Genomic DNA, 57538 nt, shown 5'->3' on the forward strand with positions numbered 1-57538 from the left:
CCACGCCTCGCCCAAAGGCTATGCCAAGCTAAATTAAGCAGACTCATGTCGACCTCCTAAATTAACCGCAGGCAAGTCAACGACTTGAGTAAAACGCTGCGCTAAATCATGATCATGACTCACCAATAACAGGCTGCTATCACAGTGCTCTAACTCAGCCATCAACAAGTTCATGAAATGTTCTCGATTCACTTTATCAAGCGCCGAAGTGGGTTCATCGGCAATGATTAAGGCTGGTGAACCAATCATCGCTCGTGCCGCTGCCACCCGTTGCTGCTGACCGATACTCAATTGGCCCACCGCTTGATGTAATTGTTTGTCGGGCAATTGCAGGTGGGACAATAAGCGTCGTGCTTCTTCGATAACGCTGGAAGAACGGCTTAAAGCGCGCTGTTTGCGCAACTTCGAAAACTGGCAGGCTAAGGCTACGTTTTCCAAAACTGATAAGTAAGGCAACAAATTGAACTGCTGAAACACATAACCGATATGATCAGCTCGTAATTGATCTCGACCCGCAGAACTGAGGCTATCGCAGTCTTGACCCATAAATCGCAACTGGCCTTGTTGAGGGCTAATCACTCCAGCAATCAAACTCAGCAAGGTCGATTTCCCACAGCCGCTAGGCCCATGAATAAAGGTATGACTCGCAGGCGCAATGCTTAAATGGGGAATATGGATAGCCGGGTGAGTCTCACCCGGCCAAGCAAATACCACCTCATCTAAACACAATAGAGAAGCAGATTCAGGCATCTTATAGGGCTACCTTGTGTTGCTCTGCAGTCACCTCAATCGCAATTTGACCGCGATCGCTAGCGCCTTGAACCAGAATTTTCTGCATCCGAGGGAAGCGCTCAAACCAGTGCAAATTAAAGCTTTGCAACTCCGATAACTGGTGACAGTGAAAATGATAACTGAAAGTCACATCCTGATGACCACTGTGTTCGTGGTCATGGTCATGATCCGCCGCTTCATGTTCGTGCTCATGCTCGTGATCCGCCGCTTCATGTTCGTGCTCGTGCTCATGATCCGCCGCGTCATGTTCGTGCTCATGCTCGTGATCCGCCGCTTCATGTTCGTGCTCATGCTCGTGATCCGCCGCTTCATGTTCGTGCTCATGCTCATGATCCGCCGCTTCATGTTCGTGCTCGTGGTCACTTTGCTGCAAAGCCCCCCACTCTTGACTCAAGCTTTCTAATTCGCAATCGCCGCCATTAAAACTGAACAGCTGCGGAGCATTTTCAATTTGCAGCTTAGCCGCAGCTAAAGCCTGTTGTTCCGCCGCTGTGACAGGGGCGTGCTCAAAACCTAATAAATTATCCGCAGGCGAATGAATTTCAATCGCCAATTCTTCATCACCGGCAGCAAAAAATAATTCAGCAACACCGTGCTGGTGGGCAGATTGCGCATACGTCACGCCACTCAACAGGCCAAAGCCTGCTAACAAAACAGATCTTAATTTCATTGTATATATCCATGGTTAACTAAAAATAAATGTTATTAAATTAGTACCATAGAACAGGTGGCGCGCGCGCAATTGCGCGTAGGGTATGCAGCCAAGTATAACGATAGTTTACCGTTTGATAAGTAATGCCAACCACCGCAAAGGCGATAAATAGAGCACTACTACAAATTGCTGTCGATAATTGGCCAAGGTGAAAACATAGCGGGCAGTGATGCTCGGAATGATGCGGGTTGAGTTTCTCGACTTGGTGTTCGCCCCAGACGAAGGCAAAGGCAAAAACTGACAGGATCAGTAGCCAAGAAACCCTTTGCTGCCAACGACGAATACGCATCACTCTACCTTGTATTCCTTCGCTTCTCGACAAGCTTAAATGCCATCGAGAAGCTTAATTTCATAAGAACTATACTTTCTTATATTTATCACGCCATTGTTAAAGATTAAATACTGACCTTTAATTCCTTGTAATATTCCTGTAACTAATGGATTTTTATCTAAGTTAAAACTACTTATTTTACTCGGGAATTGTTCAACCGGATAACTTAACTCCGTCATCGGCTGGTCATTCAAGGCGGTGATTGAATCGAGCCCATAACGCTCGGCCAAGTCGCTAAGAACGTTGCTAATCTGCGGTAATAAACGCTCTCGTTCGGCAAACAAGTCTAATCGACTCGCGTTTCCTTTCAACATCGTACGCCAATTGGTTTTATCGGCCACTAATTTGGCTAATTCAACTTCCACTAAACCTGATAACTGGCGAGTCGCCACTTGGAAAATAGCCAAAGCCTGAGTCGCACCTTGATCGATCCAACGTGTGGGAATTTGATTATGCCGAGTAATTCCCACCTTCAGCCCAGAGGTATTGGCTAAATAAACATAGTGCGGGATCATACAATTATTTTCGCCCCACTCCGGCTCACGGCAAGTCCCTGCAGCATAGTGACAGGTTTCCGGCTTCATAATGCACATGTCACAGCTGGCCAATTTACGCATACATACAAAACAGTGGCCTTGCGAGTAACTCTTCTTAGTGCCCTTACCGCAATTTCGACACTGAATTTTCCCAGTGAATTCAAACGCGAGAGGCTTACCAATCAGGGGATTTAGGTGTAATTCTTGTTCGCCTAACGGCAAATAATATTGTATCTGCTCGGCCAATACGCCGCGCATTTTTGATAAGTGGCCCTGCATTTCAGAAGTACTCAGATTGGCTCAAAGGTTGAGCAGTGTAATGCAAAGTGAAGGCTTTGTGTAGCGAGCTTAGTAAGGGTAGTTCTCATCACTGCCGAGCAGCTCTATCATCAATTGTCGTAATTCTCCATTGGCGATCAACTGACTCATGCCTAAATCAAAAAGTTTTAGTAAGTCACGCCCTTTTTCATTCGCGACAAAACAAAACTGAGAATTATTCTCTAACACACTATCAATAAAAATAAAATTTGAAGGCTTTGGCATTTTGGTCAATAGCAGTTCTATGTCTTCTCGATACTCGATCACGGCACCCACTCGGCCCAAATTAAGTAAATTTAGCATCTGAACTAAATTAGAATACTCTCGATAAACAACCCCGCGAGGTAATAGCTCCCCCCAATTGTAACCCAAACGAGAGATCACTTTTTTACCCACTAAGTCCTGATTGCTTTGATAAGAGCCTGCAAATTGTGATGTTGTCAGCATATCAACTCGATCGACTTCAACCGCATACAGAGAACAATAGGCCGATGAAAAATCATCACTGGAACCACCGAGAGCAATATCAACAAGCTGATGATCTAATAAAGCAATGCTACGAGGGAAAGGCACAAAATGAGGGGATATCGATGTATCCGGAAAAATTCGTTGTAATAAGCTAAAATAATAGCCCGTGCCGTCACGATGGGCGTAATTAGTCCATTCACCAGTCGCAATATTAATTGAATGCACCGCCGCCAGCGACACCGACCACCAGCAACATAACAGAATCAATAAGATCCGCACCACATCCCCGCTAAGCTAAGCTCTCTCATTTAGCTTAGCAAAGGAACCACAAACCGCCCTTTAATATGAAGGTTATTATTCAGTCTGTATAGTAAGCTTTGGTTTAGAATCCCATGCCTTCAAGGAGCCCATTCTTTTTCGCCAAAGAACTTGGTGTATCATCGTCGGAGACCCGATCAGCACCGCGTAACATCGCATCAATAAGCTCACCTGCATCAAACTTAGTTAAGGCCTCATCGGCACCGACTTGGTGGGCACGATCAACACTAATCTCGCTGGACAACGAAGTATGCAAAATAATATAGGCATCGGCAACTTGTGGATCACTGCGAACTTCAAAGGTTAATTCATAGCCATCTAAACCCGGCATTTCAATATCACTCACTAGGATATCAATCGCTTGTTTGCTTACCGCTGCCTGTTGCATCATCTTCAGCGCGGTCGCGCCATCACTGGCCATTTGGTAGTCAATTTCGATACTATCCAAAGCGCTCGACAGCTGCTTACGCGCAGTTGCAGAATCGTCCACTAATAAGATCCGCAACTGACTCAAGATGGCTTGATCAGGTAAGCTCACAGAAACTCGGATCCGATCTTCATCATCAGGGAACACCGTAGCAATCAGCTTTTCAATGTCGAGCAACTGAACCAATTTATCATCGACCCGAGTGACCCCTGTTACAAATGCATCTTTACCTAAAGAGCTAGGCGGTGGATCAATGTCACGCCAGCGACATTCGGTAATACGTTCAATCCCGCGCACTAAAAAGCCAATAGTTTGGCGGCTCACATCGGTAATAATAATTGAGCAGCTGGCTCGTTCTTCTTCGGTAATTGGCCGATACCCCACTGCAGCCGCCATATCTACCACCGAGATGGTTTGACCGCGCAATGAAGCAGATCCCAACACAAATGGATGAGACTGTGGCAGGGCGGTAAGACGTGTATAGGGAACGATCTCACGCACTTTCAAAGTACCAATTGCAAATAGTTGATTTAACGACAACCGAAAATGCAACAAACCTTGGGTTTGACTGGTGGCGCTGCTCATAAGACATCCTTCGTAATTTGATTCATGAACAATAAAATTTAAGCGCTGAGCCTAACCATTCAACCTTGGTCGGCCAGTCGAAACTGCTCACATACTTGTTTGATTATAGCGTTACTACAAACTAAGTGTGGTTGAGTAGCGCAAACGACTACAATATCAATTGCTGGTAATGACGGCATTGTTTTAGCGCACAATTCTAACAAATCTCCTTTGCTAGAACGAGCCATCGTTGCAACTGCCAACCCCTGCGCCACCAAACCATATAAACCACTGTGATTGGCGCTAGTTGCAATCAGTCGATAGGGTATCTCAGCCTTATCTAAACCGTCGATGGCACTACGATGAAACTTACAATCCGCTTCGTAAAGTGCTATCGCCAAGGGACTTTGAAGATGAGGGTTAATTTCAGCTGAACTCACCCAAACTCCTTGATCATGACGCAATAGATAACCTTCATCGCTATTTGGCGTACGAGTTAACACCGCTATATCCAGTTCACCCTGATCCAACTGCTGGCGTAAGCGATAACTTGGGGCAGAACTCAAACGTAAACATACATTAGGGATCTGTTGTTGTAATAGCTGAACCAGTAACGGCATCACCGATCGGCTGTAATCGTCTGGACAACCCAATCGTAATTCCACCTGCGTCTGCGGTTCTTTTAGCTCCTTCAGCGCCAAATCGTGCAAGCTGACAATACGTCGAGCATAACTGGCCAAGGCCTGCCCCGCGAGAGTCAAAACCAAGCCGCGGCCCTCTTTTTCAAACAAAGGACGATCACTCTCTTGCTGCAGCTTTTTCATTTGTGCACTAATCGCCGACTGCGTACGAAAAGTCTGGCTGGCCGCTCGCGTAAAACTGCCACTGTCCATGATTGCCACTAAACTACGCAGCGCATCAATATCCATCTTCAACCCATCAACAGCATTTATCAGTGCCATCAAAAATAATCGTTATTCATTACACAAGCAACTTGCGACACTCATCCTAAGCCACACAACAAGGAAATAACATGATATTGCACGATTATTTGCCATCGGGAAATGGCTATAAAATTAGATTATTACTGAGCCTGCTCGGCCAAGATTATCAACTAAAGTGCTACGACATTGTACAGGGGGAGACCCACACCGAAGCATTTCTAAAACTTAACGCTAACGGTAAGATCCCAGTGTTAGAGTTCGACGATGGCCGCAGTTTAACCGAATCAAATGCCATCTTGTATTACCTTGCTCAAGGAACACCCTATTGGCCTGAGGAATTGTGGCAGCAAAGCCAAGTACTACGCTGGATGAACTTTGAACAATATAGCCATGAGCCAAATATCGCGACGTTGCGATTCTGGTTAGGCCATGCAGGGATGAATCAACAACGCCAAGCACAATGGGCCGATAAAAAAGCGGCAGGCTATGCCGCCTTAAAGGTCATGGAGCAACACTTAAGCGAGCATCGTTATTTTATGGGCGAGCAATTCAGCATCGCCGACATCGCGCTATATGCTTATACCCATGTGGCCGAAGAAGCTGAATTTGACTTGTCCACCTTTCCTGCGATTCAAGCTTGGTGCTATGCCATTACACAAACCACAAACTATGTGGACATCACCGATGATTCTGCGCGACTCAAGCCGTAAGTAAAGCAAAGCCGAGATCACTCGGCTTTGCTTTCGCCCTCACAACTTCACAAGCAGCTTGCCCTGGTTTTCCCCATTAAACAGCAAATTAATTCCATCGATAGCTGAAACTAAACCTTCTAATACATGAACTCGGTATTGCAGTTGGCCCGCTTGTAAATACCCAGCCACCTGTTGCATCAGTTGCGGTGCACGATGTAAATGATCGGGCATGGTAAAACCTTGAATGGTTAAACGCTTCTTAATAATCGTCATCCAGTTAGGGCCAGCTGAAGGGGTTGTTGCGTTATAGTCCGAGATCATCCCACAAACCACGATTCTACCGAAGGCATTCATGTTATCCATTGCCGCTTGTTGGATCGCGCCACCGGTATTTTCAAAATAAATATCAACGCCGGCTGGCGTTAACGCAGCCACCCGTTGCGCAACATCTTCGATTTTATAGTTAATCGCGCCATCAAAGCCCAAATCTTCCACTAACCAACGACATTTTTCATCACTACCTGCAACACCTATCACTCGTAAACCCTCGGCTTTAGCAAGTTGCCCAACCAATGAACCCACCGAGCCCGCAGCACCGCTCACTAATAGGGTTTCTCCCGACTTGGGCTTAGCAATTTCTAATAGACCCTGCGCAGCGGTCATCCCTGGCAGCGCTAATACCGCTAATACTGCTTCTGCCGACAAACCTGAAGGAATAATATTCACCCCCTTGCCTTGACTAATCGTCTGTTCAGTCCAGCCAAACATGCCCATCACCATCGCCCCCACCGGAAAATCAGGGTGCAAGGACTCAAGCACTTCACCAATCCCACTGGCACGCATCACCTCACCCAAACCAACGGGTGGAATGTAACTCTCAGTATCGGCACTCATCCAACCACGCATCGCAGGATCTAAAGACATATGAGTTTGTTTGACTCGAAACTCGCCGGCTTGCAGCGGCTGAGCTTGATGTTCGCGAAGCTCAAAACAGTTTGCTTCTATCGTTGCAGAAGGACGTTTTACCAAATGAATCGACTGATAGTTAGTCATAAAAGCTCCTAAATGAATAAATGACGTTCATACTATATTGTTATCAAGAATGATTATAAATAATCCTTAGCATTGGAATAAACAGCTACTTAAGCTAAACTTTATTGTCTTTCCGACAACAATAAACCAATGAATAAGCTCAGAGCACTACAGTATTTCGCCCATATTGCCGAATCGACCAGTTTCACCAAAACAGCGGAGGCCTTCTCAGTCCCCCCTTCTTCGGTCTCTCGACGAATTAGCGATTTAGAAGCCATGCTTCAGCAACAGCTGTTACAGCGTAGCACCCGGCAAGTAAAGCTGACGGAATTGGGGGCGCTGTATTACCAACAAATAAAACCTGCCCTGCTGCAACTGAATGACGCCGAAGATCTGATCCAGCAACAGAATCAGCATCCCAGTGGCCTACTATCCATTAGTGCAATGCCGAGCTACGGTGAGCAGTGTTTAACACCAATATTAAGCAAGTTCTCGCAACTTTATCCCGACATTATTCTGGATCTACACTTTAGCGACCAATTAGCAAATTTAAGCCGCGACCAGATAGATATTGCTATCCGCAGTGGTCTCGCCCCCGACGAGCGGGTTGTCGCGAAAAAGCTGTCGAATAATGATTTTGTATTGTGCGCAGCACCACACTACCTCGCCACAAAAGGTCAACCCACCAGCCCGCAAGATCTCAACCAACATCCTAGTTTGCGTTATCGTAGCCCCGAGCGAGTTCTCCCTTGGATGTATATCGACGCCCAGCAAGCGTGGCAGACATTGCAGCCCCCCATCCGCTTAATTAGCAATCATGGCAAAAGCATCGTTAATGCGGCGATCCAAGGCGAAGGTATTGCACTATTGCCAGAATGGGGGATCAGCAAACAACTGGCTGAGGGTAGCTTGATGAGCTTCAGTGTTGGCCCCAAAATTTGTCTTACTCCGGCTAAATCCACCGGTATATATTTGTTATATCAAGGGCTTAAGTATCAAATACCTAAAATACGAGTTGCGGTGGATTTCCTACTTCATCATCTTCGCTAAAGAGGATTAATTTAGGGTGACTATATCGATGAAGCCAGCAAGGCCCATGAAGTATCCTCATTGACATGAATCATCAACAGTCCTGCAGCAATCAATCGCTGGCGCTGCCCAAAAATTTCCGCCGTCAACATTGATGACTAAAATTGGCTTTATTCAAGCCCGTTTACAGCTTTCTAACACCTCTCAAAGGTGTTCATTTCGAACAATTATTAGGCGCTAAAAATAAATCACGTCTGGACAAAAGTTTAGTATTGGCCTATCAATAGATAACACAAAGTAATTAACTGTCTTTTTACTCAAATGCAGATAAAAACTTCAACTTTGAGAGTCAAGTGACGAAAATTTGCACTTTTATTTAGGCGATTATTTGTTACGCTTGTGTTAAGGGTAAAGCTTGATTGATAGGTTTTATCTAAGCAATAAGCTCTTAGCAAAAGGATCTGTGTATGAGCGAGCCGGTCAACGACCAACAATATGTGCGCTTTGTCGATGTGAAAAAAAGCTACGATCAACGTAGTTTAGTGGTTAAAAACTTTAATTTAGATATCCGTAAAGGTGAATTTGTCACCCTCCTAGGCCCCTCAGGCTCTGGTAAAACTACCTGCTTAATGATGCTCGCTGGCTTTGAAGATGTCACCAGTGGACAAATTTTAGTGAATGGTGAAGCCATCACCAACGTCGCCCCCTACAATCGCAATATAGGCATGGTGTTTCAACATTATGCGCTGTTCCCTCACATGACCGTTGCTGAAAATCTAGCCTATCCTTTGATGGTGCGAAAATTACCCAGTGAAGAAATCAAGCGCCGGGTGGCCGATTCTTTAGCTTTGGTTGAACTAGAAAGTTTTGGTAAGCGCTACCCAGGGCATCTTTCTGGAGGTCAAAAACAACGAGTAGCCTTGGCCCGCTCGCTAATTTTTGAACCGTCCATCGTTTTAATGGACGAACCTTTAGGAGCCTTAGATAAAAACCTACGAGAGCAGATGCAGTTTGAGATTAAGCGTTTGCACGAATCCATTGGTTTTACTGCAATCTATGTCACCCATGATCAAACCGAAGCGCTCACCATGTCAGATCGCATTGCAGTATTCAACGATGGCGTGGTGCAACAATGTGCCTCTCCCGATATCCTTTATGAACGTCCTAGCAACGCCTTTGTTGCCGACTTCATTGGTGAAAATAACCACTTAGCAGGAACCGTGTTAGAACGCAGCCAAGACTTAGCCAAAGTAAAACTAAGTGATGGTACTGTGGTTTCAGGCAGAGCGATGGATTGCCCAGCAATTGGAGAAGATTGCATACTCGCGGTTCGCCCAGAAAACCTATTCATCCTCAGTGAGAAGCATCAATTCGACAATCTCATTGAAGCTGAATTTATCACCCTATTATACGTCGGTGACTTTATTCGTTACTTCTTCAAACTCAGCGATAAAACTGAGCTGATGGTAAAAGTATTGAATGATCACGACGCCCCCAAAATAGCGACTGGCAGCATGACCAAACTCACTTGGTCGGTCAATGACGGTTTAGCTTTTGATACACCCCCAAGCACTTAACGAATGGTAAAAGGATAGTACCTATGAAACGTTTACTCCCCGCACTCGCGCTAGCTTCGGTTTGTCAGTTTGCCAGTGCAGACCAACTCACTGTGGTGTCTTTTGGTGGTGCCTATGGCGCCGCTCAGCAAAAGCACATGTTAGACCCCTATATGGCTAAAACTGGAAACAAACTATTATTTGAAAACTACTCGGGTGGTATTGCAGAAATTAAAGCCCAAGTCGAAAGTGGTAATATCCTTTGGGATGTTGTCGACATCGAAGTGATCGACTTAGAACGAGCCTGTTCCGAAGGTTTATTAGAGGTCATTCCTCAAGACAAACTCCCTCCAGGTGATGACGGTACACCCGCAGCGCAAGACTTTAGCAAAGCGGCCTTAGCCAACGAGTGTGGTGTGGGTAACATTGTTTGGACCGTACTCTACGCCTACAGTGACGACACCATCAAGGGCGGTACACCAAGTACCATCGCTGATTTATTTGATACCAAGAAATTCCCAGGTAAACGCGCCCTACGTAAACGTCCTCAGGTGAATCTTGAGTGGGCTTTGATTGCCGATGGCGTGCCTAAAGACAAAGTCTACGACGTTCTAGAAACTGAAGAAGGACAAGCAAGAGCCTTCGCCAAACTGGCAACGATTGCCGATGATATCGTCTGGTTCGACAGCTGGTCACAAGCGCCACAACTCCTCAATGACGGCGGCGCGGTCATGGTGCAATCAGCAAATGGCCGGATCTTCGATGCCATTCAAAGTGAAGGGAAACCCTTTGAAATGGTTTGGGATGGCCACCTCTATGATCTAGATGTCTGGGCCATTGTGAAAGGCACCAAGAAAAAAGATCTCGCGCTAGACTTCGTGAGTTTTGCCACTAGTTCTAAACCGCTCAGTGGTATGCCAGAAGTAGCCTACGGTCCAACCCGTAACTCCTCTTATGCCTATGTTGATAAGGCAGTGATCCCTAAACTACCTTCTTCTCACCTCGATGAAGGTTTGAAAGCGTCAGGCGATTTCTGGGCTGACTACGGTGAGTCTTTAGGCGAAAAATTCAATGAGTGGCTGTTGAAGTAATCACTAGATTGACGAAGGCTTTTAGCCTTCGTCTCTTATCATAGAGGTACAGATGGAAACAAACAGTCTCAGCGTGGAAGAGATCTTAGCCGGTAAGAAAATGCTCAAGCGTAAAAAACGCTTGTTGCTAGCCTTTACCATGCCTTTATTAATATTTATCTTTATCACCTTTATCGCACCAATAGCTTCGATGCTCTATCGCAGTGTTTATCATCCTGCGGTCAGCCAATTGGTGCCACTCACCTTGAGTGAGATGAAACATTGGGATGAAACCAGTGAAGAATTACCGAAGCCAGAAATCATCCAACAATTTGCCATCGAATTACAAGACTTAGCCAATCAACGCTTATCAGGAAAATTAGCGGAAGAAATCAATCGGCTTAAACCCGGCAGCTCCAGTTTAATTAAATCAACCGCGCGTAAACTCAAGAAAAAAGACTTGAGTGAGCTGCAACAGCACGGTGCCGAATTCCTATTATCCAGTTCAAAAAAATGGCACGATATTTATTTATGGCGAGCAGTCAAAAAAGCCGGACAACCTTTTACCGACAGCTACTACCTCACCGCTTTCGACTTAAAACGCGACTCAGCGGGAGAAATTGCACAACGAGACACTCAGATTTACCTAAAGCTTTATTGGAAAAGCCTAAAAATTTCGCTGATTATTACCTTATTAACAGCATTGTTAGCCTATCCTTTGGCCTATTACTTGGCCAATGCACCCAGTAAAATAGCCAACCGCTTAATGGTGTTTGTACTCCTGCCATTTTGGACCTCGCTATTAGTGCGTACTACCTCATGGATTGCGATTTTACAAACCAATGGGGTACTGAACTCAATCCTACAAACTTTAGGCATTATCGATGAACCCTTGGAGTTGCTGTATACCCAATCAGCAACAATCATAGCGATGACTCATATCTTGCTGCCCTTTATGATTTTGCCTCTATATAGCGTGATGAAAAATATTGACCCAAGCTATTATAGAGCGGCGCTTTCTTTGGGCTCTAAACCACTACCAGCTTTCATTAAAATTTACTTACCGATGACCGTGCCCGGAGTCAGCGCGGGAGCCTTACTGGTATTTATCATTTCAATTGGCTACTACATTACCCCTGCAATTGTCGGTGGTACCGAAGGACAAATGATCTCCAATATCATTGCCTTCCATATGCAATCGTCAAATAACTGGGAACTCGCCGCAGCCTTGGGCTCGTTATTATTAGCGTTAATTTTGGCGCTGTATTGGATCTATGACCGCCTGATCGGGGTCAGTAACATTAAGTTGGGCTAAACTATGAGTCGTTACCCGAAATACTTTACCTTTTGGCATATCTCGGCACATTATGGTCTGCGTCTCAGCTCACTGCTGGTATTAGCTTTCTTAATGTTGCCGATTATGGTGATCATTCCCTTATCATTTAATGTGGAGCCTTTTTTCACCTTTACTGAAGGCATGTTAGCCCTCGACCCCGAGGCCTATTCATTGAAGTGGTACGCCGAGATTTTACACGATGACAAATGGCTATTAGCGATTAAGAATAGTTTTGTGATCGGTATTTTTGCCACCCTTATCGCGACCGTATTAGGCACTTTTGCCGCCATCGGTTTAAGTAATCCAGCGATGCCTTGGCAACGACTTTGGATGGCGATTTTACTATCGCCAATGATTGTGCCGCTGATCATCACCGCGGCTGGCATGTACTTCTTCTATAGCCAGCTTAATCTGGCTGGTTCCTATATGGGCGTGATCTTGGCGCATGCAGCCTTGGGGACGCCCTTTGTGGTGATTACGGTGAACGCTGCCCTATCCGGTTTTGATTATTCGCTAGTGAACGCGTCTTTAGGTTTAGGCGCCAAACCCATGTTTACCTTCTTCAAAGTCATCATGCCGCTGATCCGCCCTGGCGTCATCTCGGGTGCTTTGTTCGCCTTCATCACCTCCTTCGATGAAGTGGTCGTGGTCCTGTTTTTAGCTGGCCCCGAGCAACGCACCATTCCAAGGCAAATGTTTTCTGGTCTGCGAGAACAGATCAATCCAACCATCCTCGCGGTGGCAACCTTGTTGATCGTTATTTCCGCGATGCTACTGTTCACCATTGAATACCTGCGCGCGCGCAGCGAACGTATTCAAAGCGGTGACTTAGACAACTAAGCCATTTTACTTCGGTTCCGCCCCACCACATTGTTCGGTGGGGCGTCCTTATCGAACACTCGGTGAGGCTTGCTCAGCAATTTTCATCTCAAGTACAACTTGCTCATCCTAATGATGCGCATCGTTTATCGAGCAAAGTCACCTACAAAAGCTTAATGGCTTGCTTCTGAGCGATCAATAGAATCCGCTCGTCATGAATGTTACTTACAACATTCATGACGAGTTGCCTGCGTCCTACCAGCCCGCATGACTAGATAAAATAATGCCGAAAAATCAACGCGCCTGACCATCTTCGATAATTGAAATAATTTCCCCAAAAACTAAGTATCTACAAACAAACTTGTTAAGCTGATTAATCAAACATAAGACGATAGCTAATAGCTATCATAAGGATAGATCTAATCGTTTTTACTTATTAACCCTGAAGCTTGATACTAAACCTATCAAACGAACACACTTATTCATCAAATTTGGAGAGACCCATGTTAGAGAATCGCGAAGGCCAAACTATTCCCAGCGTTACTTTTCACACCCGTCAAAACGACGCTTGGGTAGACATTAGCACCGAGCAACTGTTTAAAGATAAAACAGTGGTGGTATTCGCTTTACCGGGTGCCTTTACCCCGACTTGTTCTTCAACTCATCTACCTCGTTACAACGAGCTAGCGAGTGTACTCAAAGACAATGGTGTGGATGATATTATCTGCCTCAGTGTCAACGATACTTTTGTGATGAATGCTTGGTTAGCCGACCAAGAAGCAGAAAACATCACCGTCATTCCCGATGGCAACGGTGAATTCAGTGCAGGCATGGGCATGTTAGTCGACAAAACAGCGCTCGGTTTTGGTCAACGCAGCTGGCGCTACTCAATGCTGGTTAAGAATGGAGTGATCGAAAAAATGTTCATTGAAGCTGACGTTCCTGGCGACCCCTTTGAAGTCTCAGATGCCGATACCATGTTGCATTACATTAACTGTGATGCCAAAAAACCCGCGGCGATTAGTATCATCACCAAACCGGGGTGTCCATTCTGCATCAAGGCTAAACAGCTCTTGCAGCAACAAGGCTTAAGCTATGAAGAAGTGGTACTTGGCGCGGATGCGACCAGCGTCAGTCTGAAGGCCCTCAGTGGACGTAGCACCGTTCCACAAATATTCGTCGATGGCCAACACATTGGCGGTAGCGAAGAGTTAGAAGCCTACTTGGCCTAAGCCTTATCCGCAGGCGTGTCTCGTAACTCGTCTGCATTTTCTTCCATTATCAGTGATTTATAGGTCGTGAAGATGTCCCAATTAAAACCCAACAAAACCGTTGATGTCGCCATTATCGGCGGAGGTACTGCTGGCCTAGCTGCCTACCGTGCCGCTAAAGAACATACCAGCTCGGTAGTGATGATTGAGGCTGGTCCCTACGGCACGACCTGCGCGCGTGTCGGTTGCATGCCTAGTAAATTATTAATCGCGGCCGCAGAAAATGCTCACCAGTACCACAAATCGGCCCAATTTGGCGTCAACTTAGGAAAACCCAAGATCGATGGTTTTGCCGTCATGCAAAGAGTAAAAGCCGAACGAGACCGCTTTGTTAGTTTTGTCTTAGAATCGGTCGACGGCATCGAAGCGGAACACAAAATCGATGGCTATGCAGAATTTGTCGACCAACATCACCTGAGGGTGAGCCATAGCAACGGCGACACTCTGATTATTAAAGCCAAACGAATTGTTATCGCGAGCGGCTCTCGCCCCGCTTATCCGGCGGCATGGCAGGCCTTGGGCGATCGTTTACTAATTAATGATGACATCTTTGAATGGGACCGCCTCCCAAAATCAGTAGCAGTATTCGGCCCAGGTGTGATTGGTTTAGAATTAGGTCAAGCGCTGCATCGCTTAGGAGTAAAGGTTCTCATGTTCGGTGTTGGTGGTGCGGTCGGTCCGCTCAGCGACCCCGCGCTCACTGAGTATGCGAATATAGTTTATGGTAATGAATTCTATTTAGATAGCGATGCAAAAGTAAGCTTAATTGAACGCAGTGAGCAGGGAGTAAAGTTACGTTATCAAGACCAACAAGGTCAAAGCGTAGAGACCGAAGTCGACTATTTAATCGCCGCGACGGGTCGCCGACCCAACACCGATAAGCTGGGCTTGGACAAACTGAATATTGAATTGGATACCCGTGGCGTCCCAGTAGCCGACCACTACACTTTGCAGACCTCTGTTAGCAATATATTTATTGCGGGTGATGCCAGTAATCAAATTCCACTGCTGCATGAGGCCGCAGACCAAGGAAAAATTGCTGGCGATAACGCAGGCCGTGGTAAAGATATCAGAGCAGGCTTACGTCGTAGTCCAATTGCAGCAGTATTTAGCGATCCGCAAATCGCCATGGTGGGTGAAAGCTATCGCGATATTGAACAACGCTTGGGTAACTGCGGCTGCTTTGAGATCGGCAGTGTCAGCTTTGAAAACCAAGGGCGTAGCCGAGTGATGTTGGTCAATCAGGGACTCGCTCACTTATATGGTGAACAAGGCACTGGCCGTTTTTTAGGCGCAGAAATCATCGGCCCCAACGCTGAACACTTAGCGCATTTACTCGCCTGGGCACATCAAGCAAAAATGACGGTATCACAGATGCTAGACATGCCCTTCTATCACCCGGTCATCGAAGAAGGTTTACGCACCGCCTTACGTGACCTCAATGCCAAATTACACCTTGGCCCAGAAATGATCGATGCCTGTATGGAGTGCGGCGTAGGCAGTTAAATCGCGAACCACCACCGCAACGAAACTGAACAAATTCTATCAACAAAAAGTTAATAGAATTTGTTTATATAGCCACAATATGCATCAGGGCTTACCATCTCGCGCTGTTTGCTCTATGCTACTTATAGTTTTGTTGGTACAGGGATCGTCGACGCAAACATTTATGCCTATTTTTCGCCTATTCGCCACGTTGGGTTTAGTGATCGTGTTGTTATCTGATTACGCCAATGCTGCCACAGCACTCAAGAGCAGTGCTCAACATATTTATATTGCCGAAGATCAGCAAGTATTGCCGCATCGCTACGCAAATATTCGCCATTGGCTTGATAGTTTAACCGAGGTGAATCGGGTCGCCTTAACGGGTGGCAGCTACTGGTTAGTTAAGCAACTCAATATCCAGCAAGCAGATCAATGGCTCGCCAGCGTCGATGGTCCTAATATCGAGAATATAGATTATTATCTTTACTCTGAAGGTAACCAGCTCCGCCATCTTAGCAGCGGCTATTTGCACCCTTACGAATATCTGTTCAGCTATGCCCGACATATTGACACGCCAACTTTGGGAGGTTATTGGCTCATCGCCCGTGTATCAAGTCACTATTATACCGAGCAGCCGCAACTTAATTTCGCGCCCAAAGCAGAACTAGGCCAGTTATACCACCAACGGGCGAGTTTAATTACCCTCTGCTTAGGGGCCTTACTGATTTTGGCAATCTATAACGGCGCTGTCAGTATTGTTCAGCAAGACAAAGTATTTGCCCTTTTTAGCGCTTACTTGCTAGCGATAACTATTTCTTTAGCCTTGGTTTTTCAAGTCACCGTTCACTTATTTAATCTACGAGCACTGAGCATACAATTGTTACCACTGCTCACAATTCCAGTTTTCAGCGTATTGTTTTATAGTCGTTTTCTTGATCTCCAACGATACTCGCCGCGGTTATGGTTAATCAGTCGGTATTTAATCGCGCTTTGCCTACTGGCAATCCCCGCCACCACAATTTGGCTGAACTATACCGTCGTGATCATTTTCAACTTAATCCTACTATGGATAACGCTCACGCTGGTCAGTGCGATGGTCTGTTGGCGAAAAGGTTCTGAGCAGGCAAGATCATTCATTTTACCAACCCTATTATTAATCGTACCTGCACTGCTAATCGTGTTATCAGTGATCCCCAAAGACACCACGACCTTACTCGCTACCGATATTTTATTATTACTTTGCTGTACCTTAAGCGGCTTAAGCATGTCGCTGGCATTACACTATAAATTTAAACGCTTAGCGCTTGAGTCATTGAAAGTGAACCAACAACTCAACCTGGAGCGTGACGCAGCCAGACTAGACGCCTTAACAGGCTTACAAAATCGCTATGCCTTTAACGAATATGTGAGTCAACAACTCACATTTACCGGCGAGCAAAACTGCTGCCTAGCCCTAATTGATATCGATTATTTAAAAATTGTGAATGACCAATCGGGACATCAAGAAGGAGATCGCTTAATCAAACTGGCCGCCGAAGCTTTAAATATGGTGTTAACTGATCGAGTTGAACTATTTAGGATCGGCGGGGATGAATTTGCGGTTTTTTCCAGCCAGCTTTCTGCGAGCGAACTTCAAGAGAAACTCAGTATCGTAGACAAGGTTATTCAACTCAATGGTGCGGCACACAGTGGGATAAGCTTTGGCTGTGCCAACACCAATAGCTGTCGCGACGCCGAGCAACTTTTTTATCGCGCCGATATGACCATGTACCAACAAAAAGCACAGCGTAAAAGCAAAGCCAAATTGGTTGTCGCTCCCAGTTATCCTTAAAGCCTACTCGCATTAATATGCTTAAAGGAGTCATCGATGCCACAGCAAGCAAACCAGACAAACCATTCAATGAACGACGCGACGGCGATATCCTTGCCAATAGTGGACTGATCAATAAAGTCATGAGAAAACAAGGTTCACCAGAACCAAGTATTAAGCCGTATAATTGCCAACACGGTAGGCATTTATACCCGCATCGTTTTGGCCCGCCAGCCATCGAGACTTGATAAGCTTGAATGAGATCCAGAGCTACAGTATTAGATCATGAGTGAAAAATTAAGGGGGACTCATTTGAGTCGACTAAAACGATGATTGTAATTAAAGCGATTACCAGTGAACAAACGCTCGCCATTCGCCAGCAAGTATTATGGCCCAAACATGATATCAACTTCTGTCGTGTCGCCGAAGATCAACAAGGGCTGCACTTTGGTGGTTGGCTTGAACAAAAATTAGTCATTGTAGCCTCGCTATTTGTTAGTCAACGAGAAGTTCGCTTACGTAAATTTGCTTGCTTAGAGCAATATCAAAACCGCGGATTTGGAAGCACCATGCTCCGTTACCTAATCGAACAACAACAAAACCAAGCGCAATCCGATACGTTTTGGTTTGACGCCCGCTATACAGCCATCACCTTTTATCAACGTTTAGGCTTTCACGTCGACAGCGAAGTATTCTACAAGCACCAAATTGCCTACGTTAAAATGTCCCGCGACCTTGTTGCAGCAAGAACTGAAGAGGCAAACACATAAAAAAGACGAAAAAAAGGAGAAGCTAATAGCCTCTCCCATTTTCTGTCGGTCAACAAAGGTCAGATCTTATTTCTTTATCGCGCCAATCCTTAGCGCGATGTATTTAGAGTAATGATAGCGTTTTCTTGATGCAAGTTTTTTCCCCTAAAATCATAAGAAACTAGATCAAGCTCACTTAAAGTTGCCATTAAAGTGACCTAGATCAATGAAGCTAATTTAATATCTATTAACCGTACAAACCTTGCACTCAAGAGCACTGAGCTCATCGTCAACTGGAAACATCCCTTCCCAAAAAACAAGCAAAATGACATTTAAAAATCCATAAATATCATAAATAAGCAGCATGTAAGCCATCGCTACAGCTAAGCTAAATGGACCTCTGCCCTTAGGCCAAAGCGTAAATATCGAAACGGTGAGTCTTGGTTGTTAGCTGATGATGGCTAGCCTTTCCCGCTAAAGGCTCCGCATAGCTCGGACGTTTCACTACCACTCGCTTGCTGGCAACCGCCAATGCTTGATCTAACAACAAATCGGCATCGAGATCGGCCCCAACGAGTTGCTGAAATACTCGCATTTCTTTCTTAACTTGCGCCGATTTTTTACGATGGGGATACATCGGATCAAGATAAACCACCTCGGCTTCTAGGCCAAGTTGTTGCAACTCATCAATACTACTCGCGTGTACCAACTGCATCCGCTCTGCGACCCAAGCGCCGATTTCAGGATCAGCTTTTGCTCTGCGTAAGCCATCTGCCAGCAAAGCGGCAACCCAAGGAGAGCGCTCAACCATGGTGACTCGGCATCCTAAGTTAGCCAAAACAAAAGCATCCCGACCTAAGCCCGCTGTCGCATCAATCACCGTAGGCCGCAGCCCCTTCTTCACGCCCACAGCTTTACTCACGGCTTCGGCGCCGCCATAGTGACGACGATGGGCCGCTCGCCCTGCCAAAAAATCGACCGAAATGTCTCCTAATTTGGCTTCATCACACCAGCGTAAATACAAGGTCTGTTGATCCAAGATCAAACAAAACCCCTGCTCTGGTTGTTGCGAACAAACTTGTAAGTTAAAACCGTCAATTAAACGCTGAGCATATCCACCATCAGCAGATGCTTCACAAAAAATACGAGGCTGAATTTGACTCACCTAACACTCTCCCAAACTCGGCAATAGACCTAGTTTAACAGCCTTATGGTCATTTTAGTTAAGCACGAACATCTCGATGGGCACCGGCCGACCAAAATGATAGCCTTGGGCATAGTCCACGCCAATCTCGAGTAAGATTTGATTGATTGCTTCATTTTCAACAAATTCAGCAATCGTTTTTTTACCCATCTCATGCGCAACTTGATTAATACTCTTAACAATCGCTGCATCCATACTATCGTTTTCTAGATCGCGAATGAAAATACCATCAATTTTTAGATAATCGATCGGCAGATTTTTTAAATAACCGAAGGAAGAGAGACCGGAGCCAAAATCATCCAGGGCAATTTTGCAACCTAACTGACGAACTTTATTGAAGAACTCTGTCGCAACATTAAAATTAGAAATAGCGACCGTTTCAGTGGTTTCAAAACACAGTTTATTCATTGGTAAAGCACACTCTTCCAACGTTGCTAGTAACCACTCAACAAACTCGCGATTCCCTAAAGACTGACCCGAGAGGTTCATCGAACACATCGTTAAACGAGTGAGATGACCAGGATTAACCGCCAACCATTGCAAACTTTTCGCAATCACCAAACGGTCTATTTGTTCTGCTAGATTATAATTCTCAGCCGCGGGTAAAAACGCACTCGGAGGCACAACTCGGCCATCTTCATCAATCATGCGAATTAAGACTTCATAATGTAGATAGTCTTCATCAACAGCTGAGACCGGAACAATCGGCTGGGCATAAAGTAAAAAACGCTCCTCTCGCAAGGCTTTTTGAATACGCGTGACCCATTCCATCTGCCCTTGACGCTCCAACAACATCTGGTCACCCATTTGATATAAGTAAGCTCGGTTGCGCCCTAAAGACTTAGCGGTAAAACAGGCTTTATCTGCTTGAGTTAAGATCTGTTGTGCAGAAGCTTGGTAGTGCCCAAATAAAGTCAAACCGATGCTACAGCCAAAACTAAACATACGCTCATCACACACATAGTGAGTATCATTCAGGCTCTTAATCAACAAGTTAGCAAAATCGAGACAGCTCTGCTGATCGGTCTGTTCAAGCAAAATAGCAAACTCATCACTGCCCAAGCGAGCCACAATTGCTGACCCTGTCAGCAATTGTTCCAGTACGCCAGCAACCTGTTTTAATGCCTGATCGCCAGAATTATGGCCGAAGGTATCGTTAATCACTTTAAACTGGGCTAAATCTATCACCAATAGTGCATGTTGACACGAATCAGATTGCTGCAACAACGTACTTAACCTGCGTTCAAAAAACGTACGGTTATAAACATCCGTGAGTGAATCATAGTTGGTGTAATAATCAAGTTTCTGAGTCAGATCACGAGTGGTGGTAATATCCTCACAACAGACAATAAAGCTATCTTCATTGGCTATTTTGAGGATGGATTCCTTAAACCACAAACCTTGCTCATTTCGAGTTCGATAGCGGACTTCTCGTACCTGAATATGGTCCGAAATCCCATCTAAATAGCGAAGCAATGAGGTTTGTAAATCGGCGTCACCATACAAACTACGTAATTGAGACAACTCTAATTGCTTGCGAGAAAAGCCTAAGTGATCGGCAAGCATTCTGTTACAAAAAACAATCACCCCCAAACGATTCAACAGCATTAACATCGCAGGGTTATGCTCAAACATCGCTCGATAATGACGCTCACTAGAAGTGAGCTGCTGATATTGCAACTCCATTAAATGAAGGCTTCTCAGCTCTAAGACCATTTGTTCGACCTGCTGCGCCGCTTTAAACTGAGGACTAATCACAAAATCGTATAATAGGTTTTCACTGGCGAGTAATAGAGTTGCATTAAAATGAACGACATTGCCTTGTAAACACTGAGCAAAGCCTTCTCGCAAACGTTGCGCTAGGGCCTGCTGATGCTGCCAAAACTGGCTGGAGAGCAAGGGATTCCCCACTAAATACTTCGCTCTCTCACCTAATAAAGTCATCAATGCCGGATTCATCATGAGCACGACACCGTGCTCATCCAGTAAAGCGCAAGCCTGCTCAGTATTAACAAATGCAGAGCAGAGTTGCTGCTGCTTTGCCTGCAAAGATTGCTTACTCTGGAGCCGGCGACGCATCACCCAAATCAGCAACAGCAACAGCAACAACACCACACTACTAAGAATAACGCTCGCTTGATAACGTGGTAACCAAGCCTGGAAAGCGGGTCGATTGATAAAAATTGCATCGCTTGCCAGATTCGATTTAGACATCTGCCAACGAGTTAATTGCGCATAATCAAAAAGATAGAGCTGCGGACTACGAGCCCGAATCGGGATCTCTTTTACATCACTTCCTTGTAAAGCTCGTCCAACCATCACACCAACCGCTTCACCGAGCTGATCTGGTAAAGTGACCATTCCACCAACGACGCCATCACCAATCGCATAATCCCATAAACTAAAAATAGGCGCCCGAGAAGCCAATGATAAAGCTTGCAGATTCTGCTGACTAAGTTTGCTGTTTCCGGTAAGCGAGGACGGCAACATCCCAAGTAGCAGGGCATGTTTAGGGGTTAACTGCGAGGTTTTTGCTTTGAGTTCCTCATAATCCATATCTTGCCAAATGGTATAGGTAATACCAAATTGTTCGGCTAAGCGCTTAAAACGTTCCGCAATACGTTGGCTAATGGCACTTTTGTCGAGCACTAAGTGCAAAGATTCAAGTTCGGGGAGCAATTGCCTGATCAACAATAGATTTTCACGTACCGCTTGCTGTTCGTGGATCCCAGTCAACATCGCCTTACGAGGTCCGGTGTAGGCGACCAAATCGGCACCCGCGGCAACCAATGGCGCTTGCAGCGTACCTTCGTTTTGTAAGGCTAAGGCCAACTTTAAAGCTTGCTCACCAACACTCACAACCAAATCAAACTGATAATAAAGAATGACTTGCTTAAGCATATTGAGCTGCGCTGCGCTGTATGGAGATTGATTGGGATTCAGCTCCGCTTCTACACGCTGATTAAAAAACCATATGGAACGTTCCGCTAATTGATCACGCAAACCTTGCTCAAAGCTTGCATCCCACTGCAAACCCGCCGGATAAGAATTCAGTAATAATACTCGTTCAGTCCGAGCCAAGGCAGCTTGTGAAATAAGCAGTAAACTCAACACAGCCGCATAGCAAAGTTGATTCGGCCTTGCTATCAACCCTATTCGTTTTAGTAACGTACTCACAAAAATAAACAACCGTCCTTCTCTGTTTTGGTTGACTCACTAGGCGTAGAAAGAGCCTTTGATACTGCCACTAGGCGTAAGCAAATCAGTTCTGTAGAATATGCGTCAATTCACCATAAGGTTTCACGCATTTATGAATATTTTGATGGCTCTTTCACAGCTCGAAGTGACTGGAGCCGAAGTCTACGCAACTCAAGTTGGTAATACTCTAGCGCAACGAGGGCATCAAGTATTCTATGTTTCTGACACCTTAAATTCTCCCCATCAAGGGCAGTATTTCAAGTTACGTTTCAATAAACGCAGTCTACCTAGAAGAGTATGGCATGTATTTTATCTTATCTATTTAATTTTTAGATATAAAATACAGTTAGTTCACGCACATAGTCGCGCTTCGGGTTGGTCTGCTTATGTTGCCTGCCGACTCACCAATACGCCAATGATCACCACCGTTCATGGACGACAGCCGGTACATCGCTCACGCAAAAAGTTCCATGCCTTGGGATATCATGCTGTCGCGGTGTGTGAAAATATCGCCCGACAAATCGTCCGTGATTTGGGTGTCGCCGAGTCACAGGTCAGCGTGCTGCGCAATGGCGTCGATAGTCAAGTATTCAAACCCTTAGCAGCGAATCACCGGGCCAAACCGGTAATTCAGATTATTGGTCGTTTAACCGGCCCCAAGGGCCAATTGGTCTATCAACTACTGGAACAATGCATTGATTTAGCGGCAAACCAAGTTCAAGTGATCAGCGGTAGTCAAATCGATCCAATCTTCGATAAATTTAAAACTAAAGTAAAATTTTGCGGCTATAGCGCCAATATTCGCCAAACCATCAGCCAAGCAGACTTAGTCATCGGGGCAGGACGGGTGGCCATGGAAGCCTTAATGTGCCAAAAACCGGTTTTTGCGGTCGGCGAAGCAAATGCCATCGGTTTAATCTCGGTAGACAATCTAGCATCGGCCATGGCCAGCAATTTTGGTGATGTTGCCGACGGAGGGAAAACCGAACTCGATATCGACTACCCTCAATTAGCCAAGCAACTACGAAGTGCGCTCAAACAGCCCAAAGTTGATGAAGAAGTTTACCAAATAATCACCGAACAATATTCCTTAGAGAAAATGACTCAACGACTGCTTGAGTTGTATCAAAGTGCTTATGTATACACCAAGAAACGAGAAATCCCGATCATCATGTATCACCGGGTGATTCACAACGATCCAAGCCAACACGGGGTGTATGGCACTTATGTGACTTTGGAGCGTTTGGAGCAACACTTTCAAACGATTCAGCGCATGGGTTTAAGCCCGATCACTTTCCAGCAATTAGATGAGATCGGTTTAGACCATCGTTTCGACCACGGCAAACGCTACATCATTCTTACCTTCGACGATGGTTTTAAAGACAACTACGATTTATTACTACCACTACTCAAAAAGTATCAATTTAAGGCAATGATCTACGCTGTCACCGGCACCGATCATAATCGCTGGGATGTAGAACATCCCAGTAAGCCCGACCAACGCTTTGAACTGATGAGTCCACAACAACTGCGCGACATCGACCGCAGCGGTTATGTTGAGATCGGCGGACATACCGTGAACCATCCCAAATTGGCCAGTCTCAGTCATGCCGAACAACAGCATGAGATCGCGTACAACAAGGCACAACTCGAAAGCTTACTTGAGCGCCCCCTTTATAGCTTTGCCTACCCCTATGGCGACCATAACGAGCAAACAAAACGACTGGCGAAACAAGCGGGCTATACCTACACTGTTGCCACCGACTCTGGACCGGTAGCCCTACATGAAGATTTACAACAGATTCGACGAATCGTGATGTTCCCCAGTACCACCAAGTTCGGTTTGTGGCGTAAAATTAAAGGCAACTACACCATCAAAAAAGCGGCTAAACCTCAAACTAAGAACTTGAGTTAAGCAATCAATTGAAAATCTAAGGTCACTCAACAATGAATATTTCGATTGTGATGATTAACTACAATTCGACCCGACATACACTCGAGTGTTTGCAGTCTATTGCAGACTCTCAACCCAAGGTAAGTTTTGAAGTTATTGTGGTAGACAATGCTTCTCAAGCTGAGCAACTTGAAAACTTACAACAAGAAATTGGTGCTTATCCGTGGGCAAAGCTCATCATCAATCCCCTTAATCTTGGTTTTTCCGGGGGCAACATGTCTGGTTACCCTCACGCCACTGGTGACTACTTATTTTTTCTCAATAATGATACTCAGGTCAGTCCGCACTGCTTAGATGTATTACACCATTTCATGGAAAACCACCCAGAAGTAGCCCTTTGCAGTCCGACCATCTTCAGCGAAACCAATCAGCATACAGCCTCTTTTGAGTTCATCCCTAGCGTCGCCAATAAACTATTCGGAGCATCGCTATTAAGACTACTGCAGCCGAGCAACTATCCTCAGCGCAAACAGCAGCATCAACAACCGATTAAAGTGCCAGTGATCAGTGGTGCCACCATGTTTTTCAGACGCCAGGACTTTGAGCAACTGGGTGGCTACGACACCAAATATTTCTTGTATTGTGAAGAAGAAGATTTTGCCATCCGTCTACGTGATGCCAATAAAGCCATCTACTTACTGAATGAGGCAAAGGTGGTCCACTCCGGCGGCGGCAGCACAGAACGGGATCTTGCGATTGAAAAAGAGTTCTATATCTCATTTTATCGTCTACTCGATAAACACTATTCGCGCTTATCAAAAATCATTATTAAGGCCTTATATATCATTAAGGAATGTAAGCGAGTACTAAAAAAACCAGAAAGAAAACCCTTGCTAGCTTTCTTACTTAAAGGGGCTCCGGAGTCAGAATCTCTTCGATACCAACAATCAAGTCAGGATATGCAATGAGTCACTCAACCTTAAAAGCCAGTGTCATTATTTCGATTTATCAAGATGTTGAGGCTCTCCATGCAATTTTATACGCTTTAAGCCGTCAAATCGAGCAACGCTTTGAGGTCATCATCGCTGAAGACTGTGAATGTAAAGCCGTAAGGGAATACCTCGCTCAGCACACATTTCCTTTCGCCATCAATCACCTCACCCAAGAAGATAAAGGTTTTCGTAAGACCAAAGCCGTAAACCGAGCGGTCGCCGCAGCAAAAACCGAGTATTTGATGTTTTTAGATGGCGATTGCCTGCCCCATAGCCAATACGTCGCCGAGCATTTGAATCAACGTGAAAACAATCGCGTCTGCACTGGGCGTCGCGTGCATCTTGGCCCCACAATGTCCAGGTGGTTTAGGAAGAACCCCTCATTAATAAAGCTGATTGAAAATCGGCTGGTGTATACCCTGCTAGGACTTCCCTTAGTGTTTGATCACACCAAAAACTATGAGATTGGCTTTCGCTCAACTACGCTACACAAACGCCAAGCAAAAAAATACCTAACGATCGTAGGTTGCAACTGGTCAGTGTCAAGAGCCGATATGTTGAAAATAAACGGCTATAATGAAGATTTGCCGGGTGTGGGAGGAGAAGATGACGATCTGGGATGGCGTTTTAATGGCAAGGGCATTCACGAAAAAAGTGTTAAATTTGTAATTCCCGTTTATCACCTTCACCATGTTGAACGCCGCGCAGATGTCAGCACCAACTTACAGATCATCAAGCAAAATACCGCCCAAAAGCGCTACTACTGTAAAAATGGTGTCGATAAATATCTTTCTGAGACTCACGAAAACTTAAATCAAACGCATAAATCATGACGCATCAATTCACACCAGTGGAAATCGACCAAGTTAGCTATAGCCACCAATTTGCTATATGCACCCTTGTCACCGATCACGCAGAATACCAAGGTATGCTAAACTCCTTCGCTCGCGCTGGTTTTAGCCCACAAAACTCTCAATTCATTTTTGCTGACAATAGTACGCATAATAAATTGGATGCTTATCAGGCAGTCAAAAAATTTATTAATCATGCCGACGCCGAATACATCATTATTTGCCATCAGGACATCTTGTTAGATTTTGACGATAAAGCAGTTTTAGAACAGCGCATAGCAGAACTTGATGCCATCGATCCTAACTGGGGGATATGTGGCAATGCGGGATATATCAACTTTAAAAATTATGCCATGAGAATTAGTGACCCGCATGAAGAAAACATAAATGTGGGGCCATTCCCCGCCAAGGTAAAAAGCTTAGATGAAAACTTTTTAGTATTAAGAAAACATGCTGCACTGTCTGTTTCTAGCGACCTATCTGGGTTTCACTTGTATGCCACCGATATGTGTATCTTAGCTGACATATTAGGCCACAATAGCTACGTGATCGATTTTCATCTGCGCCATAACAGTGGCGGAAATATCGAGCAAAGCTTTGAACAGAGTAAGCGTGCATTACTCAATAAATATGCCAATGCATTAAGCAATAAGTATATAAGAAGTACCTGCACCAAAATGATAATAACCAGCAATCGTGCTTTAAATAGAATATTCAATAGAAATCTATTTTATAGCATTCGAAAAAGAATAGAGATAATAACCAATCTATTCAGGAATTAAGCATGCGAAAATTTATAATATTTGCCCCGTCATATAACGAAACCGTGGGGGGCGCAATCGTACTTCACAAGCTTTGTCATGTGATCAACAAATTAGGCTTTAAAGCTTATCTCTTCCCTAGCTTTGATTCTGAATTAACGAATAAATATCACTTTTTAAAGCCTACCAAGCAGATTTTCAACTCTCTTTTCCATAAAAGAGACCGGAAATTTAGAGTCAATCCTAGCTTTTTAACGCCCATCTATACTGGGCAATTATCAGCTTTAAATGACGACTACGTCGTGGTTTACCCTGAAACTGTATTAGGGAATCCTCTGCAAGCTAAAAATATCGTTCGCTGGCTACTGCATGAGCCTGGCTATCATACGGGTCAATTCTGTTTCGGTAGAAATGAGCTTATTTACAAGTTTAGTAGCGGCATAAAAGATTTCATCGTCGATAGTTCGCTAACATCATCACTGCTGTTAAAGGTGATTCATTATCCTCTAGAGCACTACAATACAGAATCAACAGCTAAAGTACGCTCTGGCACCGCATACTGTTTACGTAAAGGTGCAAACAAAGCAATGATGCATGATCTTAACGACTCGATTCTTATCGACAATAAGTCGAACGCTGAAATTGCGGCCATTTTTAAGTCTGTTAAAAGCTTTATTTCCTACGATACCTTAACTGCCTATTCTGTTTTTGCCGTACTGTGTGGCTGTCAATCAATCATTATACCGGACCAAGGTGTATCAGAAGAACAATGGTACCCTAAGGCCGAAGACAGATATGGCCTCGCCTATGGCTTTAACAATATACACAAAGCTGAAGAAACAGCCCACTTAGTATTGCCGAGGGTTCTTAACGAAGAAAGAGGCGTTGAAAAGCTGGTCTCACAATTCTTACTAGAGACCCAAAACTTTTTTGCTTAAGCGACTAATGTCTTGGCATTTTTATATGACGACTAACGGTAAACCATCACCATGGATATAAAGTTTAATACGCCTTACATTTCAGGAAAAGAACTCTACTACATAGCGCAAGCTGTCATGGGAGGCTATTCGGCTGGCGATGGGCCTTTTGGTAAGCGCTGTGAGGATAGCTTAAATCAGCTATTATCTATTAAAAATAGCGTTTTACTAACTACATCCTGCACTTCAGCCATGGAGATAGCCGCATTAGAGCTTAAGCTCTCTAGTCAAGACGAGTTTATACTGCCTTCCTATACCTTTGTATCGACAGCGAATGCCTTTTGCCTCAGAGGCGCTAAGCCTATCTTTGCAGATATCGATCCTATCACCTTAAATATAGATTTGGCCCATGTTGAAAGCCTCATTTCATCGGCGACAAAAGCATTAGTTCCAGTTCACTATGCGGGTATTAGCTGTGATATGGAGCAATTAATGTCAATTAGCCACTCTGCAAATATTCCAGTTATTGAAGATGCCGCACAGGCAATAGGCTCTAGTTATAAGGGGCAAGCATTAGGCACTTTTGGAGACTATGCCGCCTTTAGTTTTCATGAGACAAAAAATATTATTTGCGGAGAAGGTGGAGCCTTAGTTTGTAAAACAAATAAACTCAAAGAAGCCAGTGAAATTATTCGTGAAAAAGGTACTAACAGAGCACAGTTTTTCCGAGGCCAAGTCGACAAATATACATGGACATCTATAGGCTCTTCTTACGTATTATCTGATTTATCTGCTGCATTTTTATTTGCTCAATTAGAAAACTTTAATGAAATACAGCAACGCAGAATGGCTGTTTACAATTGCTATTCCAAGCGCTTAGCCATACTTGAGCAGCAAGGCTTGGCAAAGTTGCCTAACATTCCAAACTACAATACCCATAACGGGCATATCTTTTACTTGCTGTTAGAAGATTTGGACACTCGACAACGCTTAATTGCCTTCCTTAAAGAAAAGGGAATTATGGCAGTGTTTCATTACGTTCCACTGCATTCTTCCCCTATGGGCGAATCTCTCGGCTACAAAAAGGGCATGCTACCAGTCACGGAAAAAGTGAGTGATACCTTATTAAGATTGCCTTTATGTTCAGCCTACGATGAAGACATTGCCAATACCGTATCCGATGCGGTTCTGGAGTTTTTTGGGCTACAAAAATGAATATTACTTTTTTCTTCATGACACAAAAAGCATATGACTGCTTACCTGTAATAAAACGCTTAAACAAAACCGTTAATCCGCTTGTTGTTATTGGTCAAGATCCGTCAGTAGAAAACGACTATTCAAAAGGTATGGTCAGCTACTGTGAAGAACACAATATAGCTTATTGCTTAAAACAGGATTATCCCAACGACAACCAAGCAGAGTATGCTGTAGCCATAGGCTGGAGATGGATGCTCACAAATTTAGATTGTGAACTAATCGTATTCCATGACTCGTTATTACCTAAATACCGTGGGTTTAATCCTTTAGTTTCTGCGCTAATAAATGGTGAGCCAGAAGTTGGTGTCACGGCATTAAAAGCTAACCTAGAATTTGATGCAGGTGATATTGTAGGGCAGCAATCTGTTCACATTAGCTACCCCATTAAAATTCAACAGGCCATCACTTTAGTTAGTCGATGTTACCAAGACTTACTAGATCGAGTCTTAATTAGCATGCTGAACGAAAACCTAAGTTATCAAGCTCAAGACACAAGCTTAGCGACTTACAGTGTGTGGAGAGATGAACGTGATTATCAAATTAATTGGAGCGACGATGCGAGAAAAATAGCACGTTTTGTTGATGCTATTGGTTATCCTTATAAGGGGGCTCAAACAACCATAAATGGCGAGCCTTGCCACATCACCGACGTCGAGGTGGTTGAGCCTTTTAAAGTAGAAAACAGAGTCGCTGGCAAGGTAATGTTCATTAAAGCGGGCCAGCCTGTTGTTCTTTGTGGAAATGGCGCAATTAAAATCATCAATGGCCACTACGAAGACCAAAGGCCATTGGTACCTCTAGAAAAGTTCCGTAGTCGCTTTGGAGATGAGAAATAGCCATCTAGCATTTGAGCAAGATGGCTCTTCCATCAAGTCCAATCCAAAATCACCTTGCCGCTTTGCCCAGAGCGCATCGCGTCAAAGCCTTGTTGAAAATCATCAACATGATAATGGTGAGTAATGATAGGGCTTAAATCAAGACCTGATTGTACCAAAGATGCCATTTTGTACCACGTTTCAAACATCTCTCGCCCGTAGATGCCTTTAATCACCAGACCTTTAAAAATCACTTGGCTCCAATCGATGCTCATGTCGCTGGGAGGGATCCCCAACATCGCCACTTTACCGCCATGATTCATCAGCTCTAACATCGAGCAAAAAGCAGTCGGCACGCCTGACATTTCCAGGCCAACATCAAAGCCTTCGGTCATCTTAAGTTCGCTCATGGTATCACTCAGTGCTTGCTTAGCGACGTTCACCACTCGCGTTGCGCCCATTTTCTTGGCTAAATCGAGGCGGTAATCATTCACATCGGTCACCACCACATGCCGCGCACCAACATGTCTACAAATCGCAGCGGCCATGACCCCAATGGGGCCTGCGCCGGTAATCAGTACATCTTCACCCACCAGATCAAAGGATAAAGCACTGTGTACCGCGTTGCCAAAAGGGTCAAAAATGGCGGCAAGGTCATCGCTAATTTCATCGGGTAACTTAAAGGCATTCACCGCAGGGATCACTAAGTATTCGGAGAAACAACCGGTGCGGTTCACCCCCACACCGACGGTATTACGACACAAATGAGTACGCCCACCGCGACAGTTACGGCAATGGCCACAGGTAATATGACCCTCACCGGAGACCCGATCACCAACCGAAAAACCACGCACTTCCTGACCAATGTCGACCACCTCTCCGGCATATTCATGGCCAATTACCATGGGGACAGGAATGGTTTTTTGGGACCACTCATCCCAGTTGTAAATGTGGACATCGGTACCACAAATAGCGGTTTTATTGATTTTGATTAACAGATCGTTATGACCAAGCTCTGGCATTTCCACTTGGGTCATCCAAATGCCGGGCTCCGCCTTCAGTTTTGCTAAGGCCTTAATAGTCATGCAATCACTCCTAGTTCTTTACCCACCTCAGTGAAGGCTGCTACTGCATGTGCTAACTGCTCGCGCGTGTGCGCAGCAGAAATCTGAGTGCGGATCCGCGCTTGGCCTTTTGGCACTACCGGGAAGGAAAAACCAATCACGTAAATGCCGCGCTCTAACAACTTATCAGCAAAGCAACTCGCCAATTTGGCGTCACCCAACATCACCGGAATAATCGCATGGTCGGCACCACCTAGCGCAAAACCCGCCTTGCTCATTTCCTCTCTAAAATACGCGACGTTGTCCCACAGCTGTTTGCGCAAAGCATCGCCTTCGGCCAATAGTTCCAGCACTTTAAGTGAAGCACTCACAATGGCTGGGGCCAGTGAGTTGGAAAATAAATAAGGGCGTGAACGTTGGCGCAACCAATCAATCACTTCTTTTTTAGCTGCGGTAAAACCACCCGATGCGCCGCCCATGGCTTTACCCAAGGTACCGGTAATAATATCCACTCGACCCATCACCTGATGATACTCATGGGTGCCACGCCCCCCTGCGCCAACAAAACCAACCGCGTGGGAATCATCCACCATCACCATCGCATTATATTTGTCGGCTAAATCACAAATGCCAGGCAGGTTAGCAATTACCCCATCCATAGAAAACACCCCATCGGTGGCGATCAGCTTAAAGCGCGCACCAGCGGCATCGGCATCCTTTAAGCATTGCTCTAATTCGGTGAGATCATTATTGGCATAACGGAAGCGTTTCGCTTTACATAAACGCACCCCATCAATGATCGATGCATGATTGAGCGCATCGGAGATAATCGCATCTTCAGGGCCTAACAAAGTTTCAAACAAACCTGCATTGGCATCAAAGCAAGAAGAGTAAAGGATGGTATCTTCCATCCCAAGGAATTCACTCAAGCCCCGTTCTAACTGTTTATGAATATCTTGGGTGCCACAAATAAAGCGCACCGAAGCGGCGCCAAAGCCATGGCTATCTAGGCCCGTTTTGGCGGCTTCAATCAAGGCTGGAGAGTTTGCTAAACCCAAATAGTTGTTGGCACAGAAGTTAATTACTGGGCCCTGCGCCACCGTAATATTGGCTTGCTGCTGAGAACTAATTACCCGTTCCTGTTTGTACAGGCCATCGTCTTTAACTTGTTGCAATTGCTGCTGAATATAAGAAGAAAAAGAAGCCGTCATAACACACCTAATTAAAAGCCAGAATTCTGGCTGAATTATAGTGATTTGTTTGGCAAATTCAGCTTATATTCTAAATAAAATGCTATTTTTTGCGCTGTGCACACTCTGAATAGTGTTGGTGCAATCGCTGATAAATACTCATCGACTGTTCTGTAAAATAAGGTCGTAGAATAAACAGTATTTTTAACACCCCCTCATAGAGTCGCGGTTTAGTGATTAGTCCGCCTTTTAGTTGCGCACTCTGGTAGCCGATCCAAGCACCAATGATGAATTTAATGCTATCCGCCAATTCGACTAGGCTGGCATCATCGCCCGTAATAAAGCGACTATCTCGAAACTGCACCAGTATATCCCGGCTCCATTTTTCCAGCTCGGTTTGTAAGGCCTGATATTTGGCTTCAAGCAAGGGATCTCGGGCCAATAACTCTAATAAATTGGCGTACATAAAACGGAAGCGCCACATCAGTTCAAAGCTTGCATCCAAATATTGCATCACATGATCGAGCGTTAATAGTTGATCGGCATGCGGGCGAAAACTACTATCAAGCTGCTCAGCATAAAGCTCAAAAATGCTACGAATAATCTCCTGTTTATTACTAAAATGGTAATACAGGTTTCCCGGGCTAATGCCTAACTCAGCAGCAATATGATTAGTGCTCACTTGGCGCTCGCCACGCTCATTAAATAACTTCAAAGAAGCATGAATAATTTTGTCTTTGGTTTTCATTTAGCTGTTACGTTGCCAGTTATATTATTGTGATACCTGTAAACGCCTCCAAAATCCAGTTTTTATTCACTGTTTTCCACTGGTCACGCAATTGCTATTCGGCGCATCACAGCATAAAATCCTTGCACTCATGGCAAATTTTAGAATGGTAGAATTATGATTATTGTAACCGGCGGAGCTGGCTTTATTGGCGCCAACATAGTGAAGAGCTTAAATGAGCTAGGCCATAACGACATCATCGTGGTTGACGACCTAAAAGACGGCACCAAATTTGTCAACTTAGTCGATCTGGATATCGCCGATTATCTCGACAAAGATGATTTTATCGCTCGTATCGTCTCCGGTGAAGACCTTGGCGCGGAATACGGCCAAGAGATCGAAGCCATATTCCACGAAGGTGCCTGCTCTGCCACCACCGAGTGGGATGGCAAATACATGATGGAAAACAATTATGAGTACTCTAAAGAATTACTTCATTATTGTTTAGAACGTCGTATTCCCTTCCTGTATGCCTCATCGGCGGCCACTTACGGTGATACCGAAACCTTCATCGAAGAAAAACAATACGAAGGCCCACTCAACGTTTACGGCTATTCAAAACTGCAATTCGACAATTACGTACGCCGTTTACTACCAGAGATAGAGTCACAAGTGGTTGGCTTTCGTTACTTCAATGTTTACGGCCCACGAGAGCAACACAAAGGCAGTATGGCCAGTGTGGCTTTCCACCTGAACAACCAAGTCAACGATGGGCAAAACCCCAAACTATTTGAAGGCTATGATGGTTACGGTAACGGCGGACAGAGCCGCGATTTTGTGTATGTAGGCGATGTAGCTAAAGTTAACTTATGGTTTTGGCAAAATCCCGAACAAAGCGGTATTTTTAATTTGGGGACAGGTCAGGCGGAACCGTTCCGTTCAGTGGCCGAAGCGGTGATTAAACATCACCAAAAAGGTGAAATTGAATACATTCCCTTCCCCGACCACCTCAAAGGTCGCTACCAGAGCTTTACTCAAGCCAATATCGATAAGCTACGCGCCGCAGGTTATAGCGAAGATTTTAAAACCGTCGCCGAGGGCGTTGCTGAATACATGACTTGGTTGAATAAATAAATCTCCCGCGACAAAAGGGGCGATAGGCCCCTTCAGGTAAAACATGAAGATATTGGTGGTCGGCCCGTCTTGGGTGGGTGACATGGTGATGTCACAAAGTTTATATAAAAGCTTAAAACAACTACACCCGCAGGCGCAATTAGACGTATTGGCCCCCGATTGGTGTCGTCCGATGTTGGAGCGCATGCCGGAGGTAGACAATGCCTTACGGATGCCGCTGGGCCATGGTGATCTGCAACTCGCGGTGCGCTGGAAGCTCGCCAGAGCCATCAAAGCTAAAGGCTATGATTGGGCCATCACTCAACCAAATTCGCTCAAAGCAGCACTGGTTCCTTGGTTTGCAGGCATTAAACGCCGTACCGGCTGGAAGGGAGAGAGCCGTTATGGTGTACTCAACGACCTGCGCAGCAATAAACAAGCCTTCCCACTCATGGTGGAACGTTATGTGTCTTTGGCCTACCCAAAGCAGACGATGACTTCTGCCGCTAAGCTTCCGAGCTACCAGCATCCGGCCTTAAGCGCCAACTCAAACAACCAGCAACAGGCACTCAGCCAATTAAACTTAAGCGACTCTCAACCCATTTTGGCACTTTGCCCCGGCGCAGAATTTGGCCCCGCCAAGCGCTGGCCAGAGCAACATTATGCAACAGTTGCCCAGCACTGGATTGAACAACGTAACGGTCAAGTGTGGATTTTCGGTTCGGATAAAGATCAAGCGGTAGGCGAGCAAATCATCGCTCATTTAGCGGAAGCCTCGCAAAGCGCTTGTTATAATCTCGCAGGTAAAACCAAACTAGCCGAAGCAATCGACTTAATGGCGCTGGCCAGCTTAGCCATTAGCAACGACTCCGGCCTAATGCACATCGCCGCCGCGCTAAAGCTCCCCTTAATCGCAGTGTATGGCTCATCGTCCCCACAATACACCCCGCCACTGACAGATACGGCAGAAATTTTACACACCGATATCGAATGCCGCCCTTGCTTTAAGAAAACCTGTCAGTTTGGCCATTTAAAATGCTTAAGCGAATTAGCGCCCGAGCGAGCTATCTTGCTCATCAATAACTTACTCACAACATCATGATCATAGGAAACTTATGCTACGAATTTTAATTATTCGTTCAGGCGCGCTAGGCGATACTATTTTTGCGAGTGCCGTGATGGAGGTACTTCATCAGGCATACCCTCAAGCGAGTTTTGATTGGATAGTCAGTAGCAAATCCATCGGTTTATTTGAACATGATCCGCGAGTGACTCAGTGCTTTAGCCTAAAACACCGTAAACTGCCGATTTTTATAAGCTTAGAAAAGCAAGCGATCATTCGTCACAGCAAACAACAACCTTATGATTTAGTGGTCAATCTAGAACATCACCCAACCTTTTGTGCTTTGGCAAAAGCCATACAAACCAGAGCCCGCCTCGAAATTAACGATCACCCGATAACTAGCAACAAGGTACCGCACGCTGTAGAAACCATGAAACAGCCTCTTTACGCCTTGCTAAGGAATGAGTCCTTAGCAAGCAGCCTTAATCAGCTGAATATTGCAGACATTGGCCCACGGATCATGGGTGAGCCGCTTGCTAAAATTGAGGCTAAATTTAAACTCCCGAAGCATTACATCGTCTTATGCCCAGGGAATAGCCATTCCAAAAAGAGTAAAATCAACCACAGGGCATGGCCAGAAGCACATTGGATTCAACTGATTAAGGAATTCGCAAACAGTCAGACGATCGTGCTATTGGGGAGCCAGGCAGACCGCCAGCAAATCGAACTTTGGGATCTGCCTAAAAGCTCGTCAATCTTAAACCTTGCAGGCAAAACCAATCTCAGTGAGTTAGTCGCGCTCATAGAACATGCAGTGGTAGCCGTCACCACCGATTCGGGCCCGACTCATATCGCATCCGCGGTACAAACCCCAAACATTGCACTGATCGGCCCAACCGATCCAGATAGTACCGGTCCCTATCAAACCCAAGATAATCATTCGCAGATACTGCTATCCAATTTGGATTGTCAGCCTTGTTATGGCACCGATATCCAGCGTCAATGTACGAATAATGAATGTATGAACCAACTCACTCCAGAGTTAGTTAAGCATACCATCAACAAATATCTTCACGCTTCAATGAGTGAGCAATAAAAGGCACAATCATGCTTGGTGGTTTATATCAGCTACTATTACTAATATTTTTACCTTTCGCCATGTATAAATTGTATTGGCCAAAACGAGGTAAACCAGTGGTGGGTAAACGCTGGCCAGAACACTTTGGTTTAGGTAAAAAAATCGCTCAGGTCGACCTGTGGTTGCATACCGTATCGGTGGGCGAGGTGATTGCCGCCACCCCTTTTATTCAGCAGCTAAAACAGCAGCAACCACAGCTGAACATTTTACTCACCACCACCACCGCCACGGGTGCTAAGCAAGCACAGCAGCGGCTCTCAGAGCTGGTGACTCACCGTTATGCGCCCTTTGACCTTTGGCCCTGTATTACCTTGTTTTTGGCGAAATACCAGCCTAAGCAGCTGTGGATCATGGAAACCGAGTTATGGCCCAACTGGCTTAGCCTATGCCACGCCAAAAACATCCCGGTGGCCCTAATAAACGCCCGCATGTCCCAACGCTCCTGTCGCCGTTATCAAAAATTATCTGCATTCTCTCGGCCGCTGTTCGCCAAACTCAAACTGGTGTTAGCGCAACATCAAGACGATGCACAGCGCTTCAATCAACTTGGCGTCGATGCGGCAAAGCTGGTGGTCACAGGTTCGATTAAATACGATTTACCCGATTGTCAGCACATTCAAGCACAAGCCATCCAGTTACGTGCGCAGCTATTTGGCCAACGCCCAGTGTGGATAGCAGCCAGCACCCATAAGGGAGAAGACGAGCGGGTGCTTGAGATCATGCAACAAGTGCAGCAGCAACACCCCACGAGTCTACTTATTTTGGTACCTCGTCACCCCGAGCGCTTCGAGCAAGTGGCCGAGTTATTAAATCAACAACAGGTCAAATTTGCTCGACGCAGTAAACACAATCATGTCGAACCGCAACAACAGGTATATTTAGCCGATAGCATGGGAGAAATGATGTTGATGTACGGCTGCGCAGATATCGCCTTTGTAGGAGGCTCACTGGTTCCCATTGGCGGGCACAATTATTTGGAGGCGGCGGCCATGAGCCTCCCTTGCATTGCCGGAGAATTTGATTTCAACTTCTCCGACATCAGCCAACAGCTACAAAGTTGTGGGGCGCTGAAACTAAGCGCCGATAGCAGCCAACTGGCAACTTGGCTAAACCAATGGCTGAGTCAGCCACAGCTGGCCGCAGAGGCGGGGGCTGCAGGCTTAACGGTGGTCAAACAAAACCAAGGCGCACTCCAGCGAAGTTTAAAGGCACTCAAAACACTTTAAAGCGCTTTTTGGTATGCATCCACTAAGTTTAGCCAATCAGATTCTAACCAATGACAATAGCCTGGCTTGGCTTGTTCTTTCACCAAGGAGCGGAGTAGCCGGGTTATATTTTCTTGCCGCCAGCGTTTACGAGGACGGCAAATCGCCCCATTATCGAAGTCGATCAGCCACACTTTGTCATTGGTATCAATCATGATATTACGTAGATTTAGATCGGCGTGATTCACTCCCGCCTTATGAAACGCGGCAATGGTTTCCCCCATTTGACGCCATAAAGAAACTGGCAAACGTTTCTCACTCAATAGCTGGGCCAGATCTCGAGCGCCATGGATCCGTTCTATAATCAAGTCGGCTTGAAAACTGAACCCCTGTCGTTTAATACGTCCAGCAATCGGCGTTGGTGCGGGCAATCCCAACGTTTGCAATTGCATCAATAACACAAACTCTCGCCACACTCGGCTACGCTTCAAACTAACATAAAAGTAACGATCATTACTCACCTTGGAGACGAGGCCACCTCGATGGTAATGGCGCAATACAAACTCCCGATGGAGATAACGAAAAAACAAAGTCTTACCACGGCCCATGGCTTGTCCAACCACCGCTCGATTTTGTTGCCAATGGCGTGCTTCAAAGTAAACGTCACTTACCTCTTGCCATTCAGCGGGGTTGTAGAACAACCATCCTTCATTTGTGCGTTGCTTTTCTATCTGCATAACTATCGCTTATGGAATATATCTGGGCGATTTTACATCGCAGGCTGCAAAAAGCATAATACTTAAGAAAATTCGCCAGCTTAACCAAGATGAACTCAATTCAACCCGCACAAAAAGTTTGTATCTTACGCCTTTCGGCAATCGGTGATGTTTGCAATGCATTAGCAGTCGTACAGCAACTGCAGCAAGCTTGGCCACAAGCACAAATCACCTGGGTTTGCGGTAAAGCCGAAGCGCAAATGTTAGCACTTTTCGATAACATAAATATTGTTATTTATGATAAAAAACAGGGTATTAAAGGACTAATCCAACTCAGAAAACAACTACGCGATACACAATTTGATGTTCTTTTACATATGCAGGCTGCCCTACGAGCCAGCCTTGTGAGTTGTTGCATTAACGCAAAACGTCGGATCGGTTTCGATCGCAGTCGCGCCAAAGATGGTCAATGGATATTCACTAATGAAAAAATAGCCAAAGCCCCCTCGCCCCACGTGTTAGACGGATTTTTACAATTCTTAAATCAACTAGATATCCAAGCTCAGCCGCCCCGTTGGCACGTCCCATTAAGTGCTACATTACACAATAAAGCCAAGCACTTACTGGGGGAAGGGCGACATCTATTAATTTGCCCCGCGGCCAGTAAACCCTATAAAAACTGGACTATTGAAGGTTATGCGGCATTCGCCCAATTTGCCCAAGCCAAAGGCTACAAAGTCAGTTTAATCGGCAGTCCCGCCCCCCAGGAGATGACTTTAGCCGAACAAGTGAACCTCGCCAGCCAAGGGCAACTCAATAATCTTTGTGGGCAAACATCCTTGCTCGAATTGTGGGCCTTGGTGGCCGAAGCAACACTGCTAGTTTCTCCCGATACGGGTCCCGCTCATATGGCAGTGGCGGTGAATACCCCGGTGCTCGGCCTGTATGCACATCACAACCCGCAACGCACCGGGCCTTATCACTATCGCAACTACGTGGTGAGTGTTTGGCAACAGTGTATTGAACAAGAGCAAGGCAAGTCCGTTGCGCAGCTTAACTGGCGCAGCCGCGTAAAAGATCCCAATGCAATGCAACAGATCACACTAGAATCAGTTATTCATATGTTTGAAATATTAGAAAAAGAGCAGCTATCATGAGTCAAGCAAGAGCTACCATATCGGCAATTATCATTACTAAAAATGAACAAGAAAGCTTAAAGGATTGTCTGGAAAGTTTAACTTGGGTTGACCAAATAGTGGTGCTTGATTCAGGCAGCAACGATGGCACGATTGAACTGGCAAAGCAATATACTCAAGACGTGTATAGCAATCATGAATGGCCTGGCTTTGGCAAACAAAAACAGCTCGCTCAAAGCTACGCCACCGGCGATTGGATCTTAGCAGTAGATGCCGATGAACGTATCGATTCGACCTTACGTAGCAGCATTGAAAATATGCTAAACGCTCCTCCCAGCCATACTGTATTCAACTTAAATGAACTCACTTGGGTATTTGGTCGGTTTCTTAAACATTCGGGCTGGTATTACCGACATATTCGACTTTATCCACGTCATTTAACCCAATACAACGATAATCTAGTGCATGAATCGGTGATTGTTCCTGCGAACTGCCAGATCGCCGAATTAGACGGTGATATCCTGCATTATTCCTACCGAAATCTTGAACACTACTTGGTAAAATCGGCGGGTTACGCTAAGGCATGGGCCGACCAGCGAGAAGCCAAAGGTAAAAAAGCATCTCTCGGCCAAGGCTTATTACACGCGCTCGGTTGCTTCACCAAAATGTACCTACTCAAACGTGGCTTTTTAGACGGGAAACAAGGTTTATTAATTGCACTCCTGTCGGCCCACTCTACTTTCGTAAAATATGCCGACCTGTGGGCAAGGCAACATGATCACCACTATCGTAAATAAGCTTAACTCAAGCCTAGCTGCCTCAGCACGGGTTGGGGCTGCAGCGCATCTAAATCGCAAATATTCACAACATGCTCACCCAAGCAGCCATATTGCATCACATTGGTCATGGTAAACAAACCAACACAACGCGCACCAGCAGCGCTGGCCAGATGTAAAGGGCCAGTATCGCCACAAATGAATAAGGAAACTTGCTGTAAAAATGCAGCCAGTTGCCGTAAGTCACGATTCAGATAAGTAAAATGAGTGTGGCTCAAAGGCTCCGCAATATCAGGGCTCAAAATTTCAATCACATTTAATTCACCCGCGTAGTATTGTTTAAACTTAGCCAACAATACCTGCCATTTTTCATCGTCAACTATTTTGCTACCACGCGCCCCTCTAAAATAGGCAAGGCAAGGCTTATGATGATGTTCACCGAGCATTTGCTTAAGTTGCTCTGCCGCATACTGTTGCTCGCTATGACTGAGCTTTAGGCACGCACTGGCGTGTGCTACCGGGGGTAAACCTAAATACTCTAATAGCTCCAAACATCCCAAAGCATAGTGCGAGTATTTATGTTGGTACTTAACCGTATGACTGCATACCGCAGCATCGGCCGGACCGTCAAAAGCATGCACATTCTTCCCTTCCGTTAAGGCCGCAACAATCCGGTCGCTGGAGCCGCCGTAAGGCAACAAAATTAAATCATAAGAATGTTTTCGTAGTTGATGTATGGAGCGAATAAAGGCGGGAATGGTTTTTAGACCAAATTGCGAGAAATGAATATTTTTTAATCCCAGGTTTTCAAAGACTTTCCCCTGCCAAGGGTCACTGAGTAATAACTCAACTTCTGCGTCTGGGTACAAGGCTTGAACATAATTAACAAAAGGCAATAAGAAGAACATATTCCCAATGCGCTTGTTATTTCGAATAATCAATACCCGTTTAATTTGTGACTTCTGGAGGCGTTCAGTTAATCGACCCTTACGCCCCCCGAGTAACTTTAAAAAGGCGACTTCAAGGCCAATGGAGCGCTCACGCCGTTTACTATCAAATTGACGTAAAGCAGTGCGAATCCGCTTGATTAGGCTCATGATAGCCTAACACCTTGCGATAACTGCAGCTTACGCCACCAACGATTAATTTTTAGGGCTGAATCACTCACATTAATCAAACTCATATCTTCTTGGGTTAACTCTCCTTCTGGCGGAGAAAAACATAGGTGGCGTCCTTCACTATTAGGCGGACGCCAGCGTAACGGAGTGGCGCTGGTTCGATTTGGAAAAAAACCTGCGGTGGGCACATCAATGGCACCGGCAATATGTAAAGGGCCTGTAGAGCCAGCAATAAACAAGTCTGCACAGGCTAATACTTCACAAAAAGCCGCTAATCCATCTTCAGAGAAGTACAAACAATATGCCACGTCTAAATGTTCCAGCTCACTCACCAACTCTTGCGCTGCTACCAATTCGCCAGGGCCTGCGGTGATCACAAAATACAATTCTGCATTGAGTTTCGCCAAACAATCAATCAAACTCACATACTGCTCTAAACTAAGGTTATTAGCCGACCCACCGCTGCCAATATGTACCATCACCAGTGAGTCTTTATCAGCAAATAGCTGCTGTTTGCGCTGTGTTAATACTTCAGTCGCGAACTGCAGATATGGCCCCGAAGGCTGTTGCGCAGAATAGCCATGCTGCTCTAGAAATGCCTTGGTCAAATCCAGGTTATACTGATACTCGGGTTTTAGCGAGCGAGAACGGCGCTGTACCACGCGCTGAGTATAAAGGAATTGCGCCAGCTTAGTCGCCGGAGCACAACGGTTTGAGATCTTGGCACGAAAACCAAGCCAAGCATTGCGAAGATTAGAAAATAAACACAAATAACCGTCGAATTTTTGCTGTTTCACCTGCTTAAGCAAACTCGCTTGAGCCGCCGAATTTGCGGTGCTACCGCAATCAATGATCACCTTGTCGATCCAAGGGCATAATTCCGCCAAAGGCGCGGTATAGTTCGGCACCAAGGCCGTAATTTCACAATTAGGCATCGACAATTTCAACATGGCAAAACTGGGCCAAGCCAGCATAAAATCACCAATTTTGTCATTTCGTACCACCAACAACTTTTGCATTATTTAACCTTTATCTTCAAGCTTGCGCATTGTGACGAATCTTTATGACAGGCTCAAGAATTTTCCCCCAGCCCTGTGAGCAGGTTATAATCCCGCTAACATTTATCATTGGCAGATATTCATGACTACTCGAGTTATTTACCCCGGCACCTTCGATCCCGTGACTCACGGCCATAGCGATCTCATTCAACGAGCCGCTCGCATGTTCGACAAAGTTATCGTCGCGGTTGCTGCCAGCCCAAGTAAACAACCGCTGTTCAGCTTAACCGAGCGGGTTCAATTACTTGAGCAAAGCATCGGCACAAGCAGCAACATTGAAGTGATTGGTTTTACAGGCCTATTAGTTAACTTAGCGAAACAACAAAATGCCAGCGTCCTGTTACGAGGCCTGCGCACCGGTTCTGACTTTGAATACGAATTACAACTAGCCGACATGAATCGACAGCTAGATCCCAACCTGGAAAGTGTTTTTTTAACGCCTGGCGAAGGCGTCTCCTTCATCTCTTCCAGCTTGATTAAAGAAGTCGCTAAACATGGCGGCGATATCAACCGCTTTGTTGCGCCGCATGTCGCCGAAGCCGTGGCCCAAAAGCTCGCAACTAATTAACCACCGAAGGGCAGCATCGCTTGCTGCTTAACTTCAATTAGCGCTGGCAATGTGGGCAGAAAAAAGTATTACGCTGCCCTATTCGTAGTGCCTTAATCAGCTCACCACAGCAATCACAGCGCTCACCTTCACGGCCATATACCGCCAAAGTTTGTTTAAAATAGCCTGGCTTACCATCCACATTAGTAAAATCTTTTAAGCTGGTGCCGCCTTGCTCAATGGCCTCGGCTAATACTTGTTTAATATTTTCGGTCAGTTGTTTTAAGCGAACTTTACTAACCTTGTTGGCGGCGCGTTTTGGATGGATCCCGGTTCGAAATAGGGCTTCATTGGCATAGATATTCCCCACGCCCACCACCACCTTGTTATCCATAATAAACTGCTTAATCGCCACACTACGTGTTGCCGCCTTAGCAATTAAATAAGCACTCGAGAAATCCTCTTCTAAAGGTTCCGGGCCTAAGTTTACGAACAACTGATGCTCCTCTAAAGGAAGCGGAGTAAACAATACGCAGCCAAACCGTCGAGGATCATTAAAACGCAGCACCTTTCCATTGGCAAATTGCATATCGAGGTGATCATGTTTTCCCGCTGCAACCGCTTGTTCCAGTACCCTTAGGCTGCCCGACATCCCCAGATGAATGATAATGTAGCCCGCTTCGGTTTCAATCAGCAGATACTTGGCTCGGCGGCGAATGCTTAACACGGACAAACCCACATTACACTGGATCAATTCGGGTACTGGCCAACGTAACTGCGGCTGGCGAACCACAATCGCGCTAATCGTTTGCTGCAGCAAGTGTGGACTAATGCCGCGGCGGCTGGTCTCTACCTCGGGTAACTCAGGCATCAGCTTTCACTTAAATGAGGGAACAAGGCACTGTAGCTGGCTTGATCAAGTTGAAATAACTGCCCCTGCCAATTGGTGATCATCCGTTGATCGCCCAATTCAAACAAGGTGAGTTGTAAAGGACTCGCTAAATTAGCCAAATAAACTTGAATAATGTGACTCCGAGCCGCACCGCCTACGGCGTTTGGCCAAGGTTCGAGTTGCACATGCAGCCATGCATCAACCACCGCAATAGGGTGGTCAATTACGGGCTTGCTGCGCCATTCGGTGCCTAAGCGTTCAATTAGCAAATCTGGCAGCTCTATCCGCAAAATCGTGGCGCCAACAGGCAACAGCTGCTGAGCTGCACTTGCCTCAACACTCACCGACTTATCGTTAATCTCGACATACTTAAAAACCAAAATCATCGCCGCAACGGCAAAGATAATAATGTTATTCCAGCCTCGGCGGCTCATTTTCATCGGATATCTCCCTTTTATCCATTCATCATAAGCGGGAAGTAATTCACGAGTAAACCCTCTGACTCATTCAGCGGGGCGAAAAAAAGCCAAAAAAAAAGCCCAGCCTAAGCTGAGCTTCTTTACATCAAAGCCAAAATCTATTTGATTTTGCCTTCTTTGTACATAACGTGCTTGCGAACAACGGGATCAAATTTTTTGATTTCCATTTTTTCAGGCATGTTACGTTTGTTCTTATCAGTGGTATAGAAGTGACCAGTGCCAGCTGATGAGTTCAAACGAATTTTCTCGCGAATACCTTTAGCCATTTTTTAGTTCCTTATACCTTCTCACCACGACCACGCATCTCGGCTAAAATAGCGTCGATACCTTTTTTGTCGATGATGCGCATACCTTTAGTCGATACACGTAATTTAACAAAACGTTTTTCACTCTCTACCCAAAAACGGTGAGATTGAAGGTTAGGCAAAAAACGACGACGAGTGCGGTTTTTTGCGTGCGATACGTTGTTACCAACAGCTGGCTTCTTACCAGTAACTTGGCATACTCTAGACATGTCAGTCTTCTCCAAATAAATACTTCTGCTCGAGCATCTGTTCATGCCCCGTTAGGCCGTCGCCCGGGACGACAGAAAGGCCGCATTTTATACAGGAAATAGAACCCTAGATCAACTAAAAATTGAACAAAGATCAGATCCAACCTCGCTCGGCGAAAGACATTGTCTCTCCACAGCCGACAACAACATGGTCTAAAACTCGCACATCAATCAGTGCTAAGGCCTTGATTAATTTAGTAGTAATTTGCCTATCGGCCAAACTTGGTTCGGCCACACCCGAAGGATGGTTATGGGCAAATATTACCGCAGCGGCATTTTTTTCTAATACACGCTGTACCACTACCCGTGGATAAACACTGGCAGCATCAATCGTTCCGAAAAATAACGGCGCGAATTGTAACACTCGATGCTGATTATCCAATAGCAATATTGCAAATACTTCACGTTGTTGGTGAGATAATTCCATAGAAAGGTAGTTTTTGGCCGATTCAGCGCTATCCAGCACACTTTTTTCACTGATCTCGGCCAACAAATAACGACGACTCATTTCAATTGTTGCACGTAATTGTGCATATTTTGCGCTTCCCATGCCTCGCTCGGCACAAAAAGTTGCCTGATCCGCCGACAAAATCGCCCGTAACGAACCAAATTGTTGGAGTAAATGCTGCGCTAAACTCACCGCATCCATTCCAGCGCAACCAATCCGTAAAAAAATGGCTAATAACTCTGCGTCACTTAAACTCGCTGCGCCTTGCGCCAATAATTTTTCTCTAGGCCGCTGCTCGGCAGGCCAATCAGATATAGCCATTATTTTAATTACAAAAAAGTCAATATAATAAAGGTAGCCGAATCTGCAGTCTTGTCTATGCGGAGAACTTAAGTTTTATGGTAGGCTTGCCGATACTAGACGGTGATTATTATTTCGGTATCAGCATGTTAACGGGAAAGAAAATTCTGCTCGCAATCTCTGGTGGGATTGCAGCCTATAAAATACCAGAGTTGGTGCGGCGCTTAAAAGACCAAGGCGCGCAAGTCAAAGTAGTGATGACCGAACACGCCACCCACTTTATCACTCCCTTAACTTTGCAAGCTGTCTCTGGCGAAGCGGTCGGCCTTAAAGTGGTTGACCCAAGTCAAGAAGGCTCTATGGGCCACATTGCCTACGCCAAGTGGCCGGATTTAGTATTGGTGGCCCCCGGCACAGCCAATGTGATTGCAAAGTTTTGCCATGGCATCGCCGATGATTTGGTGAGTACCTTATTACAAGCCACCAGCGCACCAGTCGCCCTCGCGCCAGCCATGAATCAACAAATGTATCTCGCAGCGGCCACTCAAGCAAACCTAGCGGTCCTTCGGCAACGCGGCGTCCCTATCTGGGGGCCTGCTCAAGGCGAACAAGCCTGTGGCGATGTAGGGCCAGGCAGAATGCTTGAACCAGCTCAACTGCTAACACATATTCAGCAACATTTCGCGGCCTTAGACCAGCCGCAAAGTTTAGCTGGGCGAAGAGTTGTGATTACCGCCGGGCCAACCCGTGAGGCCATTGATCCGGTGCGTTATATCAGTAATCATAGCTCAGGAAAAATGGGCTTTGCTTTAGCGCGAGCCGCTCAACAACTAGGTGCCGAAGTCAGCTTGATCGCTGGGCCAGTCAACTTAGCCACTCCAGTAGGGGTACGCAAAGTCGCCGTAGAAAGCGCTCAGCAAATGCTCGAAGCGGCTTTAGCTGAGACCGCGAGTAGCGACATTTTCATCGCTTGCGCAGCAGTCGCCGATTATCGAGTGGCTACCGTTGCCGAACAAAAGATCAAAAAAACTGACGACCAACAACAACTGCAGCTACAGCTAGTTAAAAACCCAGACATTGTGGCCACCATCGCCGGCCAAAAAGAGAAACCGTTTACGGTAGGCTTCGCCGCCGAAACCCAAGATGTCGCCAGTTACGCCAAAGACAAATTAAAGCGCAAAAACTTAGATATGATTGCGGCCAACGACGTATCTAATCCCGAACAGGGCTTTAATAGTGAACAAAATGCCTTAACGGTATTTTGGCCAAATGGACAACAGCAATTAGACCTCGCTGACAAGACCTTATTGGCCGAACAACTACTCGCGTTGATCGCCGAGCACTACTCTTTACAACAAATAAAATAATAAGCATGAAACAAATAGCACTTAAAATACTAGACCCTCGAATTGGCAGTACTTTTCCGCTGCCTGAATACGCAACTCCCGGCTCGGCAGGCATGGATCTGCGTGCCTGTCTGGATCAAGCTCTGGAACTAGCCCCTGGTCAAACAGAACTAATTCCTACTGGTTTGGCAATTCATATTGCCGATCCCGGCTTAGCGGCCACCATCTTGCCACGTTCCGGCTTAGGCCATAAACACGGCATCGTCTTAGGCAATCTGGTAGGTCTAATCGACTCCGATTACCAAGGACAGTTGATGGTGTCTTGCTGGAATCGGGGACAAAGCACTTTCACCATCGAACCCGGTGAGCGGATCGCCCAGCTGGTCTTTGTACCCGTGGTGCAAGCCAGCTTCGAGATTGTGGAAGACTTCGATGCAAGCCAACGCGGAGAAGGTGGGTTTGGCCATTCAGGTAAACATTAAATTGGTTCAGATGCAGTACGCTAATAAATAATAAAAGGATAATTATAACAATGGCGGGAAAACCAAAAAGCAATCGCCGCGAACAGATCCTCCAAGCCTTGGCAAGAATGTTAGAGACCAGCCATGGCCAACGGATTACCACCGCGAATTTAGCCAAAGAAGTCGGTGTTTCAGAAGCCGCACTCTATCGACACTTTCCAAGCAAAGCACGCATGTTTGAAGGTTTGATAGAATTTATTGAAGAAACCTTATTATCTCGGATCAATCTGATTCAAGAAGAGCAAAAAGATACCCTAAATCGCTGTCAGCACATCCTGATGCTACTGCTGGGGTTTGCTGAACGTAACCCCGGTTTAAGCCGCATTCTTACTGGTGATGCCTTACAGGGCGAACACGAGCGTTTACGTGCCCGAGTGAGTGTGCTGTTTGACAAAATAGAAGTTCAGCTGAAGCAAGTGCTACGAGAGCGGCGACTGCGAGAAGGACAGGGCTTCTTAATTGAAGAGAACAGCCTTGCCACCTTACTCCTCGCCTATAGCGAAGGGCGCATTAGCCAATATGTACGCAGTGAATTTAAACTCGCCCCCACCGAACAATTTGACATCCACTGGGGCTTTTTAAAGCAACAACTGATGCGCGCTTAGATCTTTAATTCCCAGATGAAGCCGACAAATTTTCGCGAGAAGTGAGGGTCTGCCCAAACTCTCGCTCGGCTTTCATACACCGCCCGCTCACCATAAATTAACTCCCCACCATCAAACTAGACAAGTGGCTTTGCAGACTGCAGCAACGCTCTGCGAAGCAAAGTGCTTAGCAGCGGATTTCAATCCGGGCAAAAACCTGCAGCACTTCGTAAAAACTAAACGAAACATAATCTTGTTTGTCATGAAAAAACTGCTAAATTTGTAACAACTTTAATTCATCACGGGTCTCAACACATGGATGTACTTCATCAAGGAACCAATTGGTTCGAAAACAACCAAGAAATGCTAGTTCAATACGCCATCAATATTGCTGCGGCAATCATTATTCTGATTGTGGGTATGTTGGTCGCGCGAATTCTCGCGGCAAGTGTCGAAAAACTAATGAACGCACGCAAATTAGATAACACCATCAGCCACTTTGTCGGCTCCATGGTGAAATACACCATTATCGCCTTTGTGATTATTGCTGCACTGTCACGCATTGGTATCCAAACCGCCTCGTTTGTCGCGATTATCGGTGCCGCAGGCTTAGCCGTAGGTTTAGCGCTGCAAGGTTCATTGTCTAACTTCGCAGCAGGGGTACTGATTATTGGTTTCCGCCCATTCAAAGCCGGTGACTTCGTAGAAATTGCAGGTACTGCTGGCTCGGTAGCCTCGGTGCAAATTTTTACCACGGTATTAAAAACCCCAGACAACAAACAAATTGTGGTGCCTAACTCGGCAGTTTTAGGCGGCAATATTGTTAACTACTCGACTCACCCAACCCGTCGTGTCGACTTGGTAATTGGCGTGAGTTATGCCGCAGACTTAGCTAAAACTAAAGCCGTATTACGCGCCGTATGTGAAGCCGATAGCCGGGTATTGAAAGATCCTGATATTACCGTTGCGGTATTAGAGCTGGCAGACAGCTCAGTGAACTTTGTGGTTCGCCCATGGGTGAATAGCGCCGATTACTGGGGAGCCTACTTCGATTTAACGGAAAACATCAAACTCGCTTTAGATGAAGCTGGTATCGAAATTCCATTCCCACAAATGGATGTGCACTTAGAAAAAGTCGCCAGCTAGATTTGGCGTCTTAAAACAACAAAAGCACAGCCACTAGGGCTGTGCTTTTGTTGAATAGCAATTTAAATATCATCTAAGCGATGAGTGGCATGCACCATTTGCTGCTGACGCTTCTCTTGATGCTCGATCAAGTTGGCTAAAAATTGCTGCTCTGCCAGCATGCTAAAACCATCCTTCGCCTGCCTGAGCAAGTCTAAAGACTGCTCACTTAAATCCAAGGCCAGACTCATCACATCATCACTGCTCATGTTCGCTGGCAAGCTCACTTTGGCCATTTTATCCACCAAGTCGTGCTCGGCTCGAATATCGGTCCAGGTATCTAATAACTCAGGTTTAGCCTGACTAATAAAATCTTTTACATGAGCGGTATTTTCTTTTTCTTGATGTTGTAAATAATTTAACAGCATTCTCACACGTTCCGCATCCGCATTCATCTCTAAGCGTCGATACACCACCCGCATCTCTTCTCGACAATTCACAAAATGTTCGAGCAATAGTCTTAACTGATTAAATCGCATGATGAGCACTCCCACTAATCGTCTCTCTCTTTATAGTAGAGTGTGCCTAAAAAATCTGCTTTAGCTAAGCGATTATGGCTTGATGTATATCAACTGATATCATTCACCTTCAGTCTATCTTGCGATGCTGCGCAAATGAATGATCCAGAGTAACGGCTTGCCTTTGCTAAAATAAACACCAACTCAAGAAGCTTTATATTAGGTTATCACAATGAAAAAACTGCTGATTTGGAGCGAGAAAAATAATTTTATTTTTTTAACTCTGGCCTTGATTGGCTACATTTTTTTAGCCGCCTGTGTTGACCAATTTTGGCAAGGAGACGGCTTTAAGTTTCTACAGGCCGCCATGGTGTTAGTGCTCGCCGCAGGCGTATGGCAAGCCAAGGGCAAAAAACTTTGGTTTGCCATCGGCTTAGGATTTTTACTCGCTACCACATTAATCGCCATTTTTAATTTGTGGTTTGAAGCCGAAAGCTTAGCGGGTATCTATCTCGGCTTTGTATTTTGTTATCTAGTGATCAGCACTTGGACCGCACTTAAGCAGGTCTTATTCACGGGCGAAATCGACACCAATAAGCTGGTAGGAGCTATCTGTATTTTCCTGCTGGTCGGTTTAGGCTGGGCCCACCTCTATACCATCTTAAACAGCTACCTCCCCGAAGCCTTTAGCGGCGTTTCCGCAGAGCATTGGAGCAGCCAGATAAACGCTTTCATCTACTTCAGCTTTGTCACGCTCACCACTTTGGGCTACGGCGAGATCACCCCCAAGGTGCCAATTACTCGCTTCTTTACCTTCAGCGAAGCCATTTTCGGGGTATTTTATATGGCAATATTAGTGGCAAGCCTAGTGGGCGCTCGCATGTCTAAGCGCGAACGCTAAGCAACAAAAAAGGCGACCCAATGGTCACCTTTTATTCAACTGAACGCGCAACAGCCCGCTTGCTTAAGCGATCCCGTATTGCTCACGGTAAGCACTCACCGCCGCCAACGCAGTTTGATTATCGCCTTGCTCTTCTAAATAAGTGATTAAATCTGCCAGCTTAACAATAGAAATCACCGTGGCATTGTAGTCACGCTCAACTTCTTGAATCGCCGACAACTCACCTTTACCTTTCTCTTGGCGATCCAGCGCAATTAGTACACCAGCTAACTCCGCATCATGGGCATTAATAATGTCCATCGACTCGCGAATCGCGGTGCCCGCGGTAATCACATCATCCACCAGCATCACCTTGCCAGCCAGCTCAGAGCCCACCAAGCTACCACCTTCACCGTGGGTTTTAGCTTCTTTACGGTTAAAGCAGTAAGGCACATCCTTTTGGTAATGCTCGTCTAAGGCCACCACGGTAGTGGTGGCAATGGGGATCCCCTTGTACGCTGGGCCAAACACTAAGTCGTACTCAATGTTTGAGTCTTGCAGCGCTGCGGCGTAAAACTTACCTAAACGGTTTAAATCACGGCCAGTATTAAACAAACCCGCGTTAAAAAAGTAAGGGCTGGTTCGGCCCGACTTTAAGGTAAATTCGCCAAACTTTAGTACGCCTTTGGCTAAAGCAAATTCAATAAACTCGCGTTGATAAGCTTTCATCATTCTCTCTCAAATTAACCCGCAAGGGCTTCACGTTGGGCCGCATTAATTTGGGCAATACCTTGTTTGGCAAAGGCCAGCATGTCTAGTAGCTCTTGATGGCTAAATGGCGCGCCCTCGGCCGTGCCTTGCACTTCAATCATGTTGTCGTCTTCACACATCACCACGTTCATGTCGGTCTCAGCAACGCTGTCTTCGGTGTACTCAAGGTCACAGACAACCTCACCACCAACCACTCCCACCGAAACCGCAGCAATCAGCTGCTTCAATGGGCTAACTTTCAATTTTTTCTGCTCAATCATCCACCAGATGGCATCTTGTAGTGCCACGCAAGCACCGGTAATCGCCGCCGTGCGGGTGCCACCGTCGGCTTGAATCACATCACAATCCACCACAATGGTATATTCACCCAGCGCGCTCAAATCAACCGCAGCACGCAACGAGCGACCAATTAAACGTTGGATTTCTTGAGTACGGCCACTCTGCTTGCCACGCGCCGCTTCACGACCCATACGGCTATGAGTAGAACGAGGTAACATGCCGTATTCCGCCGTAATCCAACCCTGGCCCTTACCTTTTAAAAAGCGTGGTACACCATCGTCTACCGAGGCAGTACATAATACTTTGGTATCGCCAAACTCAACCAATACCGATCCCTCGGCATGAGCCGTATAGTTTCGAGTAATGGTGATTGGACGCATTTGTTCGACAGCTCTTCCGTTAGGACGCATGCTAGTAACCTTTAATAGAAAATTCGCGGCTATTATATAGGCTTTTGTCGCACTTGGTCACGCCCAGACTGACGAACCAGCGAATAGCCGCTATAATCGGGCAAATTTTTTGAGGATATTCAACTATGATCCACAGCATGACAGGCTACGCACGCCACCAACTTAAAGCCGATTGGGGCAGTGCCACATGGGAAATTCGCAGCGTAAACCAACGTTATTTAGAAACCTACTGGCGCATGCCAGAGCAGTTTCGCGCCCTAGAGCCGGTATTGCGAGATAAGATCAGAAAAGCCCTACAACGTGGCAAAGTTGAATGTAACCTGCGCTTCGACGCCGACCAGGCTAGCCGTGGCGAACTGCAGCTTAACCAAGCCCTCGCCGAACAGCTCATCAAAAATGCCGAATGGGTACAGCAACAAGCTGGCGGACAAATTAACCCCGTCGACATACTGCGCTGGCCGGGCGTGATGGAAACCCCAGAGCAAGACGCCGACGCCATTAGCAAAGAACTTTTAGCGGGCTGGTTAGTGGCCCTAGAAGCCTTTATTGAAAGCCGCGCCAGCGAAGGTGCCAACACCGCCACCATGATCACCAGCCGCCTCGATAAAATTACCCAGCAAGTGGCCTTTGTACGCGAGCAAATGCCCGCCGTAATGCAATGGCAGCGTGACCGCCTAAACAATCGCCTCGCCGAAGTAAAAGACGAGCTAGAGCCGCAGCGCATCGAGCAAGAAATGATCATGGTCGCGCAGAAGATAGACGTCGCCGAAGAGCTAGACCGCCTCGACTCGCACGTAAGCGAAACCCGCAAAATCATTAAAAAAGGCGGCGCCTGTGGCCGACGCCTCGATTTTATGATGCAAGAGTTTAACCGCGAAGCCAACACCCTCGCCTCTAAATCAATTAACGCCGAGATCACCCAAGCTGCGGTAGAGCTAAAGGTATTAATTGAGCAGATGCGCGAGCAGATCCAAAACATAGAATAAGTGTTTTTCGTCGTGAGCGGCCATTTCCGCAAAGTTGCTCTCCATACCAAGTACCGCCATTACCTTTAAGTAAGTGCCTATGGCAACGCCCGGATCACCTGCGAAGAGTTTGTTCACGGTTTTCTGATCAAAGCCAGTGCGCTCACACAGCAGCTTTTTTGTAAAACCACGTCGTTTCATCGCCAACAACAAGTCTTCACCAAAATGAGTCAGGGTTTTACGCTGCTTTGGAAACAGCACATTGTGTAAATCACGCTTAGTCATTGCACCAACCAATGGGACTGTATTCCCATTTTAATGACCATAATTGGATTAATATCCTACTTTTAGGTTTAGTTTGCGCGATGGCTAAGGCGATGATACGAGGCCCTGAATACCAAAAGCCACCAAACTACACTTTTATGCGCGTAAAAGTGTGAGATGGTAGAAAAACCTTAACTAGGATCCCGAGGTCTACTCAACCTTACTTTATAGGTAACAATCTATAGACCTAAAGGTGGGCATACAACCTTTCAGGTAATCCATGCTGAGCGAGTTTTTCTAACACTCTATGACCGTTCTATAACCTGATCGTTTAAAGTAAATCACTTAACCGGTTTAACAGCGCTTTACGGCTATTATTCGCCACAACAAAGCGCTTAAAGCGTTGCTCAAACGCCGCTTCATCCGCTTTAAACTGGTAGGCTTCGAACAGTTGATGCAGATAGCGTGAAGCCTCATCGTAACCACTGGCGCAGGTTCGATTCGCTTGCTCTTGTACTTGCTGCCAGTAGTGCTCACGCTGGCGATAAATCTCTGTCTGCGCTTTTTCTTTTTCCGCTTTTTCGATAGCTAATTTTTTAGCGAATGCTTCGGCTTGTTCTTGCTGTAATTGGTTTTTTGCTTGTTCAATATAAGGGGCAATTACGTCGGGCGTTAACCAATACTGATAGCTTTCATCGTTATTGGCAGATTCTTTTCGCGTCATGGCTAAGGCTTGGTGACGGGTTAACTGGCCTTGTTCAAATATTGCGCTTATTAACGCGTTTTTGTCTGCCTCTGTGAGATTATTTAGCCATGTGTCCAACTGAAACTGGCTTTGTTTGGCTTGGTGACTTGGCTTAGCCTTAAGCATCATAGAAAGCGCTTTAACCAGAGTGAAAGGGATACTGTAAAGTGCAGCAAAAGCCAATAATCCCTCATTGATATTCTGAAAATCGAACTGAATTAAAGGTATTGCTTCAAGTTCGCTATTCGAGTCAAACTCTTTAAGCCACATAAAATACAAAAGACGCCAATCACCTTGAATTAACGCACTGCGTAAGCCTGCTAAATGTTGGAAAAAATCTTCTGCACTTTCATCATCAAAATACTCGTAATACTCCTCAATGGAGAAAACAAGTAGTTGCCACTCGTCAGTTTGATGAAGATAAAGTTCGTCGCTTGAAAACTCAAACATCGCATCCCGTATCGTCCCTGCGGGCAGTTTAATGTAAACATAGATAGAGCCCCAGTCGGCGTAATAAAAACCGATATCAAAGTACTTTAGCATCAGCTCATTCGGCTCTGCTTTTAAATCACTGTAGTTATAATGTACTTGAAAAGACCTTGCCGTGATGTTGGCACGGCTTGAAATAACGTTGAGCGCTTGGAGCGCTTTACTGTCTAAGTGCCCATCCAGACACTCAAATCGATAGTATTGATATTCGCTCACGATAACCTTTTTATGAATTAATGGTGAATTGAAAGGTTTGCTTTAACAAAGGCTGAACCTGAACCACTCTGGCGACAAGTTCACCGTTTAAATAACATCTCGGATCGATGATAATAAATCCCCAAAACTGTAAAAATCGCTCAATAAACCGATTTTCGATGAGCATGTTTAAGTTTCTTTCTGGCGAGAAGTAATCATCCGTAGAGAAAGCCTGTTGCAAATCAGGAAAAGCTGTCATCACCTCTTTAACAAGCTGCTCCAAACTGTTGTGGCTTTGTATTCGCCACAGCATAAACAACCAGAAGGTTCTTAGGTCAATATCGTGCTCCCAGCCATCTAGGTAGCCCCAATTGTACTGAGAGCTTGCCGCTTCGAGCATGGGGATAAAGAACGCCTGTATACCATGCGTTAGGTACTGCTTTTGAGCTGCTTTTTTAACATGATAGCGCCCACTTCGACGATAGATGATACCTGCAATCTCTGCTAGCACTCGGGTGTAATGCAATGCATTAAACTTATCTTCGTTACTGCCCGCAAACTCGCTGATACTGATGTCACGTTCGAATTGAGCAACGGCAAACTCTGGCAACAATTCACTGGCTTGTTTAACGACTTTTGTTGGCAAGTTGCCTTTGGTGGTGGCTTTAAACGAGCCATCGTTTTGCATCGCTTCATCTAATATCAATGTTAAGTAACGCATCACAGGACAGGCCTTAAGGTCGTCTGGCGTGTGTATTAGTACCCCTTCCAACTCACTGAAAGGCGCATATAACCAATTACTCATTTGTGTTGGCGAAAGGCCACAAAAGTCAGGATGAGGCCGTTCATTAGCCGCCTTCATTTTTTGTTCTGCAACGATATTGAGTTCTTCTAAAGATAAGTTAGGGTTCATTGCGACTACTTGCTCAATATCATCCAGCATAGATGCGTGCTGCTTAGAGAGACTGTTCATGCAACAACGTTTGTATTTTTTACCGCTGCCACAAGGGCAAGGTTCATTTCGACCTGGTTTCATGTTTTATCTACTCGTCTTATTTATCTTAATGCTACGTCACGTTAAAAAACGTCACCTCAAACCAACATCATCTCAAGCTAAAAGTGCCGAATTTTCTTGCTTACGCTCTGCGAGTGTTTTTTCTATCGCTAACACAGTGGCCTTACTCACCCCGTGTGGCTCAGCAAGCTGCCTAAACAGACTAATGGCATCCACTACCTCTTGAATACATTGCTGCGCTTCCTTCCAATTAGCAAAGCCAGCACTGGCCGCTAGCTTTTGCATCACTTTGAGTGGTGGCGCTTTTCCGTACCCAGCAAAGGCGGTGGCATGTTCATTAAAAGGGTGAGGGCTAAAGGTTACATCGTAAAATGGTGCGAGCTGCCAACTGCCATCATCGGCTTGTAAAAAGCCCCAATTTTTACTGTGATCGTCTTGGTTCGCGGCCAATAAGTTAAACATTGCGCGTCGAAATTGAAGTTGCCCGGCAGCAGGTGACTTACACAGTTGACGACTGGCTTTAATTAGATCGCTGTAGTCTAAGCTCGGGCTTCGAAAGTCGGCATCCAATAAGCCGCAAGCACTGTGCATATGTAAACGCCCAGCCTTCTCCTGCGCGGGTAAATAATCGAAACGCTTTAACGCAAGCCATGCTTTAGCGCCGCTACTTGCTGGCGCTTCAATTAACTGCCAAGTCGGTGGCTGACATTTTGCCAGCTCAGCCATTTGTAAATAGGCCGCTTCACATAAACCTTCTTCATGGCCCAAGGCTAAGTTCTTCGAAGTAAACTTAACTAACCATGCTTCATCACGAGGCTGTGCATAGGTGCGGCATTGCGTCGCGTCTCCAGCAGGCATATAAATTTGCGCTTTTGGTCTTGCCCCACCCGAACTACCACCAGCGACTAATGCGGCTAACACTTGCTGAGTGCTACCGTCTAAATCGTCAGTCTCTTTGTAGTCAAGAGCGGACTGGTCAAATAAGGTTTGCGCTTCTAAGCCCAGTGTTGCTAAATCAATATCTGTTCGCTGATCGAATGAGAACTCAGATACAGGGGTAAAAGACAATGCCCCCATTCCTTGCTGGCCAACAAACGCCAGTCTATCCATTGCTGTTACTTGTGCAGGTATTATACCTTGTTGGCGAAACACACGATCTTGCAACAGCAACCCCCAACCATCGGGAAGACTATCACCAAACACGCCGTGAATGCCTTGGTGAGGCTCTTTCGGTGCTTGCTGTAATCGCGCATCACCTTGAAGCGCAAAAGGAGATAAATTGCCAAACCTGCTTAGATAATTTTCATTGTACTGAAAGAAAACACCTTGGCGATTTTGCGCTAATATACCCACCAATACAGTTTCGCCCGTTGTGAGAGTGCGCTCCACATTCAACTTTTGAATGGATTTAAAGCTCATCTTTAAGCACCTCTTCTATACTGGTCGGTAAAGCGGTACGGTCAGTCGTGGTTTGTGTCAGTTGATAAAACCTGTCTAGTGAATCCAACGACTGCCACAAAAGCAGCAGCTGACGAAATGAGATTTGTCCGGTGAGTTCAAACTTTTTTATGGTCGAAGCAGGTACACAACTGCGCAGTGCCAGTGCCTCTCGCGATAGCTTCGCTTGTTTGCGTAAGCCCCGCAGATGAGTAGCAAAAGCTTGGCTTACATCGGTGTCATCTAAAAGTGAAAAGTTCATGCGCAGCCTAAATGGATACAATGATGTCTATTATAGCTATACCTTCTTATTTATGGATACA

The 57538-nt window shown here is 45.7% G+C and carries 60 protein-coding genes (1 of these 60 cut by a window edge); 30 read left to right on the top strand and 30 right to left on the bottom strand.

The window, feature by feature from the left end; genetic code table 11:
- The 8 genes from ACRRS0_RS22145 to ACRRS0_RS22180 all read right to left on the bottom strand — a co-directional run.
- Nucleotides 1-47, bottom strand: partial view of an ABC transporter permease gene (locus ACRRS0_RS22145; protein ID WP_432455431.1) — the 5' end (the start) only. The gene continues 1180 nt to the left of window position 1, outside the view; the window shows 47 of its 1227 coding nt (coding positions 1-47); it begins with the start codon at nucleotides 45-47; its stop codon lies beyond the left edge, outside the window.
- On the bottom strand, nucleotides 34-750 hold the full coding sequence (locus tag ACRRS0_RS22150; RefSeq protein WP_432455430.1) for an ABC transporter ATP-binding protein: 717 nt from the start codon (nucleotides 748-750) through the stop codon (nucleotides 34-36). Before ACRRS0_RS22150 ends, ACRRS0_RS22145 begins: the two co-directional genes overlap by 14 nt.
- A gap of 1 nt (nucleotide 751) precedes the next feature.
- Complete coding sequence (locus tag ACRRS0_RS22155) at nucleotides 752-1462, bottom strand: ZrgA family zinc uptake protein (RefSeq protein ID WP_432455429.1); 711 nt, start codon at nucleotides 1460-1462, stop codon at nucleotides 752-754.
- A gap of 40 nt (nucleotides 1463-1502) precedes the next feature.
- Nucleotides 1503-1793 (bottom strand): hypothetical protein, encoded by a 291-nt coding sequence (locus ACRRS0_RS22160; RefSeq protein WP_432455428.1) that lies wholly within the window; start codon nucleotides 1791-1793, stop codon nucleotides 1503-1505.
- Nucleotides 1794-1828: 35 nt separating this feature from the next.
- Nucleotides 1829-2650, bottom strand: a complete 822-nt coding sequence (locus tag ACRRS0_RS22165) for a DUF2797 domain-containing protein (protein ID WP_432455427.1) — start codon at nucleotides 2648-2650, stop codon at nucleotides 1829-1831.
- 69 nt (nucleotides 2651-2719) lie between these two features.
- Nucleotides 2720-3436, bottom strand: a complete 717-nt coding sequence (locus ACRRS0_RS22170; protein WP_432455426.1) for a substrate-binding periplasmic protein — start codon at nucleotides 3434-3436, stop codon at nucleotides 2720-2722.
- 103 nt (nucleotides 3437-3539) lie between these two features.
- Entirely contained in the window at nucleotides 3540-4487 is a 948-nt protein-coding gene (locus tag ACRRS0_RS22175) for a chemotaxis protein (protein ID WP_432455425.1), read from the bottom strand.
- A 59-nt stretch (nucleotides 4488-4546) separates the two neighbouring features.
- Nucleotides 4547-5395 (bottom strand): LysR substrate-binding domain-containing protein, encoded by an 849-nt coding sequence (locus ACRRS0_RS22180; RefSeq protein ID WP_432455424.1) that lies wholly within the window; start codon nucleotides 5393-5395, stop codon nucleotides 4547-4549.
- Between the two features lie 104 nt (nucleotides 5396-5499).
- On the opposite strand from ACRRS0_RS22180, the gene ACRRS0_RS22185 reads away from it, so the two are divergent.
- Entirely contained in the window at nucleotides 5500-6120 is a 621-nt protein-coding gene (locus ACRRS0_RS22185) for a glutathione S-transferase family protein (RefSeq protein ID WP_432455423.1), read from the top strand.
- A 39-nt stretch (nucleotides 6121-6159) separates the two neighbouring features.
- Here the strand turns inward: ACRRS0_RS22185 and ACRRS0_RS22190 are convergent, their stop codons facing one another.
- Nucleotides 6160-7155: an NADP-dependent oxidoreductase gene (locus tag ACRRS0_RS22190; protein WP_432455422.1), complete on the bottom strand. Its 996-nt coding sequence runs from the start codon at nucleotides 7153-7155 to the stop codon at nucleotides 6160-6162.
- Nucleotides 7156-7284: 129 nt separating this feature from the next.
- Between ACRRS0_RS22190 and ACRRS0_RS22195 the strand changes: the two genes are divergently transcribed.
- The 9 genes from ACRRS0_RS22195 to ACRRS0_RS22235 all read left to right on the top strand — a co-directional run bounded on the left by ACRRS0_RS22195 (nucleotide 7285) and on the right by ACRRS0_RS22235 (nucleotide 18280).
- Nucleotides 7285-8184, top strand: a complete 900-nt coding sequence (locus tag ACRRS0_RS22195) for a LysR family transcriptional regulator (RefSeq protein WP_432455421.1) — start codon at nucleotides 7285-7287, stop codon at nucleotides 8182-8184.
- A gap of 446 nt (nucleotides 8185-8630) precedes the next feature.
- Nucleotides 8631-9740, top strand: coding sequence for an ABC transporter ATP-binding protein (locus tag ACRRS0_RS22200; protein ID WP_432455420.1), 1110 nt, complete (start codon nucleotides 8631-8633; stop codon nucleotides 9738-9740).
- A 23-nt stretch (nucleotides 9741-9763) separates the two neighbouring features.
- On the top strand, nucleotides 9764-10810 hold the full coding sequence (locus ACRRS0_RS22205) for an ABC transporter substrate-binding protein (protein WP_432455419.1): 1047 nt from the start codon (nucleotides 9764-9766) through the stop codon (nucleotides 10808-10810).
- A gap of 52 nt (nucleotides 10811-10862) precedes the next feature.
- Nucleotides 10863-12104: an ABC transporter permease gene (locus ACRRS0_RS22210; RefSeq protein WP_432455418.1), complete on the top strand. Its 1242-nt coding sequence runs from the start codon at nucleotides 10863-10865 to the stop codon at nucleotides 12102-12104.
- Nucleotides 12105-12107: 3 nt separating this feature from the next.
- Complete coding sequence (locus tag ACRRS0_RS22215) at nucleotides 12108-12965, top strand: ABC transporter permease (protein WP_432455417.1); 858 nt, start codon at nucleotides 12108-12110, stop codon at nucleotides 12963-12965.
- Between the two features lie 482 nt (nucleotides 12966-13447).
- Nucleotides 13448-14176 (top strand): glutathione peroxidase, encoded by a 729-nt coding sequence (locus ACRRS0_RS22220; protein WP_432455416.1) that lies wholly within the window; start codon nucleotides 13448-13450, stop codon nucleotides 14174-14176.
- A 72-nt stretch (nucleotides 14177-14248) separates the two neighbouring features.
- A complete protein-coding gene (locus ACRRS0_RS22225; protein WP_432455415.1) occupies nucleotides 14249-15721 on the top strand; it encodes a dihydrolipoyl dehydrogenase in 1473 nt (490 codons plus the stop codon).
- A gap of 163 nt (nucleotides 15722-15884) precedes the next feature.
- A complete protein-coding gene (locus tag ACRRS0_RS22230) occupies nucleotides 15885-17531 on the top strand; it encodes a diguanylate cyclase domain-containing protein (protein WP_432455414.1) in 1647 nt (548 codons plus the stop codon).
- Between the two features lie 308 nt (nucleotides 17532-17839).
- Entirely contained in the window at nucleotides 17840-18280 is a 441-nt protein-coding gene (locus tag ACRRS0_RS22235; protein ID WP_432455413.1) for a GNAT family N-acetyltransferase, read from the top strand.
- A gap of 385 nt (nucleotides 18281-18665) precedes the next feature.
- Here ACRRS0_RS22235 and ACRRS0_RS22240 read toward each other — a convergent pair whose 3' ends face one another.
- A complete protein-coding gene (locus ACRRS0_RS22240) occupies nucleotides 18666-19358 on the bottom strand; it encodes a class I SAM-dependent methyltransferase (RefSeq protein WP_432456126.1) in 693 nt (230 codons plus the stop codon).
- 120 nt (nucleotides 19359-19478) lie between these two features.
- A complete protein-coding gene (locus tag ACRRS0_RS22245; RefSeq protein WP_432455412.1) occupies nucleotides 19479-22640 on the bottom strand; it encodes an ABC transporter substrate binding protein in 3162 nt (1053 codons plus the stop codon).
- 133 nt (nucleotides 22641-22773) lie between these two features.
- On the opposite strand from ACRRS0_RS22245, the gene ACRRS0_RS22250 reads away from it, so the two are divergent.
- From ACRRS0_RS22250 to ACRRS0_RS22280, 7 genes are read left to right on the top strand one after another with little or no spacing between them, the layout of a single operon-like run.
- Nucleotides 22774-24576 (top strand): polysaccharide deacetylase family protein, encoded by a 1803-nt coding sequence (locus ACRRS0_RS22250; protein ID WP_432455411.1) that lies wholly within the window; start codon nucleotides 22774-22776, stop codon nucleotides 24574-24576.
- A gap of 32 nt (nucleotides 24577-24608) precedes the next feature.
- Entirely contained in the window at nucleotides 24609-25523 is a 915-nt protein-coding gene (locus ACRRS0_RS22255; RefSeq protein WP_432455410.1) for a glycosyltransferase family 2 protein, read from the top strand.
- Entirely contained in the window at nucleotides 25520-26380 is an 861-nt protein-coding gene (locus ACRRS0_RS22260; RefSeq protein WP_432455409.1) for a glycosyltransferase, read from the top strand. The genes ACRRS0_RS22255 and ACRRS0_RS22260 overlap by 4 nt, the downstream gene beginning before the upstream one ends.
- Nucleotides 26377-27180, top strand: coding sequence for a hypothetical protein (locus tag ACRRS0_RS22265; protein WP_432455408.1), 804 nt, complete (start codon nucleotides 26377-26379; stop codon nucleotides 27178-27180). Before ACRRS0_RS22260 ends, ACRRS0_RS22265 begins: the two co-directional genes overlap by 4 nt.
- Nucleotides 27181-27182: 2 nt before the next feature.
- Nucleotides 27183-28097 carry a hypothetical protein gene (locus ACRRS0_RS22270; protein WP_432455407.1) on the top strand — a complete coding sequence of 305 codons (915 nt, stop codon included), beginning with the start codon at nucleotides 27183-27185 and terminating at the stop codon, nucleotides 28095-28097.
- Between the two features lie 51 nt (nucleotides 28098-28148).
- A complete protein-coding gene (gene rffA, locus ACRRS0_RS22275; protein ID WP_432455406.1) occupies nucleotides 28149-29291 on the top strand; it encodes a dTDP-4-amino-4,6-dideoxygalactose transaminase in 1143 nt (380 codons plus the stop codon).
- Nucleotides 29288-30169: a methionyl-tRNA formyltransferase gene (locus ACRRS0_RS22280; RefSeq protein WP_432455405.1), complete on the top strand. Its 882-nt coding sequence runs from the start codon at nucleotides 29288-29290 to the stop codon at nucleotides 30167-30169. The genes rffA and ACRRS0_RS22280 overlap by 4 nt, the downstream gene beginning before the upstream one ends.
- Nucleotides 30170-30201: 32 nt before the next feature.
- On the opposite strand, the gene tdh is transcribed toward ACRRS0_RS22280, so the two are convergent.
- The 3 genes from tdh to ACRRS0_RS22295 all read right to left on the bottom strand — a co-directional run bounded on the left by tdh (nucleotide 30202) and on the right by ACRRS0_RS22295 (nucleotide 33150).
- Complete coding sequence (tdh, locus tag ACRRS0_RS22285) at nucleotides 30202-31227, bottom strand: L-threonine 3-dehydrogenase (RefSeq protein WP_432456125.1); 1026 nt, start codon at nucleotides 31225-31227, stop codon at nucleotides 30202-30204.
- Nucleotides 31228-31229: 2 nt separating this feature from the next.
- A complete protein-coding gene (locus tag ACRRS0_RS22290; RefSeq protein ID WP_432455404.1) occupies nucleotides 31230-32423 on the bottom strand; it encodes a glycine C-acetyltransferase in 1194 nt (397 codons plus the stop codon).
- A gap of 82 nt (nucleotides 32424-32505) precedes the next feature.
- A complete protein-coding gene (locus ACRRS0_RS22295; protein ID WP_432455403.1) occupies nucleotides 32506-33150 on the bottom strand; it encodes a TetR/AcrR family transcriptional regulator in 645 nt (214 codons plus the stop codon).
- 156 nt (nucleotides 33151-33306) lie between these two features.
- Between ACRRS0_RS22295 and rfaD the strand changes: the two genes are divergently transcribed.
- From rfaD to waaA, 4 genes are read left to right on the top strand one after another with little or no spacing between them, the layout of a single operon-like run.
- Entirely contained in the window at nucleotides 33307-34263 is a 957-nt protein-coding gene (gene rfaD / locus ACRRS0_RS22300) for an ADP-glyceromanno-heptose 6-epimerase (protein ID WP_432455402.1), read from the top strand.
- Between the two features lie 43 nt (nucleotides 34264-34306).
- Nucleotides 34307-35344, top strand: a complete 1038-nt coding sequence (gene waaF / locus ACRRS0_RS22305; RefSeq protein ID WP_432455401.1) for a lipopolysaccharide heptosyltransferase II — start codon at nucleotides 34307-34309, stop codon at nucleotides 35342-35344.
- Nucleotides 35345-35357: 13 nt separating this feature from the next.
- Nucleotides 35358-36401: a glycosyltransferase family 9 protein gene (locus ACRRS0_RS22310; RefSeq protein ID WP_432455400.1), complete on the top strand. Its 1044-nt coding sequence runs from the start codon at nucleotides 35358-35360 to the stop codon at nucleotides 36399-36401.
- Nucleotides 36402-36412: 11 nt separating this feature from the next.
- Nucleotides 36413-37669 (top strand): lipid IV(A) 3-deoxy-D-manno-octulosonic acid transferase, encoded by a 1257-nt coding sequence (gene waaA, locus ACRRS0_RS22315; RefSeq protein ID WP_432455399.1) that lies wholly within the window; start codon nucleotides 36413-36415, stop codon nucleotides 37667-37669.
- On the opposite strand, the gene ACRRS0_RS22320 is transcribed toward waaA, so the two are convergent.
- Nucleotides 37666-38385, bottom strand: a complete 720-nt coding sequence (locus ACRRS0_RS22320) for a 3-deoxy-D-manno-octulosonic acid kinase (RefSeq protein ID WP_432455398.1) — start codon at nucleotides 38383-38385, stop codon at nucleotides 37666-37668. The genes waaA and ACRRS0_RS22320 overlap by 4 nt on opposite strands.
- Before the next feature lie 89 nt (nucleotides 38386-38474).
- Between ACRRS0_RS22320 and ACRRS0_RS22325 the strand changes: the two genes are divergently transcribed.
- The gene (locus ACRRS0_RS22325; protein WP_432455397.1) at nucleotides 38475-39521 is read left to right on the top strand and encodes a glycosyltransferase family 9 protein; all 1047 of its coding nucleotides are present in this window, start codon (nucleotides 38475-38477) and stop codon (nucleotides 39519-39521) included.
- On the top strand, nucleotides 39518-40297 hold the full coding sequence (locus tag ACRRS0_RS22330; RefSeq protein WP_432455396.1) for a glycosyltransferase family 2 protein: 780 nt from the start codon (nucleotides 39518-39520) through the stop codon (nucleotides 40295-40297). Before ACRRS0_RS22325 ends, ACRRS0_RS22330 begins: the two co-directional genes overlap by 4 nt.
- Nucleotides 40298-40299: 2 nt before the next feature.
- On the opposite strand, the gene ACRRS0_RS22335 is transcribed toward ACRRS0_RS22330, so the two are convergent.
- Both ACRRS0_RS22335 and ACRRS0_RS22340 read right to left on the bottom strand, forming a co-directional pair.
- A complete protein-coding gene (locus tag ACRRS0_RS22335; protein ID WP_432455395.1) occupies nucleotides 40300-41373 on the bottom strand; it encodes a glycosyltransferase family 9 protein in 1074 nt (357 codons plus the stop codon).
- Nucleotides 41370-42413, bottom strand: a complete 1044-nt coding sequence (locus tag ACRRS0_RS22340; protein WP_432455394.1) for a glycosyltransferase family 9 protein — start codon at nucleotides 42411-42413, stop codon at nucleotides 41370-41372. Before ACRRS0_RS22340 ends, ACRRS0_RS22335 begins: the two co-directional genes overlap by 4 nt.
- A gap of 121 nt (nucleotides 42414-42534) precedes the next feature.
- On the opposite strand from ACRRS0_RS22340, the gene coaD reads away from it, so the two are divergent.
- The gene (gene coaD, locus ACRRS0_RS22345) at nucleotides 42535-43020 is read left to right on the top strand and encodes a pantetheine-phosphate adenylyltransferase (RefSeq protein ID WP_432455393.1); all 486 of its coding nucleotides are present in this window, start codon (nucleotides 42535-42537) and stop codon (nucleotides 43018-43020) included.
- A 37-nt stretch (nucleotides 43021-43057) separates the two neighbouring features.
- On the opposite strand, the gene mutM is transcribed toward coaD, so the two are convergent.
- From mutM to radC, 5 genes are all read right to left on the bottom strand, one after another.
- Nucleotides 43058-43870, bottom strand: a complete 813-nt coding sequence (gene mutM / locus ACRRS0_RS22350; protein WP_432455392.1) for a bifunctional DNA-formamidopyrimidine glycosylase/DNA-(apurinic or apyrimidinic site) lyase — start codon at nucleotides 43868-43870, stop codon at nucleotides 43058-43060.
- The gene (locus tag ACRRS0_RS22355) at nucleotides 43870-44331 is read right to left on the bottom strand and encodes a hypothetical protein (RefSeq protein WP_432455391.1); all 462 of its coding nucleotides are present in this window, start codon (nucleotides 44329-44331) and stop codon (nucleotides 43870-43872) included. Before ACRRS0_RS22355 ends, mutM begins: the two co-directional genes overlap by 1 nt.
- Nucleotides 44332-44468: 137 nt before the next feature.
- Entirely contained in the window at nucleotides 44469-44624 is a 156-nt protein-coding gene (gene rpmG / locus ACRRS0_RS22360; RefSeq protein ID WP_285762680.1) for a 50S ribosomal protein L33, read from the bottom strand.
- A 23-nt stretch (nucleotides 44625-44647) separates the two neighbouring features.
- Nucleotides 44648-44884: a 50S ribosomal protein L28 gene (gene rpmB / locus ACRRS0_RS22365; RefSeq protein ID WP_432455390.1), complete on the bottom strand. Its 237-nt coding sequence runs from the start codon at nucleotides 44882-44884 to the stop codon at nucleotides 44648-44650.
- Nucleotides 44885-45017: 133 nt separating this feature from the next.
- The gene (radC, locus tag ACRRS0_RS22370; protein WP_432455389.1) at nucleotides 45018-45692 is read right to left on the bottom strand and encodes a RadC family protein; all 675 of its coding nucleotides are present in this window, start codon (nucleotides 45690-45692) and stop codon (nucleotides 45018-45020) included.
- A 119-nt stretch (nucleotides 45693-45811) separates the two neighbouring features.
- On the opposite strand from radC, the gene coaBC reads away from it, so the two are divergent.
- The 4 genes from coaBC (at nucleotide 45812) to mscS (ending at nucleotide 49268) form a co-directional block, all read left to right on the top strand.
- Nucleotides 45812-47038 (top strand): bifunctional phosphopantothenoylcysteine decarboxylase/phosphopantothenate--cysteine ligase CoaBC, encoded by a 1227-nt coding sequence (coaBC, locus tag ACRRS0_RS22375; RefSeq protein ID WP_432456124.1) that lies wholly within the window; start codon nucleotides 45812-45814, stop codon nucleotides 47036-47038.
- Nucleotides 47039-47043: 5 nt separating this feature from the next.
- Nucleotides 47044-47499: a dUTP diphosphatase gene (gene dut, locus ACRRS0_RS22380; RefSeq protein WP_432455388.1), complete on the top strand. Its 456-nt coding sequence runs from the start codon at nucleotides 47044-47046 to the stop codon at nucleotides 47497-47499.
- 50 nt (nucleotides 47500-47549) lie between these two features.
- Nucleotides 47550-48143, top strand: a complete 594-nt coding sequence (gene slmA, locus ACRRS0_RS22385) for a nucleoid occlusion factor SlmA (RefSeq protein WP_432455387.1) — start codon at nucleotides 47550-47552, stop codon at nucleotides 48141-48143.
- Nucleotides 48144-48437: 294 nt separating this feature from the next.
- A complete protein-coding gene (gene mscS / locus ACRRS0_RS22390) occupies nucleotides 48438-49268 on the top strand; it encodes a small-conductance mechanosensitive channel MscS (protein ID WP_432455386.1) in 831 nt (276 codons plus the stop codon).
- Between the two features lie 62 nt (nucleotides 49269-49330).
- Here the strand turns inward: mscS and ACRRS0_RS22395 are convergent, their stop codons facing one another.
- A complete protein-coding gene (locus ACRRS0_RS22395) occupies nucleotides 49331-49786 on the bottom strand; it encodes a hypothetical protein (protein WP_432455385.1) in 456 nt (151 codons plus the stop codon).
- A gap of 211 nt (nucleotides 49787-49997) precedes the next feature.
- Here ACRRS0_RS22395 and ACRRS0_RS22400 point away from each other — a divergent pair, with 211 nt between their 5' ends.
- Nucleotides 49998-50666, top strand: coding sequence for a potassium channel family protein (locus ACRRS0_RS22400; RefSeq protein ID WP_432455383.1), 669 nt, complete (start codon nucleotides 49998-50000; stop codon nucleotides 50664-50666).
- A 63-nt stretch (nucleotides 50667-50729) separates the two neighbouring features.
- Here ACRRS0_RS22400 and pyrE read toward each other — a convergent pair whose 3' ends face one another.
- On the bottom strand, nucleotides 50730-51374 hold the full coding sequence (gene pyrE, locus ACRRS0_RS22405; RefSeq protein ID WP_432456123.1) for an orotate phosphoribosyltransferase: 645 nt from the start codon (nucleotides 51372-51374) through the stop codon (nucleotides 50730-50732).
- Nucleotides 51375-51388: 14 nt separating this feature from the next.
- Entirely contained in the window at nucleotides 51389-52105 is a 717-nt protein-coding gene (gene rph / locus ACRRS0_RS22410) for a ribonuclease PH (RefSeq protein WP_432455382.1), read from the bottom strand.
- 125 nt (nucleotides 52106-52230) lie between these two features.
- Here rph and ACRRS0_RS22415 point away from each other — a divergent pair, with 125 nt between their 5' ends.
- A complete protein-coding gene (locus ACRRS0_RS22415; RefSeq protein WP_432455380.1) occupies nucleotides 52231-53091 on the top strand; it encodes a YicC/YloC family endoribonuclease in 861 nt (286 codons plus the stop codon).
- On the opposite strand, the gene ACRRS0_RS22420 is transcribed toward ACRRS0_RS22415, so the two are convergent.
- The 5 genes from ACRRS0_RS22420 to ACRRS0_RS22440 form a co-directional block, all read right to left on the bottom strand.
- Nucleotides 53050-53355, bottom strand: coding sequence for a helix-turn-helix domain-containing protein (locus tag ACRRS0_RS22420; RefSeq protein ID WP_432455378.1), 306 nt, complete (start codon nucleotides 53353-53355; stop codon nucleotides 53050-53052). The genes ACRRS0_RS22415 and ACRRS0_RS22420 overlap by 42 nt on opposite strands.
- 310 nt (nucleotides 53356-53665) lie before the next feature.
- Nucleotides 53666-54784, bottom strand: coding sequence for a hypothetical protein (locus tag ACRRS0_RS22425; RefSeq protein WP_432455377.1), 1119 nt, complete (start codon nucleotides 54782-54784; stop codon nucleotides 53666-53668).
- A 10-nt stretch (nucleotides 54785-54794) separates the two neighbouring features.
- Nucleotides 54795-55799: a YecA family protein gene (locus ACRRS0_RS22430; RefSeq protein WP_432455375.1), complete on the bottom strand. Its 1005-nt coding sequence runs from the start codon at nucleotides 55797-55799 to the stop codon at nucleotides 54795-54797.
- A 72-nt stretch (nucleotides 55800-55871) separates the two neighbouring features.
- A complete protein-coding gene (locus ACRRS0_RS22435; protein ID WP_432455374.1) occupies nucleotides 55872-57197 on the bottom strand; it encodes a type II toxin-antitoxin system HipA family toxin in 1326 nt (441 codons plus the stop codon).
- Nucleotides 57187-57477 carry a helix-turn-helix domain-containing protein gene (locus ACRRS0_RS22440; protein WP_432455373.1) on the bottom strand — a complete coding sequence of 97 codons (291 nt, stop codon included), beginning with the start codon at nucleotides 57475-57477 and terminating at the stop codon, nucleotides 57187-57189. Before ACRRS0_RS22440 ends, ACRRS0_RS22435 begins: the two co-directional genes overlap by 11 nt.
- Nucleotides 57478-57538 lie beyond the last annotated feature (61 nt).

It is taken from the genome of Agarivorans sp. QJM3NY_29 (genome assembly GCF_050870835.2).
Lineage (GTDB): Bacteria > Pseudomonadota > Gammaproteobacteria > Enterobacterales > Celerinatantimonadaceae > Agarivorans.

Coding starts and splice junctions, on each gene's coding strand:
- ACRRS0_RS22210 (WP_432455418.1), top strand. CDS start 10,863: ATGGAAACAAACAGTCTCAGCGTGGAAGAGATCTTAGCCGGTAAGAAA.
- radC (WP_432455389.1), bottom strand. CDS start 45,692: ATGGCTATATCTGATTGGCCTGCCGAGCAGCGGCCTAGAGAAAAATTA.
- ACRRS0_RS22220 (WP_432455416.1), top strand. CDS start 13,448: ATGTTAGAGAATCGCGAAGGCCAAACTATTCCCAGCGTTACTTTTCAC.
- ACRRS0_RS22435 (WP_432455374.1), bottom strand. CDS start 57,197: ATGAGCTTTAAATCCATTCAAAAGTTGAATGTGGAGCGCACTCTCACA.
- ACRRS0_RS22430 (WP_432455375.1), bottom strand. CDS start 55,799: ATGAAACCAGGTCGAAATGAACCTTGCCCTTGTGGCAGCGGTAAAAAA.
- ACRRS0_RS22230 (WP_432455414.1), top strand. CDS start 15,885: ATGCCTATTTTTCGCCTATTCGCCACGTTGGGTTTAGTGATCGTGTTG.
- ACRRS0_RS22280 (WP_432455405.1), top strand. CDS start 29,288: ATGAATATTACTTTTTTCTTCATGACACAAAAAGCATATGACTGCTTA.
- ACRRS0_RS22260 (WP_432455409.1), top strand. CDS start 25,520: ATGAGTCACTCAACCTTAAAAGCCAGTGTCATTATTTCGATTTATCAA.
- ACRRS0_RS22265 (WP_432455408.1), top strand. CDS start 26,377: ATGACGCATCAATTCACACCAGTGGAAATCGACCAAGTTAGCTATAGC.
- ACRRS0_RS22250 (WP_432455411.1), top strand. CDS start 22,774: ATGAATATTTTGATGGCTCTTTCACAGCTCGAAGTGACTGGAGCCGAA.
- ACRRS0_RS22325 (WP_432455397.1), top strand. CDS start 38,475: ATGAACTCAATTCAACCCGCACAAAAAGTTTGTATCTTACGCCTTTCG.
- ACRRS0_RS22205 (WP_432455419.1), top strand. CDS start 9,764: ATGAAACGTTTACTCCCCGCACTCGCGCTAGCTTCGGTTTGTCAGTTT.
- ACRRS0_RS22165 (WP_432455427.1), bottom strand. CDS start 2,650: ATGCAGGGCCACTTATCAAAAATGCGCGGCGTATTGGCCGAGCAGATA.
- mscS (WP_432455386.1), top strand. CDS start 48,438: ATGGATGTACTTCATCAAGGAACCAATTGGTTCGAAAACAACCAAGAA.
- slmA (WP_432455387.1), top strand. CDS start 47,550: ATGGCGGGAAAACCAAAAAGCAATCGCCGCGAACAGATCCTCCAAGCC.
- ACRRS0_RS22415 (WP_432455380.1), top strand. CDS start 52,231: ATGATCCACAGCATGACAGGCTACGCACGCCACCAACTTAAAGCCGAT.
- ACRRS0_RS22175 (WP_432455425.1), bottom strand. CDS start 4,487: ATGAGCAGCGCCACCAGTCAAACCCAAGGTTTGTTGCATTTTCGGTTG.
- ACRRS0_RS22270 (WP_432455407.1), top strand. CDS start 27,183: ATGCGAAAATTTATAATATTTGCCCCGTCATATAACGAAACCGTGGGG.
- ACRRS0_RS22215 (WP_432455417.1), top strand. CDS start 12,108: ATGAGTCGTTACCCGAAATACTTTACCTTTTGGCATATCTCGGCACAT.
- ACRRS0_RS22290 (WP_432455404.1), bottom strand. CDS start 32,423: ATGACGGCTTCTTTTTCTTCTTATATTCAGCAGCAATTGCAACAAGTT.
- ACRRS0_RS22225 (WP_432455415.1), top strand. CDS start 14,249: ATGTCCCAATTAAAACCCAACAAAACCGTTGATGTCGCCATTATCGGC.
- waaA (WP_432455399.1), top strand. CDS start 36,413: ATGCTTGGTGGTTTATATCAGCTACTATTACTAATATTTTTACCTTTC.
- ACRRS0_RS22330 (WP_432455396.1), top strand. CDS start 39,518: ATGAGTCAAGCAAGAGCTACCATATCGGCAATTATCATTACTAAAAAT.
- ACRRS0_RS22340 (WP_432455394.1), bottom strand. CDS start 42,413: ATGCAAAAGTTGTTGGTGGTACGAAATGACAAAATTGGTGATTTTATG.
- coaD (WP_432455393.1), top strand. CDS start 42,535: ATGACTACTCGAGTTATTTACCCCGGCACCTTCGATCCCGTGACTCAC.
- pyrE (WP_432456123.1), bottom strand. CDS start 51,374: ATGAAAGCTTATCAACGCGAGTTTATTGAATTTGCTTTAGCCAAAGGC.
- waaF (WP_432455401.1), top strand. CDS start 34,307: ATGAAGATATTGGTGGTCGGCCCGTCTTGGGTGGGTGACATGGTGATG.
- rpmB (WP_432455390.1), bottom strand. CDS start 44,884: ATGTCTAGAGTATGCCAAGTTACTGGTAAGAAGCCAGCTGTTGGTAAC.
- ACRRS0_RS22440 (WP_432455373.1), bottom strand. CDS start 57,477: ATGAACTTTTCACTTTTAGATGACACCGATGTAAGCCAAGCTTTTGCT.
- dut (WP_432455388.1), top strand. CDS start 47,044: ATGAAACAAATAGCACTTAAAATACTAGACCCTCGAATTGGCAGTACT.
- ACRRS0_RS22335 (WP_432455395.1), bottom strand. CDS start 41,373: ATGAGCCTAATCAAGCGGATTCGCACTGCTTTACGTCAATTTGATAGT.
- ACRRS0_RS22155 (WP_432455429.1), bottom strand. CDS start 1,462: ATGAAATTAAGATCTGTTTTGTTAGCAGGCTTTGGCCTGTTGAGTGGC.
- ACRRS0_RS22400 (WP_432455383.1), top strand. CDS start 49,998: ATGAAAAAACTGCTGATTTGGAGCGAGAAAAATAATTTTATTTTTTTA.
- mutM (WP_432455392.1), bottom strand. CDS start 43,870: ATGCCTGAGTTACCCGAGGTAGAGACCAGCCGCCGCGGCATTAGTCCA.
- rfaD (WP_432455402.1), top strand. CDS start 33,307: ATGATTATTGTAACCGGCGGAGCTGGCTTTATTGGCGCCAACATAGTG.
- ACRRS0_RS22200 (WP_432455420.1), top strand. CDS start 8,631: ATGAGCGAGCCGGTCAACGACCAACAATATGTGCGCTTTGTCGATGTG.
- ACRRS0_RS22195 (WP_432455421.1), top strand. CDS start 7,285: ATGAATAAGCTCAGAGCACTACAGTATTTCGCCCATATTGCCGAATCG.
- ACRRS0_RS22185 (WP_432455423.1), top strand. CDS start 5,500: ATGATATTGCACGATTATTTGCCATCGGGAAATGGCTATAAAATTAGA.
- ACRRS0_RS22235 (WP_432455413.1), top strand. CDS start 17,840: ATGATTGTAATTAAAGCGATTACCAGTGAACAAACGCTCGCCATTCGC.
- ACRRS0_RS22295 (WP_432455403.1), bottom strand. CDS start 33,150: ATGAAAACCAAAGACAAAATTATTCATGCTTCTTTGAAGTTATTTAAT.
- ACRRS0_RS22310 (WP_432455400.1), top strand. CDS start 35,358: ATGCTACGAATTTTAATTATTCGTTCAGGCGCGCTAGGCGATACTATT.
- ACRRS0_RS22150 (WP_432455430.1), bottom strand. CDS start 750: ATGCCTGAATCTGCTTCTCTATTGTGTTTAGATGAGGTGGTATTTGCT.
- ACRRS0_RS22255 (WP_432455410.1), top strand. CDS start 24,609: ATGAATATTTCGATTGTGATGATTAACTACAATTCGACCCGACATACA.
- ACRRS0_RS22420 (WP_432455378.1), bottom strand. CDS start 53,355: ATGACTAAGCGTGATTTACACAATGTGCTGTTTCCAAAGCAGCGTAAA.
- rffA (WP_432455406.1), top strand. CDS start 28,149: ATGGATATAAAGTTTAATACGCCTTACATTTCAGGAAAAGAACTCTAC.
- rph (WP_432455382.1), bottom strand. CDS start 52,105: ATGCGTCCTAACGGAAGAGCTGTCGAACAAATGCGTCCAATCACCATT.
- ACRRS0_RS22320 (WP_432455398.1), bottom strand. CDS start 38,385: ATGCAGATAGAAAAGCAACGCACAAATGAAGGATGGTTGTTCTACAAC.
- ACRRS0_RS22160 (WP_432455428.1), bottom strand. CDS start 1,793: ATGCGTATTCGTCGTTGGCAGCAAAGGGTTTCTTGGCTACTGATCCTG.
- ACRRS0_RS22395 (WP_432455385.1), bottom strand. CDS start 49,786: ATGCGATTTAATCAGTTAAGACTATTGCTCGAACATTTTGTGAATTGT.
- ACRRS0_RS22180 (WP_432455424.1), bottom strand. CDS start 5,395: ATGGATATTGATGCGCTGCGTAGTTTAGTGGCAATCATGGACAGTGGC.
- ACRRS0_RS22355 (WP_432455391.1), bottom strand. CDS start 44,331: ATGAAAATGAGCCGCCGAGGCTGGAATAACATTATTATCTTTGCCGTT.
- ACRRS0_RS22190 (WP_432455422.1), bottom strand. CDS start 7,155: ATGACTAACTATCAGTCGATTCATTTGGTAAAACGTCCTTCTGCAACG.